The sequence below is a fragment of the Halalkalibacter nanhaiisediminis genome (assembly GCF_007830185.1).
GTDB classification, from domain to species: domain Bacteria; phylum Bacillota; class Bacilli; order Bacillales; family Bacillaceae_D; genus Halalkalibacter; species Halalkalibacter nanhaiisediminis.
The window spans coordinates 115,343-173,013 of sequence record NZ_VLKZ01000001.1 but is presented as its reverse complement, the minus strand read 5'-3'; the positions used below and the strand labels follow the sequence as shown (position 1 = coordinate 173,013).

The following is a 57,671-nucleotide window of genomic DNA, read 5'->3' as shown; positions in this document are numbered from 1 at the left end:
AAATACACTGCATAGCCAGTTACAAGAAGAAACGCAAGCCAATTGATCCATGTTAACGCTTCCACAAATAACGTCCCCTTTCATCCGCCCAAGCTTTTCTGTCAGCATTTTGCTAAAGTAACGGATAGTCAAATTGAATGTTTAGAAAATAACAAATTTTATAACGTCATTATAGCATATATTTTAATGAATGAGCATTCAGTCGGAAATTTTTTTAAAAATTTTTCTCCATTTGGGTAATGCTATGATTAGGACTTGTTTAGAAAGAAGGTTAAATTATGCATGGATTCATCCTTTCTATTCTTATCATTATTACTATTATTGTATGGTTGCGGATTGATTTTGTGCTCGGACGGAATAAGCAACGGCAAGAAGCGACGAAGCATGAGCAAAAGACACGCTACGGGGAAATTGAATTACTTCCAACTGGAGAAGAATTTTTTCAGTATCTACTTCAAGATATGCAGCAAGCCACTGATCATATTCATCTTCTTTTTTATATTTTCCGTAGTGATCATATCGGCAGTAAGCTCATTAGCATCTTAGAAGGAAAATCAAGAGAGGGAGTTGTTGTTCGCATTCTAGTTGACCGTTTTGGCTGCCACATCTCAAAAAAACAACTAAAACAAATGAAACAAGCAGGGATTCAATTTGCCTATTCTCACCCTCCCAACTTCCCTTTTCTGTTTTTCACACTAAATCGAAGAAACCATCGCAAAATCGCGATTGCTGATGGCCGTATTGGCTATATTGGTGGCTATAATATTGGTGATGAGTATTTAGGAAGGGATTCAACATTCGGTTTTTGGCGTGATTTTCACCTTCGAATAAAAGGAGATGGCGTTCAAGATTTACAGGAACAATTTTTGCAGGACTGGCAGACAGCAAAACAGGTGGATGTAAAAGAAGAGTCACACTATCCACCATTAGTAAAAGGACCACATCCCCTACGAATTCTGCCTACAGATGGCGTTTATCTTGAGGACACCTTTATTGATTTAGTGAAACAGGCAAAAGCAACCATTGTAATCGGTACACCCTATTTCATCCCGGGTGAACTGTTGCAGCAGGAGCTGATTTATGCTGCAAAAAGAGGCGTTGATGTTAGCCTTATTCTTCCGAAAAAAGCTGACCATCCTCTTGTAAAGGAGGCGGCCTTTCCTTACCTTTTACCCTTAGTGGAGGCCGGGGTTAATGTCTATCAATATTATCGCGGCTTCTTTCATGCGAAGTCGATCGTCATTGATGAGCAAATGTGTGATGTTGGTACAGCTAATTTTGACAAACGTAGTTTCCACATTAATCATGAAATCAATTGTCTTATCTATGATACAGAAATCGTTCAAACCGTCTTAAAAGAACTTCAACACGATATCGCCATTTCAGAACGTCTAACGATCGAGGCTTTAAGATCAAGATCTCTTATCGACAGAATGAGAGAAAAATTTGCCACTCTTGTGTCAGGATTGTTATAGCAACATTAAAAGAGCCTCGCAATTTTAAGCAAGGCTCTTTCGTTTGATCCAGCTATCAATAATTTGATTGCATTCATCTGGTCGTTTTGTTGGTACTTGATGAGCAACATTGCTCACAAAAGCAATGTCGATGTCCTTTACTTTTTGGCAATACGGAAGCAAGTATGAGCGCATGTAGAGATCACGCGCACCATAAATCAAGAGCAGAGGTGCCGTTATATGCTGAAGTCGATCTGTTGATACGTATTTCATTCCGGCTTCATAAATCCGCTGTAATGTTGGTCCATCTGCTTGTTTAATAAAATTCGCCATGTCACGACGACATGTATGTGAATTGAAATGAGCCGCTGGTAGCATCAAAGAAAATAGATTCAATAGCTGTTTTCTAGCAGCCCATATACCTAGTTCAAACTCTTTTTTCAGTAAAAAGGTCGATACCTCTGGAAAGCCTCCAATTAGAATGACTCCTGCTGTTTGATCAGGGTACTGCAAAGCAAACTCTTGAGGAATTGCTCCTCCATTTGAATACCCGCATAAAATCACAGGTCCTAATTTCAAATCGACAACAAGGGCATGGACCATCTCCATAAGATCGGTGACAGAGGACACGGGATGTACTCTTGTTGTGCGTCCACTGTCCAGTAAATCAACAAAAATGAGCTGATAACTCTTTGCTAATGGACGTTGAAACCGAAACGTCAGATGGCCCATCACAGGAGGATGACAAAAAACAATCGGCATACCTTCTCCATGTACCTCGTAATAAAGATTCACATCTCCATACTGAAAATACGGCAAATCACTCGTCCCCTTCCTCTTAAAGATCAGTGGGGATACACTAGCTTACAAGGACTTCTCAACCCCTATGACTGAAAAAATGGCATAACCCATTGAAACAGCTTGTAGCCTAGAAAAATGCCGACAATACCCATAATACCTGAGAGTGCTGGTGGGGCAGGGATCGGCAGCTTAATAAGCGCAAAAACAAATCCAACAGCCAGTCCCGCAATTAGGGCAAGGATGATTTCTTGCATCAATATCCCTTCTTTCTATTCTTATGATGTCTGAAAACGTTGGCTTTATTCCTTGATTAAGCGAAACAACTTGTATCGGGCAAATTGGAGGGTTTATCGATGAAACGAGAAATGCCAACATTAATCGATTAAACAATAACTTCAATAACAAACCAAACAATTAGCAACAACTGCACAACGAACTTAGCAAAGGTACTGCTTAGGAAGGCAAACAAAGACGCAATCGCAACCATAAAGGCATGCCTCGCATTTTTCGCTGACATTAGCTCTGTGACAAAGACGAGAAGAAACGGCACAAGAATGACACCAAATGGTGGATAGACAAATGAACCGATGATGACACCAATGGCTGCCATCCTCTCTCCCCATTTTGAACCGCCGTATTTTTTCACAAAAAACTGACTCGCTATCAAATCAGCGGCAATCATCAAAATCGTTAAGACACCCGCACCGATCCAGAACCAAATCGAAAGGGGCTCACCGTCGATCCCAAATTGATACAGAAGAAATCCACCCCATAATACGAGTACAGACGGAACAATCGGAAAAATCAACCCAACAAAGCTCAAAATAAATAGAGCTATAATGAGAATCCAAAAAATAATTTCCATGATCTTGTCACCTCATTTTCTTATTTTCACACAAAAGCTCTCCCCCTACACATAGCATGGGGAGAGCTTCGTTGATTACATTTTTTCTGGTGCATTCACTCCAACAAGAGCAAGTGCATTTTTGATTGTGATTTGTGTCGCTTTCATTAACGCAAGACGTGCACTCGTTTCTTGGCTAGCTTCTGGATCAATGACACGTTCTGCATTGTAGAAGCTATGAAGCGTTGAAGCTAGCTCATGAGCATAGTTTGTAATACGATGCGGCATTTGCTTCTCGGCTGCTTCTGCAACAACAAGTGGGAAATCTCCAACCGTTTTTAACAGCTCATATGCCTTTTCAGAAGCAAGGCTCTTGAGGTCTGTTGACTCATCAAAGCTAAAGCCTTGCTCTTCACCTTGACGAAGCATGCTACAAATACGCGCATGGGCATACTGAACATAGTAAACTGGATTTTCATTTGATTTCGACACTGCTAAATCCATATCAAAATCAAGCTGCGTATCTGGGCTGCGCATTGCAAAGAAATAACGAGTCGCATCAATTCCTACTTCTTCCATTAGATCGCGCAACGTAACAGCTTTCCCTGTACGCTTACTCATCTTCACCTTTTCCCCGCCTTGGTACAAGCTAACCATTTGAATAATTTGTACTTCAAGCTGCTCAGGGGCATAACCAAGTGCCTGAATCGCCGCTCTCATACGAGGGATATAGCCGTGATGGTCAGCTCCCCAAATGTTGATCAGCTTTTCAAAGCCACGCTTCATCTTGTCTTGGTGATAAGCGATATCTGGTGTTAAGTACGTATAGCTTCCATCATTTTTGATTAAAACACGATCCTTATCATCACCATATGTTGTCGAACGGAACCACGTTGCTCCGTCTTCCTCATATATTTCGCCTTTTTCCTTCAATACCTTTAATGTCTCTGTTACTTTATCTGTTTCGTATAAAGACGTTTCTGAGAACCAGTTATTGAACTCGACACGGAATTCTTTTAAATCCACCTTGATCTTATCAAGCTCTTTTTCTAATCCATATTGGCGCAAGAACGCATGGCGCTCTTCCTCTGATACGTGAACATACTTATCGCCGTACTCATCAGCAAGCTGCTTTCCAAAGCCAATAATATCTTGACCATGATAGCCGCTCTCAGGCATTTCTTTTTCAAGACCAAGTGCTTGATAGTAACGAGCTTCAAGTGAAAGCGTCAGATTGTTAATTTGATTACCTGCATCATTGATGTAATATTCACGCTCAACCTCAAAGCCAGCTTTCGCTAAGACATTACAAAGAGAATCACCAACAGCTGCACCACGGGCATGACCTAAGTGAAGCGTCCCTGTTGGGTTAGCAGAAACAAACTCAACTTGAATACGTTTGCCTGCTCCAACATTTGTTTCGCCGTATGTATCGCCCGCTTTTAAAACAGTCGGAACGATCTCACGTAAATACGAGTTATCCATAAAGAAGTTAATGAAGCCAGGTCCAGCAATTTCTACTTTTTCAATTGACGCACGTTCATGATTTAACTTAGCGACTAGTTCTTCTGCAATGGTACGCGGCGCTTTTTTTGCTACTCTTGCTAGCTGCATCGCCATATTTGTCGCATAATCACCGTGTGTTTTTTCTTTAGGTGTTTCCAACACAACCTCTGGAATCTGCTCCTCTGTTGCAAGACCTGCTTCTATTACAGCAGCAGCAATTTCATCTTTAAGCTGCTGCTTTATTTGTTCTACACTGTTCATTTTGTTGTATCCTCCTCTAATGTCAACCGTACTTGATGCACTCCTGTATCTTGTCCCTGTAAGGCAAATTGATAGGACAATTGAATACTCCCTTTTTGTTTGCCTGAAGGCCACTGGACAAAGACTTTATCTGTTGTCGCTGTTGTTTCCCACGAAGCTTCTGGTGTGACATAACGTCCAACCGTCTTTTCACCAGAAACAAACGCTTGACGCATTAAAATCACGCCCTGACGAATCAACATCAACTCGCGGCCATTCCACTTCATCGTTGTTTGTACCGTATCGGTTTCAGAAAGCGACTCCTCAAATCGTAGGTAATCGTTATTCCCTTTATGATAAAGTTCGCCTCTTGTTGTGAATTCATAAGACTCTGTATGATCACCATGCGCTATTTTCGTTTGAAAACGCATTTTAATGGCACGTTTTATCGCTTTTTCCATGCTCTCGCACACCTTTCTATTGTTCAAGTTTAGCGAGTTTGGCAAGCAGTTGCAAGAAGGTTATATAACTTTTCAACACACAACTGTATGCCTTTCTTAGTTAATCAATATTTTTATAAAAAAAGACGAGCAACCATCCTTAGGTCACTCATCTGCGTCGGATCGTTATTTCACCCAGCCAAGAAGCATTTCACGAATAAACTTACTTGCCGCGATTTGTGTTTGTTCCGTTGGATCATAAGCAGGTGCGACTTCAACAAGGTCAGCACCTATGACGTTCACATCTGACTTTGCAATTGCTCCAATGGCTTCAAGCAATTCTTTTGACGTAATTCCTCCTGCTTCTGCTGTTCCTGTGCCAGGGGCATGAGCTGGGTCAAGAACGTCAATATCAATGGTGACATAGACATTACGTCCAGCAAGTGAAGGAAGGATTTCCTTCAATGGACGCGCAACTTCAAACTTTGACATATGCATGCCTGATTCTTTTGCATATTGAAACTCTTCGCGCATGCCTGAACGAATCCCAAATGAATAGACATTTTCTGGCCCGATTAATCCACATGCTTTGCGAATTGGCGTTGAATGAGAAAGAGGTTCTCCCTCATATTGCTCACGTAAGTCAGCATGAGCATCCATATGAATAATGGCCATATCTGGATACTTCCTGTACATCGCTTTAAAAATTGGCCATGACAACAGATGCTCACCGCCAAGTCCTAGAGGAAATTTACCATCTGCAAGCAATTTATCAACATACTCTTCTACCATATCAAGGCTACGGGCTGCATTCCCAAAAGGAAGGGGAATATCGCCAGCGTCAAAGTAGTTTACCTCTTCTAAATGCTTGTCCATATAAGGGCTATACTCTTCAAGTCCAAGTGATGCTTCACGAATACGTGCAGGACCAAAGCGTGAGCCTGGGCGGAACGACACCGTCCAGTCCATTGGCATTCCGTAAATAACAGCCTTGCTTTCTTCATAGCTTGGATTGCTCATAATAAATACTTTTCCTGAATAGGCCTCATCAAAACGCAATTGCTATCTCTCCTTATTTCACTAAGTCGCCAACGAATTTAGGTAATGCGAAGGCTGCCTTATGAAGATCTTTTGTATAATATTTTGTTTCTATATCATGAAAACGGCTCTCTTCAACTTCGAGTGGATCGTGCTTCTTAGAACCGATTGTGAACGTCCAAAGACCACTTGGATATGTTGGAATATTCGCTGTATAAAGGCGTGTAATGGGGAAAATCTCCTTCACATCCATGTATACTTTTGTCACTAATTCGCTATGGAACCAAGGGTTGTCCGTTTGAGCAACGAAAATCCCGTCTTCCTTCAACGCCTTAGCAATCCCTTCATAAAACCCTTTTTCAAATAACTTCACTGCTGGACCAACTGGCTCTGTTGAGTCAACCATGATGACATCATATGCGTCTTTTGCCTGTGCAATATGCATAAAACCATCATCAATCTGTACATCGACACGCTCATCATCTAATGCTCCTGCAATCGACGGAAGATACGTTTTCGAGTACTCAATGACTTTACCACCAATTTCTACGAGCGTTGCTTTTTCAACTGATGGATGCTTTAGTACTTCACGAATGACCCCTCCATCTCCGCCACCAACGACTAAAACATGCTTAGGATTAGGGTGTGTGAATAAAGGAACATGTGCCACCATTTCGTGATAAACAAACTCATCCTTCTCTGTTGTCATAACCATGCCATCTAACACGAGCATGTTGCCAAACTCTTCCGTTTCAATGACATCAAGCTGTTGGAAATCTGTCTTTTCGCTATGTAACGTACGCTTAATTTTGGCTGTAATGCCAAAACGTTCTGTTTGTTTTTCGGTAAACCATAATTCCACTTCATTCACCTCTATGTTCAAACTCAATTTGGATATAGAGTTAGGGTCTTCTATTTTTCTTCATATTATTAGCTTACATTCAACATAACAAATGAAAGTATAAAGGAATAGACCAAAAAAGCAAGCAAAAATTATCCAACATCTACTCCCGTTTATGTTTAAAAACATCGCTTTCTACCAAAAATGGAAAGTACGTTACGAATCTAAGAACGGAGTGATGATATGGAAGTCATCATTAATCGGCGAATTCGACGAACAAGACGCATTGTTCGCTTGCTATTTCGGCTCTTTTTAATCGGCCTTGTCCTCGCAGCTGCAGGAGCAGTTGCGCTTCTTTCTTATACAAAAATGCAGGGGCCTCCGCCGCTGAATGTTTCGCAAACAACTATTTTTTACGGCGCGGATAACTCCCCAATCGGTGAACATCATCAAGGTGAACATAGGTTATGGGTTGATTTATCAGCTATTGCACCTGATGTGATTGACGCAACACTCTCAATCGAGGATAGGAGATTTTATCAGCATTTTGGTTTTGATCCAAACCGTATTGGCGGAGCTGTGATCGCAAACTTGAAGTCTGGGTCAAAAGCACAAGGAGCAAGTACAATTACACAGCAATATGCACGTAATCTTTATTTAACCCATGATAAAACATGGAAGCGTAAATGGAATGAACTGTTGTATGCCCTTCGACTTGAGATGAATTATGAAAAGGATGATATTTTAGAAGGTTATTTAAATACGGTTTACTACGGACATGGGGCGTACGGCATTGAAGCTGCATCCCACCATTATTTTGGAAAATCAGCGAGTAAGCTAACGCTTGCAGAAGCGAGTATGTTAGCAGGTATTCCAAAAGGTCCGAGCTATTACTCCCCACTTTTTGATTATGAGCGAGCGAAAGAACGCCAAGGTGTTGTTTTGCAATCAATGGTGACAAATGGGGTGCTTACACAGGTAGAGGCAGATGCTGCTCATTTAGAAGAGTTAGCTTTTATTCGAGATGAGCTTGACCGACCTTCTGTTGTTGGTCCCTATTTTCAAGATGTTGTGGAAGAACAACTCATAGAGGAAGTCGGACTTGATCGCGTACTATTTGAAGCGGGCGGACTGAAAATTTATACAACCTTAGATCCACAGATGCAAAAAGAGGCTGAACGCTGGGTTGAAGCAGAAATGCCAGATTCTGAACTACAAACGGCTCTTGTAGCAATTGATCCGCGCACAGGTGATGTACGGGCCCTTGTTGGTGGAAAGGATTATGCTGAGAGTCCATATAACCGGGCGACACAAGGAACGAGGGCACCAGGCTCATCCTTTAAACCATTTCTCTATTATGCTGCACTTGAAAATGGATTTACGCCCGCTTCGACGTTATTAAGTGAGCCAACAACGTTCACTTATGATGATGGGCGAGCAAACTATTCACCTAGAAATTTTCAAGATAATTATGCGAATGATTTTATCACTCTTTTACAGGCAATGGCCTTTTCCGATAATATCTATGCTGTGAAAACTCATCTTCTGCTTGGGCCAGAGAAATTGATTGATGTAGCAGAAAGAGTTGGTGTGGAGAGCCCGTTGCATCAAAACCCTGCATTAGCTCTTGGAACATCCGAGGTGAATGTATTAGAAATGGTTCGGGGCTATAGTCCATTTGCCAATGGCGGAAAACGGGTCGAGCCTCGCTTTATTCGTAAAGTTGTTGATTCAGAGGGGAATGTCTTATTTGAATCAGAGCCTAGCTTGACACAAGTGCTCGATCCTAAGTTGACATTTATTTTAACGGATATCATGACAGGCATGTTTGACCCTTATTTAAATGCTCATACGTCTGTAACAGGTGGCTCTGTAGCTCATTTAGTCAGTCGCCCTGTTGCCGGAAAATCAGGTTCGACCGCAACAGATAGCTGGATGGTCGGCTACACACCACAACTTGTTACTGGAGTTTGGGTAGGCTATGATAAAGGACAAACGCTTGAGCAACGATCAGAAGGACAAATCGCCAAGCGTATTTGGGCCAATTTCACTGAGCATGCACTAGCAAATCAGTTGAAGCTACCTTTTCATCAACCAGACGGTGTCGTCGCTGTTGAAATGAACCCTGAAAACGGTCTGCTCGCCACCGCAGACTGTCCGACACACAGGCTAACTTATTTTATTGAAGGAACCGAGCCAACAAAGCCTTGCCCAGCAAAGGCGCCAGATGGCGAAGTTGAAGCCATTGATGAGACAACACACGAAAAGGAAAAGCTTCTTAATCGTTTTTTTAAGTGGTTTCGAGATTAAAACGCTACCACAAACTTGTCAAATAATGAAAAAGCGCAAAGGGAAAGTACCCATTGCGCTTTTTCGTGTCCTAGTATAAATGTGTTTTTATACTCCCTTCAGTTTACTCGCTAATGTCGAAAAGCTCAAGGGCGAGGTTAAGTGTTCAAAAATCGTTCAAAGTTGTTGGATATTAGGTCTTTACAAATGAGAAATGACCACTCTCTCCTATTTAGGCTGTAATGCCTCATGCAAAGCTTTATCTGAGTGCAACCACATTTGCTCATTATGATTCTTTAAGAAATCGGCAAGAATGTTCTTTGATAACTCATCCATATGTTCAACGATGATATGCCCTTTAAGAGACTTATCCATCTTATTAACGTGTTCAGGTAAGCTCTTATAACCGCGACGAATTTCTGTATCGACTGTCATTTCACAACCTGTTACACCTGCGTAATAAGGCTTGCCATCCTTGTATTGGATCGCCACCCATACAAGCCAGTAGAGCTTGCCATTTGGAACCTCTTCCTTATTCGGAAGGAATTTAATTCGTTTTTCAACCGCTGAACGAGCATGAAGGGCACCCATATCCACAAATGCCTCTCCTTCTTCTGGATCAACAAATACTGGTGAGATATTGTCTAAATTCATAACACCAGCCCCGTATCCTCCATGACCAGAGGTTGAATCCCCACTTAAAATATTAAAACCTGTCTTTTTCTTTTTCAAGTTATCGTCGTTCAATAAATCCACAGAAATCATCCTTTCTTCGTCTCTTCCTTATTCAAATTCTACACAAAATGACCCTACTTATGCTAGTCTTAAGATAACGTTTTCCACCGAAACATCCTCATCAACGTATTTTATATGTATATGAGGAAACATCTTAAGTGGACACGTACACATTTTTTAAGGAGCGATTCATCATGCCAATTGTCACTGTCAAAATGCTTGAAGGCCGTTCAGACGATCAAAAACGTGCATTGATCGAAAAAATAACGGATGCCGTTACAGAAACAACAGGCGCACCAGCTGAGCGTGTATCTGTTATCATCGAAGAAATGAAACCAACCAATTTGGGTATCGCGGGCAAACGTCCTTCAGATTCATAAGATTGTAAATTGAAAGCCCACTTTCCTATTGGAAAGTGGGCCTTTTTCAAAAGAAAAGAACGTTTATTGTACTTTCCTCATTTCAATTAGCTTCCGTAATGATTCGATAAAGACGTAACCTTGTTCAATATCGTCTTCGCTGTAATTTTGCTTGCGTTTAAGGGTAAATACCTTCTCTTTGACATCAGCCCGCGGGAGCTCTTCGAAATACAAAAGCGTTGAGACAAGCTCTAGAAAACGTGAACTTTGCTCATTCAACTGCTGTGCGAGCTCTTCCATTTGCGGTAGGTCAAACTGATACAAATCAAGGAATTTCTGTCCTGCTTCAGAGAGCATATAACGATATTGATAATAATTCCCTTTATCTTCCTTCGTTTCAGCAACAAAGCCAAGATTACATAATTCCTCTACACGAAGCGATAATTCCTCTGAGTATGGTCCAAACATGTGGAACTTATACCGCTCTGAAAATGGCATATCCAGCTTCTTTGCGATATAGATCATTTTTTGCAGCTTTTTCCGTCCAATAACCTCACCAGCCTGCAAAAAAAGCGCCATCACGTTTGCATGGTCCTTAAGCAATGCCTATTCCCCCTTCCCTCACACATTCAGTAATGCCCGAATCTTTTGTTTCACATCTTTATGTTCACGCTCGTCCTCTAAGTAATCAAGCGGAAAGTAAAGCTTATGGTCTGTTCTCTTTTTACCCGAAATCGCCTCAACGACATCCGACTCACGCGAAAGTTCACGTAGCTTTCCACTTGGTATAATAAGGTGGATCGGTAAGCGCTCTTCCTCTTCACCAGGTCGGTAAAAATCATACGGTAAATCAGAAGACGAATCGACAACTAAATAATAATCAGGATTCAAGTCCGCCTGACGAAATAGCTCTTGAAGCTTCGGCCAATCATTCATTCGTTGATTTGGGTTAAATTCGACATATTTAAACAAACGTCTATTTAGGAATCTTACACAAAGATCACTTAAAATGCGATCCTCTTCTTCCTGCCAAATTTGAAAATAATATAAGGTTATCGCCTCATCTAACCGTAAATAATCATTCAAGCTCCCTTTTCCGTGAAAGAAAGAATAGAAATGATGAGGGGCATGTTTAAATATATAATCCGATTCATAAAGTTCCTTGGCACGCTTGAAGATTTTACTCAAAATCACCTCAGCACTACGTGTGACAGGATGAAAATAGACTTGCCAATACATTTGATAACGGCTCATAATATAATCTTCTACCGCATGCATCCCGCTCTGCTTGATGACAACCTGATCTTCCATCGGTCTCATTACTCGCAAGATGCGCTCCATATCAAAATGGCCGTAGCTAACACCCGTATAATAGGCATCACGCTGCAAATAGTCCATGCGATCAGCGTCAATTTGACTGGAAATAATGCTTGTCACAAGCTTATTAGAGTAAGTCTTCTCAATGACATCGGCAACAGCTTGCGGAAAATCCGTGCTCACACGTAAGAGAACTTGATTAATTTCCGTCTCACCTAAAATAATTTCCCGTGTCCATTCTTCATGGTCCGTATCAAACACCTTTTCAAATGAATGCGAGAAAGGCCCATGACCGACATCGTGTAGTAATGCTGCAGACAACGCTAGCAAGCGCTCCGAATCATCCCAATGTGGTCTCCCTTTAAACTCCTCAAGAATTCTTCTCGTGATTTCATAAACACCTAGCGAATGGTTAAAGCGTGTATGTTCAGCACCATGAAAAGTCACATACGTCGTTCCAAGCTGACGAACACGACGTAATCGTTGAAATTCTTTTGTTCCAATTAAATCCCAAATTAACTCGTCACGTACATGAATATATCTGTGAACGGGGTCTTTAAATACTTTTTCTTCTTCTAATTGACGATCATAAGGTTTAGTCATAAGTCCCTCTCGTTTCCATAGAGTCGTATACCCATTATAACGAAGATAAAACGCTAACAGCTAGTAAAATAAGACGTTGATGTTAGAAAACTTGCATTTTCACCGAGAGTTAATGGCAAATGCGATTAAACTTTTAAAAAGGTGAGTTTTCAAAAGTACAAAAAAAGAAGGCGATTCAAATGAATCGCCTTCCTGACATTAAACTTAATTATTATTTATAGATAATAGATATGGAATGCTTCTTTTCTTTCTGCTATTAAGACCCCGCTTTTTCTAGACGCTTTTGCTCTGAGCGATCAATAATAACAGCTGCTGCCGCATCACCTGTAATATTAACGGCAGTACGTAGCATATCTAAAATACGGTCTACAGCAAGAACAAGTGCAATTCCTTCTACCGGTAAGCCGACAGATTGTAAGACCATCGCAAGCATGATCATCCCAACGCCAGGTACACCCGCTGTACCAATACTAGCAAGCGTTGCCGTTATGACAACCATTACTAGATCACCCATTGTAAGGTCAACACCAAACACTTGAGCAATGAAGATCGTCGCAACACCTTGCATAATCGCTGTACCATCCATATTAATTGTTGCTCCAAGCGGCTGTACGAAGCTCGATACTTGTTTTGATACACCTAGATTTTCCTGTGCTGTCTTCATCGAAACAGGCAATGTTGCATTACTACTCGATGTACTGAAGGCAACAGTCATCGCAGGGAAGAAGCCTTTGAAGAACTGAATTGGGTTCATTTTCGCCAGTAACGCAATCGCCCCGCCGTATGTCACAATTGAATGAACGAACAATGCAAGAACAATCGTTACAACATACATAGCCATCGAGCTTAACGCATCTAAACCTAGTTTTCCTAACGCTGACGCAATAAGAGCAAATGCCCCAATCGGCGCAAACTTCATCGCAACTGTAACAAGGTACATCATAATGTCATTCCCTTGTTCCACCAGCTTTAGAACACCTTTTGTCTTATCTCCTAAATTAGCCAATGCTAAACCAACAAAAACGGCAAATACAATGATTTGCAACATATCTCCTGAAGCCATTGCTGCAACTGGGTTTGATGGAATCATATTAAGAAATGTTTCCATTACAGGTGGCGCTTCTGATGGAGTGTATTCCTGTTCTTCTTCACCCATTAGTCCAGGTTGGCCAGGCTGAATAACATAAGCAAGTGATAAAGCAATAATAAGCGCAATTGCTGTTGTTATAAGAAAAAAGATAACGGTACGTGATCCGATTCGTCCTAGCTTTTTCGGATCTCCAACACCCGCTGTTCCAAGCACAATTGAAAAGAATACAAGTGGGACAACAAGCATCGTAATTAATTTAAGAAATAACTGCCCTAGCGGGGTTAATGCATACGTATCAATTGGAACAAATGCATTTGGCGCAAACACATTAAATCCAAGTCCAACGATAATACCTACAATAAGAGCAATAATAATTTTTTTAGTTAAACTCATCATTTTTCCTCCAATCTTCCCTATAATCTTTTGCCACAATTTCACAAAAGATTATTAACTTTTAATTTCTTCCCTTTATTTTAACGGATAAAACTTAGTTTGCGTAGAAAAACATTTTAATAATAAAATTTTTTTTTGCGTGATTACACAAAATATCCCTCTACTGAAAGAGACTAACCATATTCTAAAGGTAGCTCGCTATAATTTATGAATATTAAAACAATTCTCATTTTTAATCAAATGAAACCCAGCAATAAAGAAGCTGGGCTTTTATTTTTGCACTTTTTTTGTAATCTTTTCAATAAGCTGATCTTCATCTGGAGCGGCCACAGGGCGATTATTTACAAACGCAAAGGACTTCTTTCTTCCTGGACCACAATAGGATTGACAGCGAATATCAACCGTTGCATCAGCGTCAACCTTCTTCAGTCGTGGCACAAGCGTCTTGATATTTGTCGCTTGGCATTCATCACAAATACGAAATTCATTTGCCATAGATCTGTTCCTTTCTTTAGAGATATTTATCATCTATTTGTCTGTATGTTGTCTGTAGATAAGTATAAGTTTAAATTCTAAACCATTCTACAGTATATCATAATCTTTAATAGAAGCAATGTTCTTTACTTGCTTCCACGGAACTACTAACCAATGAAATACCTTTATAGCACTTGAATCATGCTATAATAACGAAAACAATAAAGAATTGATAACTATAGGAGTTACGAAATATGGAAGGATTTATACAAGCTACCGCAAAAACATGGCGCTTTCTCGATCATACTACTTTTGGTCCAAGCTTTGATGCACTCCAGTCTTTCGCTTATGATGATACTTTTTGCACGATGATTGGTCAGCAACATGCTGATCCAATGATACGGACGTGGGTCCATCATGATACGGTTGTACTAGGGATTCAGGATAGCCGCCTCCCTTATATTGATGATGGCCGCTCGTATTTAGAAGAACAAGGCTACCGAGTCATTGTTCGCAATTCTGGTGGATTAGCGGTGATGTTAGATGAAGGCGTGCTCAACATCTCATTAATTATTAAAGAAGAAAAGGGATTATCAATTGATGCTGGATATGAGCTTATGTATGAGCTTATTAGAAAGATGTTTTCTTCGTTTGATGTAGAGATTAAGGCTTATGAAATAGTCGGTTCCTATTGTCCAGGAAGCTTTGATTTAAGTATCGGTGGAAAAAAATTTGCTGGCATTTCCCAACGCCGCATTCGTGGCGGGATCGCCGTTCAGATTTACCTTTGTGTAAATGGAGTAGGAAGCGAGCGAGCAGAGGTAATCCGTCAATTTTACGCTTATGCCGTCAAGGGAGAGCCAACGCGGTTCACTTACCCGATTGTGGTACCTGAAACAATGGCTTCCTTAAGTGAGCTCCTTTGTGAAAAGCTGACGGTTGCAGATGTGATGAAACGATTGCTGTTAACTGTTCAAGCGGAAGGTGTGCAAATGATCCCCCACTCATTAACGAATGAGGAAATGAGCTTATTTTCCGAGCAATATGAGCGTGTCTTAGCGCGAAATGAAAAGGTTCTATATAATAGCTAAAAAAATGCCTTACCCACACACTGTTGGATAAGGCATTTTCTTTTAGTTTGTCACTTTTTGATTGATTGATTGCATCGCTGTAATCAGTGACAGCTTGTAAACATCCGCTGCGTTACATCCACGTGACAAGTCATTTACTGGCTTGTTTAACCCTTGTAAAATTGGTCCAATTGCGTCATATCCGCCTAGTCGTTGAGCAATTTTATAGCCAAGGTTCCCTGATTCAAGACTTGGGAAAATGAAGACATTTGCCTGGCCTTGAAGCGGAGAATCTGGTGCTTTCTTTTGCGCTACAGCTGGTACAAATGCAGCGTCAAATTGGAATTCACCATCGATAACAAGATCTGGACGTGCTGCTTGCGCAAGCTTTGTCGCTTCTGATACTTTTTGTGTTTCCATAGAAGAAGCAGATCCTTTTGTAGAGAAGCTTAGCATTGCAACCTTTGGATCAAGCCCGAATACTTTAGCCGTTTCTGCTGTTGCAATGGCAATTTCAGCAAGTTCTTCGCTATTTGGTGCAATGTTAATCGCACAATCACCAAAAACAAATTTATGTTCATCCTTAACCATCACAAACACACCAGACGTACGCTTGATTCCAGGTTGCGTTTTAATAATTTGTAATGCTGGTCGTACCGTATCACCCGTAGAATGTGCTGCCCCACTAACAAGCCCATCCGCTTTATCCATATATACTAGCATTGTTCCAAAGTAGTTGACATCACGTAGCTTTTCACGAGCTGACTCCTCTGTTTCTTTCCCTTTACGGCGTTCAACAAATGCCGCTACCATTTCGTCAAGACCTTCATACGTAGCTGGATCTAGAATCGTAATATCACCTAATTCAATACCTTGCTCTTTTGCTTTTGCTTGTACATCAGCTACATCACCAACAAGAATCGGCTTGACAACACGATCCTTTGCTAAATTCGCCGCTGCCTCTAAAATCCGTTCATCTGTGCCTTCAGGTAAAACAATCGTCGGCTTGTGCTTTTCAACCTTTGCTTTGATTTCTGTAAAGAGATTGCTCACGACAGACTCCTCCTCTGTTTTTCTCGGTTCTTTTCATTATATGACAAGGATACTCCTCTCTGCATTAAAAGGGAACCGCATTTGTCAAGTTCGTTAAAGTAGAAATTTTTTAAAAAATCATATTGTTTTCGCTTACATACTCTTTATATTCCGCTTTTTCGCTTATTCAAACACTCTTATTAGGATGACCAAGGATTTTTTCCTTATGTGTCGAATGTATTGTCACAACCTAAAAATTTATTATAAAAAAGGAGTGTAAAGCAAATGTTGAACGATTCCATTGTCTTGTATGAAGTGAACAACTCGGTTGCAACAATTACTCTAAACCGACCACAAGTAAAGAATGCGCTAAATACCGAGATGCATCATGCTCTATTTGATGCCTTAGAAAAAGCAAAGAATGATAAAAGTGTAAGCGTTATCGTTTTGCAAGGAACAGACGGTGCTTTCTGTGCAGGTGCAGACTTAAAAAGCCTTGACATAGATGAGATTGGATCATTTGATTATGGAAACTACTTACGAGAAACGTATAATCCGTTAATCCTTCAACTAGCGTCGATTGAAAAACCGACAGTTTCTTACCTTAATGGCATTGCTGTAGGTGCAGGATTAAGTATCGCTCTTGCTTGTGATTACCGTGTGGCAAGCGAAGATGCGAAGCTTGGTCTAGGCTTCTTGAAAATAGGCCTCGCACCAGATGCAGGTGCTTCCTACTTCCTACCACGGCTTGTCGGACTTGGTAAGGCAATGGAATTGGCGCTTGGAGAAGTCATTTCAGCAAAAGAAGCACTTCAGATACATTTGATCACGAAAATTGGACAGCCTGATGATTTCATTGAACAATTAAAGCATGTTCCTAAAAAAGCATTTGGCTTAACTAAAAGAAACCTCTGTCAAGGCTTTGAGCATAGCTTAGCAGAAGTGTTAGAAATGGAAGTAAGCGCACAACGAAAGGCAGGACAAACACCTGAACACAAAGCAGCAATTGAACGTTTTGTGAAAAAGAAATAAGAGGCACCAGCCACAGTCGACTTCTGTGGCTTTTCCTATTTTTAGAATCCTTCTAAATATGGTATAGTGCTATTAAACACAGTCGTGATAAAGCTTGTCATGCACTGGATTATTGGTAATTAAAGGAGCTGTTATTGATGAGTGAAGCTGCAATAACGTTAGATGGTTGGTATTGTCTCCATGACTTCCGCACAATAAATTGGCCTGCATGGAAAACATTATCAACGGAAGAACGAGAACAAATTTTAGCTGAATTCCATTCGATGATCGAAAAATGGGAGCAAACAGAGGCAAATGAGCAAGGAAGCCACGCTATTTATTCAATTGTTGGCCAAAAAGCTGATTTCATGCTGATGCTTCTTCGCCCGACAATGCAAGAATTAAATGAGATTGAAAATGCCTTTAACAAAACTCGTCTTGCCGAGTTCACAATCCCTACATACTCTTATGTGTCTGTTGTCGAGCTTAGTAACTACATGGCTGGCGAAAGTGATGAAGATCCTTATCAAAATCCTCACGTTCGCTCACGTCTGTACCCGACACTACCGAAAGCAAGCCATGTCTGCTTCTATCCAATGGACAAGCGTCGTCAAGGAGATGACAACTGGTACATGCTTCCGATGGAAGACCGTCGTTCATTGATGAAAAGTCATGGTATGATCGGCCGCGGATACGCAGGCAAAGTGAAGCAAATCATTACTGGCTCAGTCGGTTTTGATGATTGGGAATGGGGCGTTACCCTTTTTGCTGACGACGTGCTTCAATTTAAGAAGCTTGTCTATGAAATGCGTTTTGATGAAGTATCAGCTCGTTATGGTGAGTTCGGTTCATTCTATGTTGGAAACATTCTCGATCCTGCCCACCTATCACGTTACTTCCATATTTAATTTTTTCATAAGGTCCTTGGGTTTCATATCCCTAGGGCCTTATTTGTTTTACTCTTAAAAAATAGCGGAACCACGATCTGGTTTGCTCGCTTGCTGAATTATCCTTTCCTAACGTCAAAAGGACTACACATGGTAGCCCCTCTGTTCTCTGTTATCTTTCATAGATGATATTGATTTTTTCTGCCGCTTCTTTTGAGAGCTCACAAGCCTTATCTGTTGTATCCGCTGTGCTAAGCGTAACGGCTAAACGACGTCCAATTTTTGTATCTGGTTTTCCGAAAACACGCAATTGCGTGTTTTCCACTGCTAGAGCTTCTTCCATACCAGCAAGCTGATAAGATGGACTCTCCTCCGTTGCTTTAATCGCGTGGCTCGCACCAGGTGTATGAAGATGGATATTCGTAATTGGAAAACCTAAAACCGCACGAACATGCAAAGCAAATTCTGATAAATTTTGCGTCGCAAGTGTAACAAGCCCTGTATCATGTGGTCTAGGCGATACCTCACTAAAATACACTTTATCTTTTGTGAGGAACAACTCTACTCCAAATAATCCGTATCCACCTAATGCGTCGGTAATTTTTTTCGCAATTTCCTCTGATTCTTTAATCTGCTCTTCTGACATAGGATGGGGCTGCCATGATTGAATATAATCACCGTCTTTTTGAACATGTCCAATTGGCGGACAGTAAGCCGTACCTGAAGCCGAGCGCACCGTTAATAACGTAATTTCAGAATCAAAGTGAATAAATTCTTCGACGATTACTCGTGTGCTTTTTCCACGCCCTCCTTCAATGGCTTCTTGCCAAGAAGCTTCGACATCATCAAATGAACGACATAGACTTTGCCCTTTTCCAGATGAACTCATGAGCGGCTTGATCACACAAGGAACACCAATTTCTTTAACTGCTTCTTTTAGTTCTTCCAGTGAATTCGCAAACGCGTATTTGGCTGTTGGTAATCCAAGATCTTCATTTGCCATACGTCTAATTCCTTCACGATCCATTGTTAACTTTGTCGCAGATGCAGTTGGAACAACGTTGTATCCTTCTTTCTCCAAATCAACGAGCACCTGTGTTTGAATTGCTTCAACTTCAGGTACAATCAAGTCTGGCTTTTCACTCTCGATGATAGCGCGTAACGCCTCACCATCAAGCATATCAACCACATGAGAACGATGCGCCACTTGCATAGCTGGTGCATCTGCATAACGATCAACAGCTATCGTTTCCACCCCTAAACGTTGCGCTTCAATCATCACTTCTTTCCCTAGCTCCCCTGAACCTAGCAATAAGATTTTCTTTGCATGTTTCGTTAATGGCACACCATACATTCTCATCGTCTCCCTTACCTATTATTAGTATTTCTCTAATCATAGCTTTCTTTGAGTGATGAATTCAAGTCATTTTTGATATTTTACCGAATGAAATGGATATAAACAATAACAAACGTTCGATAATAGCATCCATACAAAGACTAACTCGTATATTTGATTCTTGTTTTCAAAAAGTGTCATACGTTTTTTCTTAAAGACATATAGTGATGTATCTGTACCATCTATGTCATATCATCCATTTGTTACATACTTAATGGATGCAGGGTCATTGTTCGTTTCATTACTCTTTTTAGCACCTAAGATAGGTTTACGGATTGTCAACTTTGTTAGGAGGTGAACGGATGGCAGTTATTCAAGCATCATCCCGAGACGTTGAGGTCCTAGCACGGCTTATGAGAGCAGAGGCAGAAGGCGATGGGGAATTAGGAATGCTGAACGCGGGGAATGTCATGGTTAATCGTGTCAGAGTAGGGTGTTTAGATTTTGTTGATATCAGGACCGTCCCTCAAATGGCTTATCAATCGCCAGGTGGGTTTGAAGCCGTTCAAAAAGGCTATTTTTATCAGGGTGCCCGTGAACGAGAAAAGCGATTAGCGAAAAAATTAATTAATGGGGAGCGTTATAATCCTGGTGAATTTGCATTATGGTTTTTCAGACCTGAAGGACCTTGTCCTCCGCAATGGTGGGGACAGTGGAATGCTGGTCGTTACAAATCGCACTGCTTCTATACTCCACTTCCTTCTGAGTGTCCAGACGTCTACAACGTGTATTAAATTGAATTGAAAAAGGGGAGATCAATGTGAATCAGCAACAGCAATGGAATCAGCAACAGGCTCAAGCAGGTACTGCTGGGTATGGATACGGAACACAGCAACCAATGTATACACAACAGCCGTCTCAACCACAGCAACAAGCTCAAACGCTACCATACTTTTCTGCTCAACACTATCAAGTTCCAGGATTCGTACAGCAACAATTAACTCAAGATACGGGCATGCTTCCACTTGAAATGTCTTTTGTTGAAAATATCCTCCGCTTAAATCGCGGAAAGATGGCGACAGTCTATATGACCTTTGAGAACAACGATCAATGGAATGCAAAAATATTTAAAGGACGTGTGGAGGCAGCTGGACGCGATCATTTAATCATCAGTGATCCAGAAACCGGTATGCGCTATTTACTACTTATGGTTAATCTTGATTACGTCACCTTTGATGAGCCAATTGAATACGAATATCCAATCGGCACACAGGCTCCGTTAGCTCAATATTCGCCGCGGTAGGAACATACTTAAACAAAAATAAGCTGACTCACATAAAGTCGCTGAACCCTTACACAATAAGGGCAGACTTAGTGAGCCAGCTATTCTTATTTATAGGCCTCTCAAAACAGCAATACCTAGCAATACCCAACCAACAATAAATGCAAGCCCACCAATTGGCGTAATGGCTCCAAGTTTCGTTATTCCTGTTAATGCCATCACATATAAACTTCCTGAAAAGAGAATAATACCGATTAAAAAGCTCCATCCAGCACCGTTTAACATGGAAGATGAGGTCAGTTTCCATGCAACTAATCCAACAACTAAAAGTCCAATCCCATGAATCATATGGTATTGTACCCCTGTTTGGTAATTCTTCATCATTCTTTCTGTTAGACGTCCTTCAAGCCCATGCGCTCCAAAAGCTCCAATCGCCACCGATAACGCCATTACAATACTTCCAATAAATATGAATAGCTTTGCCATTATCATTCGACTCCTTTTTTGATGATCGCTCTATAAAACAAGTATGTAAAAACATTTAACTACACGTTTTCAAACATATAAACACTATACATCATCCTGTACCTACCATCAATCAAGATAAGCAATACCAAAAGCAATAAAAGCCACTCCCACTTGGACTCTGACACTCTTCTTAGTATAAAATAAAAGAAAAAAGGAGTGTGATCACTCATGTCACAAGTTAAAATTAGACGATATACACTCGAGGATTATGACCAACTCCTTGACGTTCAAAAAGAAGCCTTTCCCCCACCATTTCCAGAAGAGCTTTGGTGGTCTAAAGAGCAAATTGCTTCACATGTTAAGACCTTTCCCGAAGGAGCTCTTCTAGCTGAAATCGATGGAACCGTCGTCGGGTCCGCTACTTCGCTCATTATTCAATACGACGGCAAGCCTCACACATGGGATGAGGTTGCTGATCATGGTTTTATCAAACAAAGTCATCAGTCAAAGGGTGATAGCTTATACGGGATTGATGTTTGTGTTCGTCCAAGCTATCGCGGAAAAGGCATTGCGCAAGCCCTTTACCAAGCAAGAAAGGACATTGTTCGAGAACTTGGCTTAACTCGTTTCCTGGCTGGTTGTCGGATTCCGAACTACCACGAGCATGCTGATAAGCTTGATGCCGAGGCGTACATGAGGGCGGTCGAAAAAGGCGAGATCAAAGACCTTGTCCTCACATTTATGATCAAACAAGGACTCAAGCCCCTTCAAGTACTACCTAACTATTTAGATGACGAGGAATCTCTTGATTACGCTGTGCTCGTCGAATGGAAAAACGACAGACTTTAACTAAAAATCGAGCAAATTTCTCTTTTCATCTTCTTCTTGGGCGGAAGGTTGATTTACGATTAAAGGTTGAGATGAGGGCTGCGGTGATGATGTCGGATAAGCCTGCGGATGCATGATCGGCTCTTGTCGCGTCTGAACTTGTTGTTGTGCTCCTTTTAAGAGCTGACAATAAGCTTCAATGGCCGTCGCACATTCTCTCACAGTTTTTTCATCCCCACTCTCCAGACCTTTTTTAAGCGAAGCGAATTTTTCTTCGATATGATGAACAATTTGATTAGCAGGTATATTCATGAGTCCCCTCCTTAACTTTCTTTGCTTAATATATTAGCACAGAGCGAGGTGGAAGCACACCGTTCCGAAACAAACAGGACTAACCACAAATTAGTGATCAGTCCTCTTCTCTTGCTCTCTGGTAGCAAATATTGCTTTTACTCCGGCAATATTGACACCTTGTTCAATAAATCTCTTAATTTCAAGAAATTGTTCAATATCCTCAATCGAAAACATTCGTTGATTTCCTTCATTTCGAGACGGCTTAATCAACCCTTGTTCTTCATAATAACGAATTTGTCGGGCGGTTAAGTTCGTCATCTCCATCACAACACGGATCGGAAAAAAAGCATGCCTTCGTGGAATGTCAGACTTCACTCCCTTCCCTCCTCCTCCGTTTAAATGATCAAATTCGACCTTTTGCTAAGAAAGTGTAGACATCACGTAACGTATGAAAGCCTGCTTCTTTCGCTAAATAAATATTTTCTCGCCAAAGTTTGGCTGTCATCAGAGCGTCTTCTTTGGCATGATGACGCGATTGCACAGGGATATCAAAGTGCCGACAGCATTCATCCAACGTCACAAGCTTCTTTTCTGGCACAACGACTTTTGTTAAAAAAGAAGTATCGATAATGCGGTGCAAAAATGTTGCACGAAGCGTCTGCCACGTCGCATGAGTCATGAAACTTTTTTCATGACTCGCATGGTGAGCGACTAGCGTTGAATGCCCAATAAATTGATAGAAACTTGTGAGCACATCAGGTAATGGTGGTGAAATAGATAGTTCTTCCATCGTCAATCCAGTTAATTGCAAAACTTCATCGGAAGGTGGCTTCTCGCATTTTACAGTCGAATAAAATGTCTCTTCATCTAGGATCTCGCTTCCCTTCATTTTTACAGCGCCAATAGAAAGAATACAGTCTCCTTTATCAGGGTAAAATCCGCTCGTCTCCAAATCAAAAATCACAAAAGGCAGCTCAGCAATATCGATATCAAGAACATCTTCTTTTTTTAATTCTCGTTGAATTTGTCGCAAATGTGACAGCCTTTCTGCTGCCGATTGCTGTTGAAGAGATGTATAGATATTCGGACTTAATTTCCCCGAAAGCTGTTTCATCAACTGCACCATTGAATTCATGACCATTTTGACTCACCCTTTTTGTACAGCCTCTCTATATCTTGGTACAGTTGATGACCTTCTTTAACCCAATTCTTTAATTGCTTTCTCTCATCTTGAGATAATTCTTTCACACTAAGATGGTGGATATCCTCATAGTGCTTCGTTTCTTTGTGCCAAATGATTCTTTGTTCCAGTAATTGAACAAAAGACTCCTTTGTTTTCTTGATGTGATTGAGGGAAGAAGGTAGCTTTTCATACCGCTCTATGGTTGAAGAGGCTAAAATTTGCTGTTCTATCGCAAGCAATCTTAGTCCATTTACATATGGAAAAAGAGCGACTTGCTTTACATCAAACTTTCCGCTATGTCGTCCTTTTGTTTCTACTAATAGCTGATTAAAAATACCAATTCCTTTTTTTAGTCTACCTGTATTTTCTGTCAAACGTTCCAGCAAGCGTGGATCTCTTTGAACTTCTTCAAATAGAACTTTCTTCAAGCGATCGACAAGTGTTTGCTCCCCGTATAGAGAACGAGCATCAACAAACGTTAATGTATGTCGCAACGTTTCCCACTTATCCTCGCGTAACCAGTTACGAATCTGCTTTTCCCAGCTTGCAAATGAACGACACCAGCGCGGGCTTGATGCCATGACCTTCCCTTCACATCGTTCATATCCTACATGCTCAAGGGCATAAACAATTTGACTACCTAAATGGAGGAAATATTCCCCATCCTCCTCGTTTCGACTATCGAACACAATTCCATGATCCTGGTCACTCCAAAAAGACTGTTCAAGCCTGCCACCACTACCCATTAGAAAGAAAGCAAAGTGAGCAGGCGGACTGCCCCACTCACTTTCTGTCTTTTTAAGAGCGAGACATACCGCTTGATAAATAATATGATCATGACTATCTTGAAGGGAGGACGAAGTATGCTCTTTTTGATGAACGATCTGGAGACGTTCATCATATAAGCGTTGATAACGTTCATCCCAACTTTCATCGTGATAAATAGAATCCTTCGCCCAAGTCATCTTATGAGCCTATCTTTTCTTGAGGCATGCTTTCAGGGTAACCGTAGCTACCATGCTCACTAAGGTCAAGACCAACAATTTCCTCTTCTTCAGATACACGTAAGCTACCAACAATCGCTTTTGTGATTAGAAGTAAAATATAAGAAGCGATAAAAGCAAATGCACCACTTGCCACAACACTTAAAATTTGTACGCCAAGCTGTCCAAATCCACCACCGTAGAAAAGACCAGCTGCTCCACCGTTCATTGCCGCAAGTTCAGGTGTTGCAAAGAAACCAGTTGAAACTGTTCCCCAAACCCCAGCGATACCGTGAACAGATAAAGCGAAAATTGGATCATCAATTCGTGCTTTCTCAAAGAATTTCATACTAAAGAATACGATTAGACCACCGATCACACCAATCACAGCCGCTGCCCAAGGAGCAACGAACGCACAAGATGCTGTGATCGCAACAAGACCTGCAAGCGCTCCATTTAACATTGTTGGTACATCTGATTTTCCTGATACTGCCCAAGCAATAAGCAATGCTCCCACTGCACCAGCCGCTGCTGCCAACTGCGTATTTAATGCTACATATCCAAAGAATGCATCTCCTACACCAAAAGTACTACCTGCATTAAAACCAAACCAACCTACCCAAAGAATGAGAACACCTAAAGCTGTGTACACTTGGTTATGACCAGCTAAGTCGTTTGCAGAACCATCTTTATTGTATTTTCCAAGACGTGGCTTAAGTAAAATGGTAGCTGCTAACGCTGCCATAGCCCCTGTTAAGTGAACAACTGTTGAACCAGCGAAATCTTGTTTTCCAAGCTCACTAATCCAACCACCGCCCCAAATCCAGTGTGCAACAATTGGATAAACAAATGCCGAGAATAAGACCGCAAAGATAAGGTATACGGATAATTTCGCACGCTCAGCAAATCCACCGAAAGCAATTGTTAATGCAATTGCAGCAAACATAACTTGGAAGAAGAAGTCAACTGCAGGAACTAATCCTTCTTCATTTGTTGAATAATCCCCAAAAAAGAAATCAGATAAACCGATAAATGCATTTCCTTCACCGTAAGCAAATCCCCATCCTACTGCCCAGAAAACAAGTGATGCAATCCCAACTGTGAAAATCGTTTTTCCTGCAATATGACCCGCGTTTTTCATACGAGTCGAACCTGCCTCTAAAAGAATAAATCCACCTTGCATAAATAAAACTAAGACTGCGCAAATCATGACCCAAAGATTATCCATCAGAATCATTTCGCTCATCTCTAATCCTCTCCTCTCCATAATTGAACACGTTAGCGTTAAGGAAGCTAACATCTTTTGTTAGTTCTCATTATACGTTTTTAATTTTCTGAATCTATAATCTTGTCAGGTTTGCTGACATAGTATTTCATTCGTTTGTTATTATGAAAGGCTGTTCGCAAACATTGTTGCTTTATCTAAAAAAAGGGAATAGTTTATTTTTTGTTGTATGATTAAAGTAATAGAACGATGAATATGGAGGTGAATATGATGCATTATAAAGAATTTGGAGATGGAAACCCTGCACTGATGGTCTTTATCCATGGCGGCGGAGTAAGTAGTTGGATGTGGAATAAGCAAGTTGAATACTTTAGTTCAAAGTTCCACTGCTTAGTTCCCGACATGCCTGAACACGGAAGAAGTAAAAACGGAGTGCAATTTACGATAAATGATGCTGCTGATAAAATCAATGAACTAATTGAAGAGAAAGGAAAAGGTAAACGCGTTATAGCAATAGGTTTCTCGTTAGGTGCTCAAGTTTTGATTGCAATGCTCAGTAAGAAGCCCAACTTGATTGATTTCGCTATGATTAACAGCGCTTTAGTTAAACCAGTTCCTTTCGCTAATGCACTAATCAAATCAATGATGTTTACTTTTCCACTTGTAAGATATAAAGCATTTTCCAAAATTCAAGCAAAATCAATGTACATAAATAGAGATTACCAAGACACTTATTTTGAAGAGAGTTATCAAATAAACAAGGATGCTTTCGTAAGGATTATGAATGAAAACATGTCATTTAAAATACCTCATAGTTTCGAGAACTCTAGTAGCAAAATATTAGTTACCGTAGGAGAGAAAGAGAGAAAAATCATGAAAAACTCAATGAAAGAAATTATTGAAAGTAATCCTAACTGTAAAGGTCTTATCATTCCTAGAATTGGTCATGGTTTTTCTTTAGCAAATCCTAAACTTTTTAATACCACGTTGGAAGAGTGGATTGAACATGATGTTATTACAAGCGAAGTAAAATAAATTTCGAAGACTTAAACTGTTTACAGCCATGTCTCAATGGATATGGCTGTTTTTTTACAGTTCTCGTAAATGGCGAAGAGTTTTTCTAAATAATCTCGGTCTACACATTTGTAGCCCCGCAGCAAGTGTTGGTTCAACTCACAAATGACCCGTATCTTACAATTGCCAATTAATCGGCTGATCACCCATTTCTTCAAGGAGCTGATTGATTTTTGAAAATGGACGCGTACCAAAAAAGCCTCTATGAGCAGAAAAAGGGCTTGGATGTGCCGCTGTAATAATAGGATGTCTTTCATTTGTAATCAATTCTTGCTTCGCTTGTGCATGCTTGCCCCATAGCACAAAAATAACAGGATGCGCGCGCTCATTTAAAGCACGAATGACAGAATCGGTAAACATTTCCCATCCCTTTCCTTTATGCGTTGCTGCCTCTCCCTTACGAACAGTGAGAACCGTATTAAGTAGCAAAACCCCTTGCTCTGCCCAGGGAACAAGATAGCCGTGATGTGGAATCTCACAGCCTATATCTGTATGAAGCTCCTTGTACATATTTTGCAAGGATGGCGGGACTTTGACGCCAGGCTTAACAGAGAAGCTAAGGCCATGTGCTTGATTAGGTCCATGATAAGGATCCTGACCAAGTATAACGACCTTTGTGTTTGTAAACGGTGTATAGTTCAGGGCATTAAATAGATCATGCATCGATGGATAAATGGTGTGACTTTCGTATTCTTTTTTTAAAAACGAACGAAGCTCCTGATAATAAGGCTTTGAAAACTCCTCACCGATCACTTCATTCCAATCATTTTTTAAAATATTCATTCATTCTTCCTCCCTGTGCTTGCTTTTCTCTAGTGTAGCACATGATATACGAAAAACCCGTCTATGCTTAAAGCAAAGACGGGTAAAAGTTATTCGTTATTTTTTTGTTGTATCTTCTTTCAAGCCGAGAATCAATGTAGCAATAAATGCTCCAGCTGTCGCAATAATGAAGCCGATTAAATAGTTCATAATATTTGCGGTTCCAAATGGTGCTGCAATAGCGAACATCGGAATCCCTGTTAAACCATATGCATTTGTGACGACATTTGTAAATACGACATATGCCCCACCAAGAGCCCCCCCAATTGCTGCACCAACAAACGGGCGCATGAAGCGTAAATTCACACCGAAAATAACTGGCTCTGTAATACCAAGGAAAGCTGAGAATGAGGCTGGAATCGCAATTTCTTTTACCTTAGGGTTCTTCGTTAAGAAAAAGACAGCAAGCCCTGCACCACCTTGAGCGACGTTTGCCATTGCCCAAATTGGGAGTAAGAAGTTGACCCCTAAATCTGCAATAAGCGCTGCTTCAATCGCATGGAAGCTATGGTGCACACCCGTAATAACAATCGTTGAGTAAAGCCCACCGAAGATTAATCCAGCAAAAGGACCAGCTGTGTTATAAATAAAATCAAGACTCCAAGTCAACCCATTACCTAACCATGTGCCAAGAGGACCTATAAATAGCATCGCAATGAATCCTGTTAGCATAATCGTTAAAAATGGCGTTACAAGTAAATCGATGGCATTTGGAACAACTTTACGAATGCCACGCTCAATTTTACTCATTAAGTAGACAACAAGAAGAATCGGAATAACCGTTCCTTGATAGCCAAGTAAATCAACATTCATTCCAAGAAACTGAATCGTTTCTGGCTCTGCATTAGCGAGCGTCCAAGGGTTCAATAAGGCTGGGTGCGTCATAATTCCACCGAGAACAGCTCCTAAATAAGGATTAGCACCGAATTCTTTAGCGGCACTAAAACCAATTAAAATCGGTAAAATGATAAACGCTGCACTTGAGAACATATCCAAGAATAAAATCCATGGACTATCAGGCGCTACCCATTCAAATGCTCTCATCATTCCGAGAAGACCCATTAATAAACCACTTGCTACAATCGCAGGAATAATAGGTACGAAAATATTGGACAGTGTTCTCGCGATTCGAGCAAGCGGATTCATTTTTTTCTTCATCGCTTCATTATGATCGACTCGCTTTTCACCCTCGTCCGAATCCTTCGCTCCTACTCCAGTGATTTCAGCAAAATCAGCATACACTTTGTTCACAAGACCTGTTCCGAAAATAACTTGAAACTGACCTGAGGCAGAAAAGACACCTTTAACCCCTTCAATTTCCTCAATCGCTTGTTTATCTGGCTTATCATCATCTTGTAAAACAATACGCAGACGAGTTGCACAATGCGTTGCACTAACAACGTTCTCTTTCCCACCAAGAAGCTCAACAAGTTCACTTGCAGCTTTTTTTGTATCCATTAGTGTTCCTCCTTTTTCTTTTTAAAGCTATTTATTAGCATTTGCAGAAGTTGAAAAAGGTTATCTAGTCTCTGAAACGAACAGAAACATTACCGTTCTGTTTCGAGACCAAGAAAAAAAGACCTAAAATGGCCCAGTATCCGCGTATATACACACTTCTCCCGTTGCTCCATTTTAGGTCTTGCCTGCATAACCAGTCACAATCCCACATATGATGTTTTCGCTTACATTGTAACAATTTCGACATTCTTCGTCAATTCATTTATTTTTTATTTTTAATTAGCACTTCTTCTACAGACAATTGCGGCCTCTCTTCAAGGTTCGCATAAATAATCTCTGCCACATCATGTGGACGCATCATTTTTGCCCGTTGTTCTTGGCCGAAACTATTATCCCAAAACGGCGTATCCATCCCACCCATATAAATACCTGAAATGCGAATGGACGTTTCCTTCAACTCTTCCTGCAAACTCTCGGTAAAGCCTCGTACGGCATATTTACTCGCACAATAAACGGATTCATTTGCTTTACCTTGACGACCAGCAGTTGAAATAATGTTGACTATCGTTCCTTTGTTTTCTTTTTTCATTTGAGGTAATACGGCTTGTGTAATGTAAATCGTTCCCTTCACATTTGTATCAAGCATTTGCGAAGTCGCTTCAGGACTAATAGCTTCAGCCTCACCAAAAAAACCAACGCCTGCGTTATTAATCAGCATATCAATTGTTCCGTGCTCTTTCTCAATTGTGCAAATAACGTGATGAACCTCATCAAAATTTCGCACATCTACTTCGTAAACAGAATAACTGCCTTTGACCCCTTCAATCGCTCTTAAAAGCTTATCCTCTGATCTTCCTAGTAAGCAAACATGCGCACCGTTACTCATATAGATATGTGCTAACGCGGCACCTAGCCCACTTCCCGCACCTGTTATGATCATTATTGGTTTCATCTCGTTCCATTTCTCCTAACAGTTGCTCTGATTTTTAAATATCTTCTCACTGAAGAAACATCTACTGTTAAAGCGTCCATGCTTTTACATTCATTATTATCTTTTCTTCAGCTGTAAATACTATTCCTTTTTCATTTTCATCAGGATAAATACGTGCTGTGAACACTTCCTCACCACCATTAATAAATACTTCAATGGAAGAGGTATCTAGAAACACCTGTATTTCATTTACATGATCGAGCTGACAGAAGCGCTCCTCAATTGTGTTTCCGTCAACGAAGCTCACTCTCTCAAGCTTGAAAAGCTTATCAGTAGGGTTATAGGAAATTGTCGCAATGTTACAGATTTGAATTTCAAATGAACTTGTCCGAGAGTCATTGACTTCTACCAAAAGCTCAAGCGCCTCTTCCTCAACACCCACTAATGCTCTAGGCTCACTCTTTAACTCAACATCCGCATCATACACAGCTTCTTTTCGTAGCATTTTTAATTCTTCTACTGGTTTTTGATAAAGCTTACCCTCTTTTAATGTTAGCTCACGTGGCAATGTCATCGCATGAATCCATTTGTGCTCAATTGTCGGATGAGCATCCTCGCGCTCTTCTGGCATTCCTAACCAACCAATTAAAATGCGACGTCCAGTTTCATCAAGAGTTGTTTGTGGTGCATAGAATTCAAAACCACGATCGAGCTCAATAAACGAACCATGCTCTAATCTAGCCTTTTCATAATCAAGCTTCCCAACCACATAGCCTGCTTGATAGAGATTTTGATAGTGGATGCCTTCTGGTTCAAGTCCTTGTGGCGAAAAGATTAACACATCCTGCCCATCAAGCTCAATTAAGTCAGGGCATTCCCACATATAGCCGAAATCAGCAAATGGTGTGAGGTGCGCTCCAGCAATTGGACCGAGATGCTCCCAGTTAAATAGATCCGTTGAGCGAAATAAAACAGCCTTTCCCGTTAAGTCTTCACTTTGTGCCCCAATAATCATATAAAAATGGTCTTCATGCTTCCATACTTTCGGGTCACGAAAATGAGCCGTGTAGCCTTCAGGTAATTCAACAACAACGCCCTTCTTCTCAAATGTCTCTCCATCTTTTGATTCTGCGATCACTTGATACGTCTCACGCTGATTGTTTTCGTCCTTCACATTTCCTGTATAAAATAAATACAGCTTATCATCGTGTTCAATCGCACTTCCTGAGTAACAACCATTTTTATCAAACCAGTCACTTGGAGCAAGGGCAATGTCATGATGCTGCCAATCAACTAAATTTTTTGAAGAATAATGACCCCAGAACTTTGCACCATGTCCCGTGTTAAATGGATTCCATTGGTAAAACAAATGATAGGTTCCTTTAAATTGAATAAAACCATTTGGATCATTCAATAAACCAACAGGTGGCATTAGGTGGTATTTCAAACGGTAGCAATCAGATTCAACAATGTCCTTATACTTCTTGACTTCCTCATAGGCTTTTTCACGTAGCATTTGATCTTGATTGGTCATTTCCATTAGCTCCTTTTCACGCTTATCATCTCGTTATCGTATCGTAGACGACAAATGCGCGCAACTCCCTTCATTGTAAAAAATAAAAAAAGCTAGTAGGGATACGAATACCCCTACCAGCCTTGTCCATTATTAAAATGCTTTAGCAGCTTTGTTAACTTCAGCTAAACCATCAGCAATGATTTTCTCTGCTTGATCTGGAAGCTGATTATGACCTTCGATAACAACTGTTGTTACATTTTGAACACCCCAGAAGCCCATGATTGCCTTCACGTAATTCAATGACATTTCAACTTGTGCCGCTGGTCCTTCTGAGTAGATACCACCACGTGCGTTAAGTAATGCTACCTTCTTGTCAGTCATTAGACCAACTGGACCTTCAGCAGTGTACTTAAATGTCTTACCTGCACGGTTAAGGTAGTCTAAATACGTGTGGAATGCTGCTGGAATTGTGAAGTTCCATAATGGGAATGCAAATACAACTTTATCCGCTGCAATAAATTGCTCAAGATACTTATTAGCCGTCTCACGTGCTGCATCTTCTTCAGGAGTTGTTGGAATTTCATGAAGTGGCTTGAAAATACCAGCTAACATTGTTGCATCAAGATACGGTAAGTTTTCTGCATAAACATCAACTTCCTCAAATGTATCATTAGGGTTTGCTTCCTTATATGCATTAACAAATTCCTCATACATTTTCACACTGACTGCTTCTTCTACTGATCTTGGGTTACCTTTAACAAATAAAACTTTTGCCATTTTGTTTCTCTCCCTCACTATCGAAACTTTATATATATTTATGTTTACTAAATAAATTATAGTAGCAACCTTTTAGGAAGTCAACTGTTTAAAACGAAAAAAAGCCTAGCCCTGAATCAACAGGGCCAGACCCTATTAAACTTTAAATTTAGTAACCTCTTCACGCAGTTCGTTAGCTAATTGATTGAGCATTTCAGCCGAACTTGCAATTTCCTCCATGGAAGCAAGCTGCTCCTCAGTACTTGCAGCGACACTTTGAGCATGTTCAGCACTTTGAACAGACGATTCTTCCATTTCGGCCAGAGCTTCATTAAGCTGAATGGCATTCATAGCAATTTGCTGTGTCGCATTTGAGACATTATACATTTCATTTGTAACTTGATTAACAGCATTTAAGATACTCGTAAATGACTCTCCAACTTCATTAACAACCTTTGTACCGATTTCAACTTCTTCTGTACCACGAGTCATTTCTTCTACAGCCTTTTTCGTATCTGCTTGAATCAATTGTATCATTGTTGAAATTTTCTCTGCTGACACCCTTGATTCTTCCGCAAGCTTTCGAACCTCATCTGCCACAACAGCAAACCCCTTGCCATGCTCTCCAGCCCTAGCAGCCTCAATTGCCGCATTCAACGCAAGTAAATTTGTTTGTTCAGAAATCGATGTAATTAAACCTAAAATATTCCCAATTTCCTTTGAACGTTCTCCAAGCTGTTGAATCAACTTTGCCGATTCACTGACAGTTTCATGAATCGTTCTAATTTGGTTGACAGCTCGTCCAATCGCTTGTTCACCATCACTTGCTTGTTTGGCTGCATTTTCAGCTAATTCACTTGCTCCAGCTGTTGCAAATGTAATTTTTTCTACTCCATCACTTACTTGAAGTGCAGACTGAGTACTTTCTTTTGATCGTGTGACAGTATGTTCAGACGTCTCTGTAACACTTTGAATAGTGGAAGCGATTTCATCTGTTGCCGCAGATGTTTCTTGTGAGCTAGCTGATAATTGCTCAGCTGTTGCTGCCACTTGTTCAGACATGCTCGATGTTTTGCTAATCACGCGTCGTAAACTATTTCGCATTTCATTAAAAGCGATCGTTAAAAGACCGATTTCGTCCTTTTTATTAACAATCATTTCATCGCCTGACAAATCACCCGTAGCAATAAGATTCACCCGCTCAAGTAATATTTTTAACGGTTTGACAATCATTCCCGAAATCACAATCCCTATAATGATACTAAGCAGAATGACCGCCATCGCGATCCCTGTTGTCATCTGTTGAAGATTGACTCCAGCCCGGTCAATTTGGCCTAATTTTGTCGTCACTTTACTACGTTCCTCTTCGGCCGTTTCTTGAAATGATGTTATTAAAAAGCGCGCTGGCGATGTTGCTTTAGAAAACAATGTAAGTAATGCTTGTTCTGTATCGCCACTGCGATAGAGCGGGAAAACTTCATTTTCAAGGATAGCAGTCCACTCTCGTGTTTTTTCTATTAAATAAAGTAAATTCTCATCATTCGTATTTTCAATAATCCATGCCTCGATCTCTTTACTTTCCTCTGTTAATTCAGCAAATTGAGCTACATTTACCTCCATTCCCGTAAGCAAATATCCATTCGATACAGCTAAACGGTTCGCTACATTAAACGCCATTCTTTCTGTCGCTATTAACATTGGTAAATCTTCTGATTGCAAGTTATGTATCGCTTGATTTGATTGTTGGACATTCCAAATACTATAAATGGCGTACCCTATCATTAATAAAACAACTAACAAAAATCCCCCTACTATTTTTGCGCGTATTCCCTTCAAGCTTGCTCCCCCTCAATCACTTCTCTTTATCTATTTCTACATAATAATACTACTTTTAAGTAAATTAAGAAATATCATTCTTCTATTAGTAGAATGGCTTCTTTTTCCCTTATTTTCATGAATGCGATATACTCTTTTAGGGACTCGTGCTAGACATCATCAAATTTTATATTTTCCTATCTTAATGTCGGAGTATTATTTGGATTAACGATTGAAACATTATTAATCGCACCAGTTGCTCTGTTGTTTCTATTATTCTCTTCTTCTCAAAACGCTTCAAATGGGATAGAGATGGCTCTCGATTCACTTACGCTATTTCTCCTCATTGGTGCTGGAGCCGTAACGGCGATTCCATTGCTATTATTTGCAACAGGAGCTAAAAGAATTTCCTTATCATTAATCGGCTTTCTTCAATATATTGGACCGACGATTATGCTTTTTCTCGGTGTTTTCTTGTATCATGAGCCCTTTTCTCTTGTGCAATTAATCGCCTTTCTGTTTATATGGGCTGGTCTTTTCATTTTTACCTTTTCTCGCTTAAGTCGTTTCCGAAAAATCTTTGAGCGACTAACTACGTTTTATAAACCAAAAGAAAAAAGCCTCTAGCCGCGCTTTAGCGTCGTCTAGAGGCATTGCTTCTATTCAAAATAAAATTAGAACTTTGATTGATACGCCGCAACTTCCCATCCTGTTACAGCTGTACGGAAGTCATCCCATTCAGAACGTTTCAATGCTACATACTCTCCGAATGCATGCTCACCTAATGTTTTGCGACCAATTTCACCTGTCTCAAAACGATCAAGTGCAGATTCTAAGCTTGTTGGCAGATTTTCGATTCCACGTGTGTCTAATTCTTCTTTTGACATGTGGAAGATATCAGCATTAACTGCTGGCGTTACTTCTAAATTGCTTTCAATCCCGTCTAAACCAGCAGCTGCAATCACTGCAAAGGCAAAGTATGGATTAGCAGATGGATCTGGGCAACGAATTTCAACACGAGTTCCCGCACCACGTGAAGCAGGGATACGAATTAGTGCAGAACGGTTTGACGCAGACCACGCAATATAGCAAGGCGCTTCATACCCTGGTACAAGACGCTTATATGAGTTAACAAGCGGATTCGTAACAGCTACGAAATCTTTTACATTCGCCATTAAACCAGCGATAAATTGATACGCTTGTGCAGATAATCCTAACTCATCAGATTCATCATAGAATGAATTCTCTTGCTTTTCGTCATCGAATAATGAGATGTTTACGTGCATCCCACTTCCATTTTCGCCTGCAAGAGGTTTTGGCATAAATGTAGCATGATAACCGAATTGCTGAGCAACCGTTTTTACTACCCATTTGTAAGTTGTTGCCGCATCTGCAGAGCCTAATGCATCAGCGTACTTGAAGTTGATTTCATGTTGACCAATGGCTACCTCATGGTGAGATGCTTCGATTGTAAATCCCATCATTTTCAAAGCTTTATATATTTCAAGACGTACTTTTTCTCCGAAGTCCTTAGGTGATGGTTCAAAGTAACCACCTACATCTTGTGTACGAAGAGTTGGTTGATTGTTTTCATCCGTTTCAAAAAGAAAGAATTCAAGTTCAGGACCAACACTAATTGAATAACCTTTATCCTTAGCGCGTGCTACGGTTTTTTTTAGCACATTACGCGGGTCACCATCAAAGTCTGAACCATCAGGCTTTTTTACGCTACATAAGAAACGAGCTTCTGAATAACCTTCTTGTTCTGTCCAAGGAAGCACCGCAAATGTAGTTAAATCTGGATCTAAATAAAGATCAGATTGGTTGATTGGCGTGAAACCAGTGATCGATGAACCATCAAACATGACCTTTCCATCTACTACTTGACCAATTTGCTCAGCTGTAACCGTTACATGCTTCAATGTTCCCTCAATATCAACAAATTGCATATGAAGCAATTCAACACTTTTCGTCTTAATTGTTTCTTTAATCGTTTCTACTAATGTCTCTCTTGTTGGTGTAGATACTGCCATCCCCAAACACATCCTTTTTGTGTAATCTTATGTGACATCGATTTGTTATGTTTTACTTTAAAATGTTGTGCGAATTTTCGCAATCACTATGTGAGATTATCTGACATAGAATATCAGCCTACTTCATAAAAAAGACAAAAAAGAGGCTGGCTCAAAGTATTATTGCTTGAACCAGCCTAAATAGTAAAACTAAGGGGGTAGTAAGATGAAAAAATCATCACTTGAATTAATGGGTCACCACTAAAATAACAAGATTACTCACTCCATACAACCGTTTACCATGATTCTTTATATTAATACAATATCCTTTACAAATGATTTACACAAAACGAGCCTTATTTTTTTGTTTCTACTAAAAACAAACCAACTTTCACACAAAAAAAGAGACACCCAAAAGGATGTCTCTTAATCATTATGCATGATTCTTTGATTTACGTTGTTGTCCACCACGGCCTTGACCTGATGCTGGACGACGACCACCACTGCGATCATCTTTTCCACGGTACTGCGAGCGACGACGATCATCACTACGACGTTGACGGTAAGGTTTTCCTCCGCCTCCGCCACCATCTGGACGACGCTTTTTCGCACGTAACGGCGCTTCGTCTGTTAAACGAACTGGAGTTGTATCCGGCTCCTTCGTTAGAAGCTTTAAAGCCGCAGCAAGTGCTGTTGTTGCATCTGTTTCTTGAAGAAGGTCTTTCGCTGCGAGACGGTAAGCATCAGCATCACCTTCAGCAATTAAAGAGCGTAACTGATCCATTGCAAGCTGTTGTTGGCCGACAATTGCTTCTTCAAAAGTAGGGATATCACGCTTAATCATCTTTTTCTTTGATACTTGTTCAATAGCCTTTACATGATCTCTTTCACGAGGCGTTGCAAATGTTACCGCAACTCCTGATTTTCCTGCACGACCCGTACGGCCGATACGGTGAACATAGCTTTCTGGATCTTGTGGTAAATCGAAGTTATAAACGTGAGTCACTCCACTAATATCAAGACCACGAGCAGCTACATCCGTTGCTACAAGGACGTCAATAAGACCACCTTTAAATTTACGAAGAACACTATCTCGCTTTGCTTGGTTTAAATCACCATGAATACCTTCTGCACGGTGACCACGCTTCGCAAGCGCTTCTGCTAATTCGTCTACACGACGCTTTGTACGACCAAAAACAATCGCAAGCTCAGGTGTATGAATGTCAATAAGACGGCATAGTGTATCAAATTTTTGACGCTCGTTCAATTCAACATACTGTTGCTCAATATTTTCCATTGTTACTTCTTTTGCTTTTACAGCAATAAGTTGAGGATCTTTCATAAACGTCTGTGCCAACTTCTCAATTCGCTTAGGCATTGTTGCAGAGAACAATAACGTCTGACGTTCACTCGGAATCTCTTTTAAAATCGTTTCAATATCTTCGATGAAGCCCATGTTAAGCATTTCATCTGCTTCATCAAGGACAACCATCTCTACTTGCTGAAGACGAATTGTTTTACGTCTCATGTGGTCCATTAATCTTCCTGGTGTCGCTACGATTACGTGAGGCTTCCGTTTCAAATCACGGATTTGCTTACGCATGTCCTGACCACCATACACGACAACCGTACGAACGCCTTTATGCTTACCAAATGTAACGAGTGATTCTGCGACTTGATTCGCAAGCTCTCGTGTAGGGGCAAGGATAAGTGCTTGAACATGATCTTCTTCAACATTGATGCGGTTAATAAGCGGGACGCCAAATGCACCCGTTTTTCCTGTTCCTGTTTGCGCCTGCCCAATGATATCTTTACCTTCAAGAGCTGTCGGAATGGTCGCTGTTTGAATCGGTGTTGCTTCTTCAAATCCCATTTCTGTTACTGCTCGAACCACTTTATGGTCCAAACCAAATTCATGAAAAGTTGCCAAATATATAATCTCCTTTATCGGTGGTACTCCACCCTTATTCAAAATGAAAAACATCTTTAATAATAGCATATCCACTAAGTCTTTGCAATATGATTACTGATTTGCTCACAAAACATAAGTGTAAAACATCTCAAAAAGGGCCTAATCATATCTGATTAAGTCCCTACATTTTTTAGTTCAAGCGATAGACTCTTGCCTCATATGGTTGAAGCGTTGTAAGAACTTCCGTTACTTCTTTGTTAGATAAAAGTAATTCAGCTTCCTCATCTTTCTGAAGAGGTTCAAATTGAAATGAGGCATCTTCTGCAGTCATGTTGACAAGAATCAAGTAGTGCTCCTGCTCATGGCTGCGAGTATAGGCATAGATTTGTGCATGTTCACAAAGAACGAGATCATAATGCCCATAAATCAGAGCATCATTGGCCTTTCTTAACTGAATCATCGCTTTGTAATAGTTAAGAATGGAATCCCTTTCTTGTTCCTGTTTTTCAACGTTAATGGCCTGGTAATTTGGATTGATCCCTAACCATGTCTTTTCAGCAGTTGAAAAGCCAGCCTGAGCTGAATCATTCCATTGCATGGGTGTACGCGAATTGTCACGCCCCTGTTCCCAATTAATCTTCATGACTTCTTCATGGGTACGTCCTTTTTCTGTCTCAATTCGATAAAAATTTTTCATACTAACGTCATCATAATCCTCAATTGAAGGAAACTGAACATTTGTCATCCCGATTTCTTGACCTTGATAAATAAACGGTGTTCCTTGCATAAAGAAAAACAACGTTCCAAGAGCCTTAGCGCTCTCCTTCCAATATTCTTGATCATTGCCCCAAGTTGAGACACTCCTTGCCTGATCATGATTCTCGAGAAATAAAGCGTTCCAGCCCTTTCCCTCCAACCCTTTTTGCCATTTTGTTAGCGTGTTTTTTAATAAAATAAGATCCAGCTTACCGCCTGTTTCTTTACCCCAAAGACCAAGATGCTCAAATTGAAAAATCATGTTAAAAGCACCGTTTGGCTCACCAACCCATAAATCAGCTTGGTCGATATTTACACCATTGGCCTCACCAACTGTCATCACATCATAGTTAGCAAATGTTTCACTCTTCATTTCCTGCAAAAATTCATGAATCCCTTCCTTGTTCATATGTCCTTCAAACGACGGGACGTAAGCCAAATGATCTGGATTAGGGAGATCAGGTAAACCTTCTACTTTTTTAATATGAGAAATCGCATCAACACGAAAGCCATCAATTCCTTTATTCATCCACCAGTTCATCATCTCATAAAGAGCCTTACGCACCTCATTATTTTCCCAATTTAAGTCAGGTTGTTTTTTGGAGAATATGTGTAAGTAATATTGCTTGGTACTTGCATCGAACTCCCAGGCTGATCCATTAAAAATTGATTCCCAATTATTCGGTTCACAGCCATCTTCCTTTGGGTCACGCCAAATATACCAATCTCTTTTCGGATGATCCCTTGATGAACGTGATTCGATAAACCAGGAATGCTCATCAGAGGTATGATTAATCACAAGATCAATGATTAGTTTCATCCCGCGGTTATGAACCTCCAAGAGCAATTGGTCAAAATCAGCCATCGTACCGAATTCCTGCATAATATCTTGGTAATCGCTAATATCATAGCCATTATCATCGTTGGGGGATTTGTACATCGGGCAAATCCAAATAACATCAATGCCTAAGCTTTTTATATAATCAAGCTTTTCTATCACACCTTGAAGATCACCAATTCCATCTCTATTAGAATCCTTGAAGCTTCGTGGATACACCTGGTAAGCGACTGCTTCTTTCCACCACTCTCTTTTCAATACAAACCCTCCTATCTCCGTCTAGCTATTATATATAAGTTCCCAAAAATTAGTAATTTTAACCATAAATCCACCTTGAAAACGATTGAAAAGAACGAGTGTTTGTATTTATTTGGTGAGTGATTTCATTATATGTTGCTACAAATTATTTATTTCATTAGAAAAATTCACAACCGTTTTATTCTCCACAATAAGATAGTGATACCACTTAGTTTACATTATTCCACCACTTATTCATTTGACAGGACTCATACACTTTTACTTTCTCCTCATCTTCTGTTAATGCAGCTTGCACCATCGCAGCAGCCACCGCCTCTCCTTCGATTGCCTGATAGTTGCTCCACCTTCCTCTTAAGAGTGGACCGAGCAGCTTCACTCCATATTCCCCAAGCTTCTCCCCAATTCGAAGCTCCTTTCGTTCTCCTAATAAGAGCGAAGGACGAAAAATGTGGATATGTGGATAACCAAGTTCAATTAGGTCACGCTCTAACTCACCTTTTACACGACTATAGAAAAATGTCGAATTCACATTTGCTCCAATTGCAGATACAACGAGAAATTGTTTTGCTCCCTTTGCTAATGCGCCTCTTGCAATCATCAAAGGATAGTAATAATCTACCTTTTTAAAGGCATCCTTTGATTTCGCTTTTTTCATCGTTGTTCCTAAACAACAAAACACATCATCCACATGTGGATAATTAGATTTTTCCAACGAATCGAAATCAACAATATGACTATTAACATGTGGATAACTGATTTCTAATGGCTTTCTCACAAACAGATGGATCTCTTGATATGCTCCACTTTCATTAAGCTGTTTTATGAGTGCCTGTCCAATTAATCCCGTTGCACCAATAACGAGCGCTTTTCTGAATGAGGTCATTTTTTCAGCTCCTTTTTTCCATCATACTCTTCCCTCTTCCTTTTCAATAGTCATAACAATTTTTATATGAGTACATCATTTCTCCTTTGTTGGTTACATTATGAAGGAGAATTCCATGTATTGGAGGGATATATGTATGTCAGACGACTTCACGCAAGCTCATTCTTCCCTACCTGAACGGCCAGAGCCTTATTGGCGAATGACCTCACAGCTAGGTACTTTTCCTTCATTAGAAGCTGATTTAGCCGTTGATGTCGCAATTGTTGGTGGCGGAATCTCAGGAATTTCTGCTGCCTATCTTTTAGCAAAGGAAGGACAAAAAGTTGCCCTTATTGAAGCTGATCGTCTTGTCAACGGGACAACTGGGCATACGACAGCCAAAATTACGGCTCAACATGACTTGATCTACAACGAGCTTATTTCCCATATCGGAGTAGAACGGGCTAAACTCTATTACGAAGCTAGCAGCGATGCGCTCCATTTTATGCGTGAGCTCATAAAAGAAGAGAAAATGGCGTGCGACTTTACCGATGAGGATGCTTACCTGTTTACAACAACCAATTGGGGTGTTAAAAAGCTTGAGGATGAATATAAAGCGTATCAAAAGTTAGGTATCCCAGGTGAATGGCGGGATTCGATTGCACTCAATCTGCCTGTTAAAGCTGCTCTTGTGATGAACGAGCAAGCTCAATTTCATCCGATCAAATATCTTGCACATCTGATTAAAGGAATAACAGACAACGGAGGTAAGATTTTCGAGCAGACAGTGGCGATTGACATTGAAGGTGATAGTCGTCCAACCGTCGTGACAAAATCTGGCGCAAAAATAACAGCTCAGCAAGTCTTTATTGCGTCACATTTTCCTTTTTTTGATGGCGGGGGTTTATATTTTTCGAAAATGTATGCCGATCGCTCCTATGTGCTCGCAGCAAAAGTAAAGAATGAATTTCCTGATGGTATGTATTTAAGTGTTGATTCACCGAAGCGTTCCTTACGCTATACGATGATGGATGGAGAGAAGCTTGTTCTTATTGGCGGAGAAGAACATAAAACAGGGCAAGGAATAGACATGATGTATCATTATGAGGCTCTTGAGCAGTTTGGTCGTGAACTCTTTCCCTCCCTTGATATTCGCTTCCGCTGGTCAGCACAAGATTTAATCACATTAGACAAAATTCCATACATCGGTAGAATCTCTGGGATGCACTCGAATGTCTATGTAGCGACAGGCTACCGCAAATGGGGAATGACAAACAGCACAGCTGCAGCATTGCTCATCACAGATCTTATCATGCAACGACCAAATCGCTACGAATCACTATTTAGCCCATCACGTTTTGTGGCTGATCCAAGCATTAAGCATTTCATTTCGCAAAATGTGGATGTCGCAAAACAACTACTTCAAGGCAAATTTGATCAACATGATCGTAAGCCAGAAGACGTAAAAGAAGATGAAGGAGCCATTGTATCTGTTAATGGAAAGCGTGCAGGCGCCTATCGTGATAAAGAAGGAACTCTCCATCTCATCGACACAACCTGTACACATTTGGGCTGTGAAGTACACTGGAATCATGGAGACCGTTCGTGGGACTGCCCTTGCCACGGTTCCCGCTTCTCTTATAAGGGCGAGGTAATCGAAGGACCTGCAAAGAAACCACTTATGCTATTAAAACAAGCAAGCACAAAAGGTGACTCAACTTAGAGCCACCTTTTTTTTATGATTCTTTTGAGCGCTCGACATGTAATTCAATAATATTCCCATCAGGATCACAACAAAAAATTTGTGCAAAACCACTTACACTGTCTGGCTTTTCAAGAATCTCAATTTGGTTTTCTTTTAACCATTCAACGGTTTTCTGATAATCATCGACTCGAATTGCAAAGTGAGGCCCTCTTGCATCAATCACTTGTTTTGGCTCTTTTGGCAAGCTTTCATCGACGATTATATGAAGCTGTCCCTCGCCAATACGAAACCATGCCCCTTCAAAATCAAAATCAGGTCGTTCTAATTCCTCTAAGCAAAGAATATCGCGATAAAAGGCAATTGATTTCGCTAGATTTGAAACAGTCAAACTAACGTGGTGAAGATATAACGCTTTCATCATAAAGTCTTAGCTCCTTTTTCATAATTTTTGTTGAATTTAGTCGAAAGATTGTCGATAATAGACGATGGTATTAATCTAGGAGGGAACTCATTCATGAAATCAATTCAAGCAAGACTCGTCACCCTCATTTGTACCATTCTCTTTCTAACACTTGCTACTGTATCTACTTTAACGTATGTGCAAGTACAACAACAAGTCGAAGAGAATGTCCAAATTGAAGGTGCAACAGTGGTTGGAGAAAAAAGTGAGCTGATCGAGCTTTATCTGCAAAATTACTCCGCCTCTATTGATCGTTATAGTCGTGACATCCGCGTTGCGAATTTATTACAGGCTGCTGCGGAAGACAAACAGCAAGCATGGCAAGAAATCAATGAAGATTTTCAAATATTCAATGGACTAAACGAATACATCGCTGTGACATATATCGGTTCTTACGAAGGAGACTTCTACACAGCACCGTTTATTGATGTTGGCTCTGATTATGATCCACGTACTCGTCCTTGGTACGAACAAGCCTCTTCTTCCCCAGATCAAATCATCTGGACCGAACCGTATGAAGATGCAAATACTGGTGAATATGTCGTCACTGTGGCAAAGGCAGTAACTGGTTCAGGAAATAATGTACTTGGCGTTGTATCATTAGACTTAAATTTAGAAAATTTAACAAATATCGTTCGTACAACAACTATCAATTACAATGGCTATTTCTTTTTATTTGACGATACAGGAGTTGCGCTTGTTCATCCAGAACTGACTGGAAATCACAGTGAACACCCTGTCATTTCGCAAATGCTAAATCAAGCAGAAACAGGCTTTATTGAATACGATAGCGAAGGTAATGACCGCATTCTTTATTACGATACGATCGATAGCACGAATTGGCGTATCGGAGCCGTTTTTGAGCGAGAGAATATGATGGCTGATGCAAATAACATCCGAAATATGATTATGCTAATAGCACTCGTCTCTATTATTCTAGCTGGAATCATTGCATACATCTTCTCTCGCCGTATCACTAGACCAATTGTGGCACTACAAAATCAAGTAAGTCGAGTCGCAGACGGGGATTTAACAGTCGCAATTCAATCTAAATCAAAGGACGAAATCGGCGCCCTAACAGCAGACTTTAATCGAATGGTTGCTTCTGTTAAGGACTTAGTCCATTCCATTCAATCATCGGTTAATCAAGTCAATCATTCTGCTGAGAATTTAAGTGCGATATCAGAAGAAACAATTGCCTCTAGTGAAGAAGTGGCCAATGCGATTACTGAAATTGCTTCAGGTTCAACAAAGCAGGTTGAGGATATTGATGAGACAAAGCAAGTAACGTTTGCTTTATCTGATCAAATTGAAAAAGTAAACCACCATTCCTCTGACTTGGTCAATTTATCGAATAAAGCCAAATCAGAAAATGAAAAAGGCTCAGAGCAAGTGATGCTCTTAAGTGAAAAAACACATGCCTTCAATAACGTCATTCAAAGAGTAGAAAATGTCGTTCAAACGCTCTCGGGACGGGTGAAGGAAGTCGAGCAAGTGATCAATACGATCAATGATATTTCAGAGCAAACGAATCTCCTTGCACTTAACGCTAGTATCGAAGCTGCACGTGCTGGTGAAAGTGGAAAAGGTTTTGCTGTGGTTGCAGATGAAGTCCGTAAATTAGCCGAACAAACGTCTCAAGCAACAAGTAAGGTCCGCCAAACAATTGAAGGAATTGAGTCTGAAACAAATAAAGTTGTTGACGAAGTGTCAGCAACAAAATCGATTACGATAGAGCAAAACAATGCTGTGAAAGAATCCGAACAAAGCTTTCAAGAAATTGCCACTGTCGTTGATCAAATCAATCAATCGATTGAGTCAATCAAACATGAAATGAAACTCATGACAGACCGTAAAAATACAGTTGTATCATCGATTGAAAGAGTCGCAGGTGTGTCCGAGCAGTCAGCTGCTGCTGCTGAAGAAGTGACAGCTTCAACCGAAGAACAGCTTCGTGCACTCGCAACTGTTGCTGATTCTGCTGAACTACTGAACAATGCTAGCCAAGAGCTAACAGAACGAATGAAACAGTTTAAAATAGGTGATGAGTAGGGTGGCACATTCGCCACCCTACTTATCTTCTAGTTATCTAATTTTAACTTCGCTAATGCATCAGCTAGAGCTGAATTATTAAATTCTTCATCTTTGTTTTGCTTCTTCATATAGTTGGCTACTTCTCTTTTTGACACTTTTTTATTTTGGTTATTTTTCTTTCGTTCTTGGAAGGTAGATAGCTTCTCTCGGTGTCCGCACACACAAGCAAACATTTGGCCTTCTCCTTCTCCCCTAAGCTCGAGCTTCTTTTTACATTTTGGACATCTCGCATTTGTTACCTTTGAGACATTTTTCTTATATCCACATGCAGGGTCCTGACAAACGCGTCGTTTTCCATGCTTCGAGTTAACCTCAAGTAATAGCTTTCCACATTCAGGACAAGGTGTTCCCGTCACATTATCATGCTTAAACGTCTTGTCACTTTGCTTAATAGCTGTCACAATCTTCGTTGCATATTGCTTCATTTCTGCTACAAAAGCTGCCTTTTCAAGCTGACCCGTCACAATTTTTTCAAGTCTCAGCTCCCATTCAGCTGTCAGAACAGGTGACTGTAAATCGTCTGGAACTAGCTCAAGAAGCTGCTTTCCTTTACCAGTCATATGAAGCTCCTTACCCTTCTTTTCAATTAAATGAGTCTGTAAAAGCTTTTCGATAATATCCGCACGTGTCGCAACCGTTCCGATTCCACCCGTTTTCCCTAGCGTTTCTGCCAGCTTTTTATCATCTTGATCGAGAAAGGCCATTGGCTTTTCCATTGCTGAGAGGAGTGTTCCTTCCGTTAGTCTAGATGGAGGTTGTGTTTCTCCAGAGATTAAGCGAACCTTTTCAACAGGTAATGGTTCCCCTACTTTCACGTTCGGGATCGTTGCTTCGTTACTCTCATTATCATCGTTACTTGTCGGATCATCAATGTAGACAGCCTTCCAGCCCTCTTCAGTCATTCTTTTCCCTTTGGCAATGGCCTGTTCTGTGTCAATTGTGGCTATCACCGTTGTTTGTTCATATTCATACGGAGGATACAGGGCAGCTAAAAAGCGGCGAACAATTAAACGATATAATTTCGTCTCTTTTTCACTTAAAGCTGTTGGGCTTGGCGATTGCTCCGTCGGAATAATCGCATGGTGATCTGATACAAGCTGATCATTCACACAAGGTAAGCTTTTATTAAAGCTACGTCCTCTTAAAGGGGCAACGACCTTACGAAATGGCTGGATATCACAAGCTTTAAGTCGATCTGATAGCGTATCGATTAAATCAGTCGATAAATAGCGTGAATCTGTGCGCGGATATGTAATCACTTTATGCTGCTCATAAAGACGCTGCAAGATTGAGAGTGTTTCCTTAGCTGAGTAGCCAAATCGTTTATTTGCTTCACGTTGAAGCTCCGTTAAATCATATAAATGAGGAGCTGGCGTTTTTTTCGTTACCGTCTCTATCTTTTTCACAATCACTTGATTCTTTTTAAGCTGTTCACGAAGCTTCTCTGCTTTTTGCTGATCAAAGATTCGTTGTTCTTTTGTTTTCTGATCATGCCACTGCAAGGATAATCCATTTTTTGTTTCAATGATGATCTTTTCAAATCGAGACGGTCTAAAAGCGCGAATATCCTGCTCTCGTTTTGCGATCATCGCAAGTGTCGGTGTTTGCACGCGCCCACAGGATAATTGCGTATTAAATTTTGTCGTTAATGCCCTTGTTCCGTTTATCCCAACATACCAATCAGCTTCTGAACGGGCGACAGCTGAATGATATAAGCCTTCATATTTTTTTGCATCCTGCAATTGATTGAAGCCTTGCTTAATAGCACGATCGGTTACCGATGAAATCCATAAACGTTTTAACGGTTTCTGAACATGAGCTTTCTCAAGAATCCATCGTGCGACTAATTCTCCTTCCCGTCCTGCATCAGTCGCAATAATGATTTCATGCACATCTTTACGCAAAAGCTGCGCTTTTACAGCATGAAACTGCTTACTCGTTTGCTTCATCACAACAAGCTGTAAGCGATTTGGTAGCATCGGTAAATCTTCAAGCTTCCAAGTCTTATACGTATCGCTATAGCTTTCTGGTTCAGCTAATGTCACCAGATGTCCTAGTGCCCACGTGACGATATATTGATCCCCTTCAAAAAATCCGTTCCCTTTACGTTGACAGTTCAATACTCTTGCAATATCTCGAGCGACAGAGGGCTTCTCTGCTAATACAACTGCTTTTTTCATTTAATCTAAACATCCTTTCTCGTACCATATCGAATGCTTCTATGATAGCACACACAAGCCAGTCCAAGCATACGTTTCACGTGAAACAATTAAGCGATACATGCGATTCTTTTTACGATGTCACAAGTTTTAACCCAACGGTCGAACATAATAGCAGACTCAGAAAAAGCAGCCGTTTCCAATGTCTTGACTCTCCGTATAAGATCATGCCAACAATGACACCACCAGCCGCTCCTATCCCTGTCCATATGGCATACGCAGTGCCCATTGGCAAGGTTTCCATCGCAAGCGAAAGAAAAAAGAAGCTGGCTGCAAAAGCTCCAATCAAGAAAATAAGACTAGAGACGGTGCGACTTTTACTAAATTGATTCATCATCGTAACACCGACCATTTCAAATAAACCAGCCACGACCACATAGATCCACTCCATGTTATTCACTCTCCCTTCCTACCTGTGGCGATTCCGTCGTTATTTTTAAGCCAATGACACCTGTAAGTAACAAAGCAATGAATAAAAGCACTGAAAGACGCAACGGCTCTGCAAATAATAATGTATCGAGGATGACCGTTCCAACTGTCCCCATTCCAACAAAGACAGCATAAACGGTACCAACTGGTAGCCTTTGCCCAGCTCTAATGAGTAAGCCAAAGCTAATGACGATCGCAATGATTGTCGCGACCCATTCCAAGGTACTATTTGCATACTTAAGCCCAACCACCCAACCGATTTCAAATATGGCTGCTACAAACACCCAGATCCATTCTTGATTTTGTTTCATTTTAAGTGCCTCCTTTTTTCTTATGAAAACATAAAAAAGCCCGAGAGTTCTGTCATCATAACAGTACCTCCCGGGCTTTTATCCCTCCGTGTCACAGCATCAATTGATCCTGTGCGCCTTCTCTTGGACCAGACTGTTCATGATGAACACGGAACCCTAGAAAGCGTTTTTCTTATATTTCAGATCATTATGTCAACAGATACAATAAAAGTCAATTATGTTTTTTGATAAAAACAACCTTTAAATAATTGCCCTCTCGAAACGCTTTCGTTGTTCGAAAATCTTCTGGCAATGTATACTCTTCAAGAATCTCATATTTCCCTTTCTCTCTCTTAAAAGCTTCTCCAATAAAAGAGTGAAACTTATCCATTCCAAATGTACTACAATTCGTCGATGCGACAATCACTCCATCTTTATTCGTAATTGAGATCGCTTCTTGCAGTAAATCTGTGTAATTCTTTTCAGCACTAAACGTACGTTTTTTAGAACGAGCAAAGCTAGGAGGATCAAGGATAACAAGGTCAAAGGACTTCTCTTTTTTCTTCGCATACTTAAAATAATTGAACACATCCATTACAACGATATCTTGTGATTCATAGTCGACCCCGTTAACGCTAAATTGCTCAATTGTTTTTGCTAGACTTCGATTTGCAAGGTCTACGCTCGTTGTTTTCTCTGCCCTACCAAGAGCGGCCGCAACCGAAAATGCACCTGTATATGAAAAAGTGTTGAGTACTGTTTTTCCTTTTGCATACTCATCATGAATTCTCCTGCGAACCTCACGTTGATCAAGAAAGACACCCACCATTGGGCCGTCATTTAAATAAATCGCAAATGTTATCTCATTTTCCTTTACCAACAGTGGAAATTCACCGCGCTCACCCATCACGAAATCATCGTCCTCCACGTAGGTTCCCTTCGTTGAAAAACGTTTTTTCTCATAGACCCCTTTAAACGAGACGATGGATTCTAGTGCCTTATACACTTCATTTCGAAAAGTATAAATGCCCTCGCTATACCACGTACACACATAAAAACCATCATAATAATCAATCGTTAAACCGCCAATCCCATCCCCTTCTCCGTTAAAGAGACGAAAGGCTGTCGTTGATTCACTTTGAAGCAAGGCTAATCTTTTTTGAAAAGCAGCTTGAAAAAGTCTGCTAAAGAAAGCTGTATCAATAGCCTCATGTTCCGTTCGAGTCAGCATCCAGCCAACTCCTTTATTCTGTTTCCCGTAATAACCTTTGCCGATAAATGAGCCCGCCTCATCCACAAGTCGAAGAATGATCCCTTCTTTAGATGTAGAGAGCAAATCTCGATTTACTAGTGCTGCTTGCTCAATTAACGGATAACCTTTTTTCATTTTCGTAGCCGTTCGTTGCTTTATTTTAATTGTTACATCTGTCATCATTTCATCCAACCTTCATTATATTTCCTTATTATCATTACGATAAGGAGCCGACAATTCTATTTAGCTTGATTATACCATGCCTTTATAGATACCTCTAAAACACTAAGAAGCAATCTGCATGAAAATAAGTGGTTCAGCACAAGGTTTGAGAATATGCTACACTAAATAAAAAGGAGGGATTGGGTGAAGAATGCATTAGAATGGACACTAACGGATCAAACGAAAAAAATCATCATTCAGCCAAAAAAAATGAGCATTTTTCAACAATGTACATTAATAGAATGCATTGACGAGGTGACCAATACGCATTACTTGCTGTTTTTTTATAAAAATAATTTCCTTACTGCAAGACCAAAAACAGCGTATGAACCAACGTCTTTTTTAGCACAAATTGAGACAAAAGGTATTCATATCAACGCCCCTAGTCCACTTTTCTCCTTATCTGTTCATCCAGGCTTATCGTTACAGATCATTCCTTTTAATCAACTCCTAGGTCAAATCAAACGACATTATAGCCTTGCCGAAACAGCTCTTATTTTTTCTTACTTCGACTCTTATATTCCACATGTTAAGCTTGATAAGATACTGAAAGATTTCTTTTTCTCCTACCGCCGAAATGGACAACTCACAGCGGCCTATCGTCTAGCTATGAGCTTACTTGCTAGAGGATACGAGCAGGATTGGCTGCTACAATCGATGAAGCAACCCGATTATGCAAAAGCTACTAAACAATATCAATATGCCCCTGCAGCTCTGCTGTCTAGTGACCCCATTTATGTTGAACAGATATGTTTTAACGATCAAAGACCAGAAAACCATGAGCTATTACTAACCATTTATACGAATGAAGCTAACAACATTCATGCACTCATGTTAAACATTGATAAGTGGACAAAGAACCCTACAAGAGAAACATACGTTGATTTTACTCATACTTTATCTTCTCATTTAGAAGAGGATGATGTTTTATCATGCCTACTTTCTTTGCAAGAGACCGTACCTGTTACTTCTGGACTTCATCAAGATTTATATGAACGTCTTACTAAAAAGCTTAAGTATCAACAGGCCATTCAAATACTGCTCACCTATTCATTTCCACTCTCATCTGAACAGCAAAATCAACTCCCCACCGTTTTCGAGAGTGTGACACTCGCTCATTTTGATGTACCAATCAAAGATATGATCAAGCGGATGTTTGCTTTGCTAAAAGATCAACCAATTTTGCTCGAACGCCTCGTACGTTCAGCTTTACCTGCTCTTTTTCAGAGCTACGACCTTGCTAGCATTCATGCATGGTTACATGAAGCCAACTCAAAAGAGGTACACATTCCAATTTTAAATAAATTAAATGAAATGGTCGCCCTACTTGATGAACCAGACAAGCAAATGGAGCTTGGTCACCACTACTTTGAGCTTGCACAATATGAAAAAGCGATTGATTGCTTTAACTGGGAATTGGAGCTTCAGCCCAATCAACAGGAACCATTGCAATGGCTTGCTAAATCGTATCAACAATTAGGTAAAACGGAAGAAGCAAAAACCTATCAGCAAATTCTATCCCACATGCAAGGCTCACCATAATAAGAAAAGCGTAAGCGCCTTGACCAGTGAGCTGTAAGTGCTGGAGGCCTGTCAATGTGTTGCCAGGTTTTATGCAGGCTGAAGCAATCTCGAGCGGCTAGGCTGCTTGCGCTAGACATCATTGAAATTTCTTATCTTTCCAAAAAGCAAGCTAGCACCTCTTTTTCTTAGAGACCTAGCTTGCTTTTTTAATCAAACTTTATTTAACTCCACTAAATCTAACCATTGATTTTTTGTTTTTTCAGACATTTTTAGCAAAATATCATTTGGAGCCGGCTTACTAAAATAATACCCTTGAAGCTCATCACAACCAGCTCCCATCATTAAAAGAGCCTGTTCCTTTGTTTCTACCCCTTCAGCAGTCACATCTACCCCAATTTTTTTAGCTAAAGATAAAATGGAGCTTACAATATGAAATTCACGAGAATCATAGACGATATTTTGAATGAACGCTTTGTCAATTTTAATCTTATCAACAGGCAACACACGTAAATAATTAAACGAAGCATGGCTCATACCAAAATCATCAATCGCCAGTCTAAAACCTATCTCGCGTAACCTTCCTAATTTCACAATTAGCTCTTCTTCATCTCGTAGAAGCGTATGCTCTGTTAATTCAAGTTCAATTTGATTCGGATTAATATCATAACGTGCGCAAGCTGAGCACAAGACATATTCAAGCTCTGAGGATTCAAGTGTCTTAGTCGAGAGATTGATAGAGACTCGTTTTAACCTCTGATGCACGATTCCCATTTCACGACAAACATTTTCGATTACCCATCTATCAATTTCTTGAATATAGCCACTCTTTTCAGCTGTCGCGATAAACACTTCTGGAGAGACGGGCCCTAGCTTGGCACTAAACCATCGCAGGAGCGCTTCATAGCGAATTTCTCCTGTCCTCGTATGAATGATCGGTTGAAAGTAAATGGTTAACTCATTTTTGCCAATCGCTCTCCTTAATTCACGTTCTAGATTTGGCTTATGAATGATTTCTCTTGAATGAGCATCTAAATTAAAAATTCGAACCTCATTTCCATCTATTTGTTTTGCTTGAAACATCGCATGGTACGCCTGATTAATCAAATTATCGACCCGCTCACCTTCCTGTGCTGCATAAGCCATGCCAATTGCTGTATGCAAGGAAAATTCAATTCCATTAATTTGATAGGGCATTGATAATTGCTTTTGTACCTTTTTCGCGACAGTTGATCCATTTTCCTCACCATCGAGAAAAAAGACAAATTCATCACCTGTAATCCGAGCTAGCAGACTTTTCGTATGAGCCAGCCCGTCTTTAATTCTTCGAGTCATTTCTAAAATTAATTGGTCGACAAAAGCATGACCTATTAGATCAATATAATATTTAAAATGCCTAATATTCAGATAACAAAAGGCGAGTGGTCGCTCACTTTCAATTTGAATTCTAACTTGTAATTGTTCACGTAATAAATGAAAACTAGGTAATCCCGTTAGTGAATCATATGCAGTCGAATCTTTATATTTCATGACCTCTGTATAGCCAATAAAATAACGAGGCTGCTGATTAGCACAAATAAGCGGTATCACTATTGTTTTGCCGACCTCATAAAAGGATTCCGAATTCATCTTGTCCTTAAAGACAACAGGATGTCTTGTTCGCAAAGCTTCCTCATATTTACTATGTAAATGCTCTGAAAAATAGCGTGGATACACATCAAATAACGTTTTTCCAATGCAATCTTCTCCAAGTGAGGCAAGTTCCTTCGCATTGGGACTAACATAAACATAGAAAAATTGACCATTTCTTTCTTCCATCAAAAAGACAAGATCATATATTTGTTCAAATGCTTTTACCATTGTCATAATAGGGACAACTCTATGATGCTCCATAATGCGACGCAAACCTCCTTCACACCTCTTATCCTCTACATCGTCTAAATAAGATTATCCATTTATTTCTTCATATATATATCCTACACTATCTCACCCTCTATCTACCACAATCATTATCGTTTTACAAATATAAAATAAGTGTTACGCTTAAAATCTATAACAATTAGACTATGAAAAAAGAAAGAGGGTACGCTGTTGAACATTCGCTTACTAGGAACGATGATAGGTGTTTTTCTTGTCTACAACCTACTTACCTTTTATATCGGTTGGAATGGATGGGTATGGCTTCATACCACATTTCAGCTAGAAAATGCTATGATATACGCGCTTGTCGTACTCATTTTAGCCTATGGTTATTTTATCGGAAAAATTGGCCCCAGATTTCTATTTTTTAAAATCATAGGATCTTATTGGATGGCTCTCGTACAATACGCCCTGCTTATATTCCCACTAGCTAATTTGGTTGTTTGGCTATTTCAATTTACAACGATCTCGCAAGAAACAATCATTTTTTGGACAGGTATTGTAGTCATGACGACTCTACTCTTCATCTTTTCTTTAGGCACATTCAATGCTTACCAACCAATCATTAGAACGTATAAGATTCAGCTAACAAAGCAGGCTGGTTCTTTTAACAAGCTACGCATTGCTATGGCTTCCGATATGCACTTTGGGTATTTATCAGGGAAGTCTCACCTGCAACGGCTCATCAAAAACGTTCATCAAATCCAACCTGACTTGATCTTGTTGCCTGGTGACATTATTGATGATGAGCCTGAACCGTTCATCCGTAAAAAGATGGGCGATGATATGAAGCAGCTCAAAGCACCTCTTGGCACGTTTGGAATACTCGGAAACCATGAGTATTATGGAGGGAAAATCCCCGAATACTTAAAAGAAATGGAATCAACTGATATTAAAATCTTACTTGATGATGTCATACTTATTAAAGACAGCTTTTATCTGATTGGTAGAAGAGATCGCACGGAGAAAGATCGATTGGAGCTTGAAACATTAATGAAAAATGTTGATAAGACACTTCCAGTTATCATGATGGACCATCAGCCGTACCATCTCGATCAAGCAGAAGAGGCTGGTGTTGATATCATGCTTTCAGGGCACACACACAGAGGTCAGATGGCTCCAAACCATTTGATCACGAAAAGAATATTTGAACTTGATTGGGGTTATATGAAGAAACACCATCTTCATACGATTGTTTCTTCTGGTTTTGGATTTTGGGGTCCACCCCTTCGAATCGGTAGTAGATCAGAAATCGTGCAAATTGACATTGAATTTATTCAAAGCTAGTAAAACTGGTATACTGTACGTACAAACTGTTTTAGTTTATTTTAAATTATGATATAAAAAGGAGATTTTGCTATGTCCAGCTCAGAAAACAATAATGACAACCAACCAAAAAAGATCAGTCTAGAAGAGGCTATCCGCAAGAAGCTTGCAAGCAAGAAAGAAGGACAATCATCAAATAACGCTAAGAAAAAACATTTGAATACGAACCAAAAGCTTCAAAGCCAACAAACGAAAAAAATAAATAACCAACGTAAACGTACGGGTGTATAAGTAAAAGACCTTTGAACAACGATAAAAACGTTCTTTAAATCTTTAAATTGTTTCCAGTAAAGACCTGCTATAATGAGGAACGAGATACACAATGTACTTTTTACTCTTACAGGAGATGATTACGTTCATGAATCTTTTACTTAAAAGTTTTCGAGTGGTTAGTTATTTGGAGGGAATTTCGTTTCTCCTTCTTTTAGGTATTGCAATGCCTTTGAAATATATGTTTGATTTACCAATGTACGTAACAGTAACGGGAATGGCCCACGGTGTGTTATTTGTTCTCTATATTATCGCTGTTATCGTTATGATGATTGCATTCCGTTGGTCATGGAGTAAGGGTCTGCTTGCTATGGTGGCCTCTGTCATTCCTTTTGGACCGTTTATCTTTGATGCAAAGCTTTTAAAAAGCGACGAAACATCTGCCAAGACAATTTAACGCGAGGAAGAAGGTGACGGTTTCGTCATCTTCTTTTTATTTGTCAGATTATTTAACATGGAATCTGCATAAATGTTTAAAATAAGGATAAAAAACATGATATGATGAGAAAAATTAATTTGCAGGTGGGGGTTTTATGAGCAACTGGGTCTCAACAACAGAAAAAAGACATTTCATTAAATGGTTTTTAGATCATCATCAATTAAAGCATAAAGATGCTCGCATGTTACTGGAATATCTATTAAAGCACCATCATATCCTTGAGAATCTTTCATTCACTGAAAACATTCGCTTAAAAGAAAATACCATCGTCATCTCTACGATCAATTCGGATGAACCTGGCTTTCTTTATTATTACAATAAACGAAAAACCGACGATGTTTCAAAAGCCCTAGGAAATTTCATGAGTAACCCCGCTGAGAAAATAAATTTGATCCTTCATTTTTACGGAAAGCAAACAAATCACCGCTATTTACAGTTAGTGGAACCAGCAGTCGATTCGTTTAAACGGTATAAACAGTTTCAGCAAGATTCAAAGGAAGCAGATTTACTGATTGATCAATTATTAATAGAGGAAGAAATGAATATTCTCAAGCTACAAATAGACCATGCTCTTGATCAAAATGATCAAGAAGCATTTAAAAGATTAGTTGCTAGATTAAATGAATTGAAAAGTCATACATAGAGTGTTGCAAAGGGTCGTTTTTGACCTTTTCATACCCTTTATGTCTCTCAACCCTATTTTTAAAAAAAACAATGGTCACCGAGATACAAAACGGTTTCCACTAACCCAGAATCTCCAAGGATAATCCCTCGCCTCACCGCTATTATCAATGCCAATACGAGGGCCATTTTGAATCAATTCGGGCTCCGTCCCTTCTGCAATGAAAAGTGGTCGCTCAAAGAAACGCCGTCCATAATCAGCTTTCTCGATCCCCAGTGCCTTTGTTAATTTTCCTGGACCATTCGTCAAATCCTTTTCTTTTTTATCATGCCCCCGACGCTCATACATCAGTTCTATCCCTGTATGGGGCTCAACCGCACGAATCAAAACAGCTTCTGGCATCCCAACGTCACCAGATACCACATTGACTAAGCAATGTGTATGCATAACGTATGTATACACATATCCTGGTTCCCAAAACATAATTTCAGTCCTTGGCGTGCGGCGATTTCCAAAGCTATGAGCAGCCCGGTCACCTGGACCAATATAGGCTTCCGTTTCAACAATCCAGCCTGAAGCAATGCCTGCATCCGTCTCCTTCACAAGAAGTTTGCCAAGGAGAGCACGTGCCAATTCAAGGGTTGGCAACTTGTAAAAGGACTCGTTAAGTGGTTTCAAAGCCATCTCTGTTCCTCCTATCATCTTTATCTATTTCAACCTTAACATATTGATCCATTATTGCATCTCGAATTTCTTTTTCATCATCCACTACTAAAACGACATAATTGTTCATCTATTCACTCTCCTTTCCAACGTAGTATATCATGCGTGTTCGCCTGAATTAGCTTCAGTATAATAGGCAAATCTTAACATTCATTTAGCATCATTCTTAAGAATTTCTTAACATCAAATGAATGGTTATGAAGAAAAACGTATATCGAAACCACCACAACACCTTTCTCCACTTATCACCCTTTTTTCAATTTTATTGTAAGAAAATATAACAAGGTCCTTGAGCTTCCTTAGTCAACACGATACATTTTTCTTGTGTTTTTTGAATATTCAGGCCAAAAAGCTTACATCGAATGTGAGGTGAACATCATTGAAATTAAATCCAATTGAAAAAGAAAAGCTCTTTCTTTTCATGGCTGGTGAACTCGCAAAACAACGAAAAGAAAAAGGAATAAAGTTAAATTATCCAGAAGCCGTAGCGATCTTAAGCTGTTTTGTTCTTGAAGGTGCTCGTGAAGGTAAGTCTGTTGCCACCCTTATGAAGGACGGGAAACATGTCTTAACAGCTGAGGACGTCATGGTAGGGATTCCTGAAATGCTTGATCATATTCAAGTAGAGGCGACCTTTCCTGATGGAACAAAATTAGTTACGATTCATGATCCAATTCAGTAGGAGGGATACAGTTGATACCAGGAGAAGTGAAAGCTGCAAAAGGCGACATTATCTTAAATGAGGGACGTAAAACTCTCTCCTTACGTGTAGCAAACACAGGCGATCGTCCGATTCAAGTAGGCTCACATTATCATTTTGCAGAAGTGAATAAAGATCTTGATTTTAAACGCAACGATGCTTATGGTATGCGACTCAATATTGCGGCAGGTACCGCGGTACGTTTTGAGCCTGGCGAGGAAAAAATCGTTGAGCTTGTTGAATTTGGTGGGACAAAAGAGATATATGGTTTAAACGGGTTAACAGAAGGTGCATTAAGCGAGCAAAAACCTATGTTTCAACAGCTAGTTGCCAAGCAACGCTTTAAAGGCGGTGAGTCTTTATGAAACTTTCTCGTGCCCAATATGCAGCATTATATGGACCGTCCGTTGGTGACAAAGTAAGACTCGCAGATACGGAGCTTTGGC

General features: G+C 40.1%; 60 protein-coding genes and 1 riboswitch (2 of these 61 running past the window's edge). Of the genes, 21 read left to right on the top strand and 39 right to left on the bottom strand.

Annotation, left to right across the window (positions count from 1 at the left end; translation table 11 throughout):
* Nucleotides 1-65, bottom strand: partial view of a heterodisulfide reductase-related iron-sulfur binding cluster gene (locus IQ10_RS00830; protein ID WP_144448584.1) — the 5' end (the start) only. Its footprint begins 2,038 nt before the window's first position; only the first 65 of its 2,103 coding nucleotides appear in the window; it begins with the start codon at nt 63-65; its stop codon lies beyond the left edge, outside the window.
* 213 nt (nt 66-278) lie between these two features.
* Between IQ10_RS00830 and cls the strand changes: the two genes are divergently transcribed.
* On the top strand, nt 279-1,475 hold the full coding sequence (cls, locus tag IQ10_RS00825) for a cardiolipin synthase (protein WP_144448583.1): 1,197 nt from the start codon (nt 279-281) through the stop codon (nt 1,473-1,475).
* A gap of 24 nt (nt 1,476-1,499) precedes the next feature.
* Here the strand turns inward: cls and IQ10_RS00820 are convergent, their stop codons facing one another.
* The 7 genes from IQ10_RS00820 to speE all read right to left on the bottom strand — a co-directional run bounded on the left by IQ10_RS00820 (nt 1,500) and on the right by speE (nt 7,185).
* Complete coding sequence (locus IQ10_RS00820; RefSeq protein ID WP_144448582.1) at nt 1,500-2,273, bottom strand: alpha/beta fold hydrolase; 774 nt, start codon at nt 2,271-2,273, stop codon at nt 1,500-1,502.
* A gap of 65 nt (nt 2,274-2,338) precedes the next feature.
* Nucleotides 2,339-2,509, bottom strand: coding sequence for a XapX domain-containing protein (locus IQ10_RS00815; RefSeq protein WP_144448581.1), 171 nt, complete (start codon nt 2,507-2,509; stop codon nt 2,339-2,341).
* 128 nt (nt 2,510-2,637) lie between these two features.
* Nucleotides 2,638-3,120 carry a DUF456 domain-containing protein gene (locus tag IQ10_RS00810; protein ID WP_144448580.1) on the bottom strand — a complete coding sequence of 161 codons (483 nt, stop codon included), beginning with the start codon at nt 3,118-3,120 and terminating at the stop codon, nt 2,638-2,640.
* 75 nt (nt 3,121-3,195) lie between these two features.
* Nucleotides 3,196-4,866 (bottom strand): arginine--tRNA ligase, encoded by a 1,671-nt coding sequence (gene argS / locus IQ10_RS00805; protein WP_144448579.1) that lies wholly within the window; start codon nt 4,864-4,866, stop codon nt 3,196-3,198.
* Nucleotides 4,863-5,306: a YwiB family protein gene (locus IQ10_RS00800; protein ID WP_144448578.1), complete on the bottom strand. Its 444-nt coding sequence runs from the start codon at nt 5,304-5,306 to the stop codon at nt 4,863-4,865. The genes argS and IQ10_RS00800 overlap by 4 nt, the downstream gene beginning before the upstream one ends.
* Nucleotides 5,307-5,471: 165 nt before the next feature.
* Nucleotides 5,472-6,344: an agmatinase gene (gene speB / locus IQ10_RS00795; protein WP_144448577.1), complete on the bottom strand. Its 873-nt coding sequence runs from the start codon at nt 6,342-6,344 to the stop codon at nt 5,472-5,474.
* A 13-nt stretch (nt 6,345-6,357) separates the two neighbouring features.
* Entirely contained in the window at nt 6,358-7,185 is an 828-nt protein-coding gene (gene speE / locus IQ10_RS00790) for a spermidine synthase (protein WP_144448576.1), read from the bottom strand.
* 222 nt (nt 7,186-7,407) lie between these two features.
* Between speE and IQ10_RS00785 the strand changes: the two genes are divergently transcribed.
* The gene (locus IQ10_RS00785; protein ID WP_144448575.1) at nt 7,408-9,474 is read left to right on the top strand and encodes a transglycosylase domain-containing protein; all 2,067 of its coding nucleotides are present in this window, start codon (nt 7,408-7,410) and stop codon (nt 9,472-9,474) included.
* A 207-nt stretch (nt 9,475-9,681) separates the two neighbouring features.
* Here the strand turns inward: IQ10_RS00785 and IQ10_RS00780 are convergent, their stop codons facing one another.
* The gene (locus tag IQ10_RS00780) at nt 9,682-10,218 is read right to left on the bottom strand and encodes a YwhD family protein (protein ID WP_144448574.1); all 537 of its coding nucleotides are present in this window, start codon (nt 10,216-10,218) and stop codon (nt 9,682-9,684) included.
* 161 nt (nt 10,219-10,379) lie between these two features.
* On the opposite strand from IQ10_RS00780, the gene thmT reads away from it, so the two are divergent.
* A complete protein-coding gene (gene thmT, locus IQ10_RS00775; RefSeq protein ID WP_496196984.1) occupies nt 10,380-10,568 on the top strand; it encodes a 2-hydroxymuconate tautomerase in 189 nt (62 codons plus the stop codon).
* A 63-nt stretch (nt 10,569-10,631) separates the two neighbouring features.
* Here thmT and IQ10_RS00770 read toward each other — a convergent pair whose 3' ends face one another.
* From IQ10_RS00770 to IQ10_RS00755, 4 genes are all read right to left on the bottom strand, one after another.
* A complete protein-coding gene (locus tag IQ10_RS00770; protein WP_144448572.1) occupies nt 10,632-11,150 on the bottom strand; it encodes a YwgA family protein in 519 nt (172 codons plus the stop codon).
* An 18-nt stretch (nt 11,151-11,168) separates the two neighbouring features.
* Nucleotides 11,169-12,467, bottom strand: coding sequence for an HD domain-containing protein (locus IQ10_RS00765; protein ID WP_144448571.1), 1,299 nt, complete (start codon nt 12,465-12,467; stop codon nt 11,169-11,171).
* Between the two features lie 256 nt (nt 12,468-12,723).
* Nucleotides 12,724-13,950: a dicarboxylate/amino acid:cation symporter gene (locus tag IQ10_RS00760; protein WP_144448570.1), complete on the bottom strand. Its 1,227-nt coding sequence runs from the start codon at nt 13,948-13,950 to the stop codon at nt 12,724-12,726.
* A 270-nt stretch (nt 13,951-14,220) separates the two neighbouring features.
* Nucleotides 14,221-14,445 carry a YuzB family protein gene (locus IQ10_RS00755; RefSeq protein ID WP_144448569.1) on the bottom strand — a complete coding sequence of 75 codons (225 nt, stop codon included), beginning with the start codon at nt 14,443-14,445 and terminating at the stop codon, nt 14,221-14,223.
* A 233-nt stretch (nt 14,446-14,678) separates the two neighbouring features.
* Between IQ10_RS00755 and lipL the strand changes: the two genes are divergently transcribed.
* The gene (gene lipL, locus IQ10_RS00750; RefSeq protein ID WP_144448568.1) at nt 14,679-15,515 is read left to right on the top strand and encodes an octanoyl-[GcvH]:protein N-octanoyltransferase; all 837 of its coding nucleotides are present in this window, start codon (nt 14,679-14,681) and stop codon (nt 15,513-15,515) included.
* Between the two features lie 42 nt (nt 15,516-15,557).
* On the opposite strand, the gene pta is transcribed toward lipL, so the two are convergent.
* Complete coding sequence (gene pta, locus IQ10_RS00745; protein WP_144448567.1) at nt 15,558-16,547, bottom strand: phosphate acetyltransferase; 990 nt, start codon at nt 16,545-16,547, stop codon at nt 15,558-15,560.
* Between the two features lie 264 nt (nt 16,548-16,811).
* Here pta and IQ10_RS00740 point away from each other — a divergent pair, with 264 nt between their 5' ends.
* Together IQ10_RS00740 and hemQ are read left to right on the top strand one after the other, a co-directional pair.
* Nucleotides 16,812-17,558, top strand: a complete 747-nt coding sequence (locus tag IQ10_RS00740) for an enoyl-CoA hydratase/isomerase family protein (protein WP_367613643.1) — start codon at nt 16,812-16,814, stop codon at nt 17,556-17,558.
* A 137-nt stretch (nt 17,559-17,695) separates the two neighbouring features.
* Entirely contained in the window at nt 17,696-18,445 is a 750-nt protein-coding gene (hemQ, locus tag IQ10_RS00735) for a hydrogen peroxide-dependent heme synthase (RefSeq protein WP_144448566.1), read from the top strand.
* Nucleotides 18,446-18,596: 151 nt separating this feature from the next.
* Here hemQ and purT read toward each other — a convergent pair whose 3' ends face one another.
* Nucleotides 18,597-19,778, bottom strand: coding sequence for a formate-dependent phosphoribosylglycinamide formyltransferase (gene purT, locus IQ10_RS00730; RefSeq protein ID WP_144448565.1), 1,182 nt, complete (start codon nt 19,776-19,778; stop codon nt 18,597-18,599).
* Nucleotides 19,779-20,122: 344 nt separating this feature from the next.
* Here purT and IQ10_RS00725 point away from each other — a divergent pair, with 344 nt between their 5' ends.
* Both IQ10_RS00725 and gerQ read left to right on the top strand, forming a co-directional pair.
* Nucleotides 20,123-20,554 carry a cell wall hydrolase gene (locus IQ10_RS00725; protein ID WP_144448564.1) on the top strand — a complete coding sequence of 144 codons (432 nt, stop codon included), beginning with the start codon at nt 20,123-20,125 and terminating at the stop codon, nt 20,552-20,554.
* 26 nt (nt 20,555-20,580) lie between these two features.
* On the top strand, nt 20,581-21,063 hold the full coding sequence (gene gerQ / locus IQ10_RS00720) for a spore coat protein GerQ (protein WP_437177652.1): 483 nt from the start codon (nt 20,581-20,583) through the stop codon (nt 21,061-21,063).
* Between the two features lie 90 nt (nt 21,064-21,153).
* On the opposite strand, the gene IQ10_RS00715 is transcribed toward gerQ, so the two are convergent.
* Entirely contained in the window at nt 21,154-21,528 is a 375-nt protein-coding gene (locus IQ10_RS00715; RefSeq protein ID WP_144448563.1) for a DUF423 domain-containing protein, read from the bottom strand.
* A gap of 210 nt (nt 21,529-21,738) precedes the next feature.
* On the opposite strand from IQ10_RS00715, the gene IQ10_RS00710 reads away from it, so the two are divergent.
* Entirely contained in the window at nt 21,739-22,359 is a 621-nt protein-coding gene (locus tag IQ10_RS00710) for a GNAT family N-acetyltransferase (RefSeq protein ID WP_144448562.1), read from the top strand.
* Here the strand turns inward: IQ10_RS00710 and IQ10_RS00705 are convergent, their stop codons facing one another.
* From IQ10_RS00705 to IQ10_RS00685, 5 genes are all read right to left on the bottom strand, one after another.
* Nucleotides 22,360-22,650, bottom strand: coding sequence for a DUF5327 family protein (locus tag IQ10_RS00705; protein ID WP_144448561.1), 291 nt, complete (start codon nt 22,648-22,650; stop codon nt 22,360-22,362).
* A gap of 90 nt (nt 22,651-22,740) precedes the next feature.
* A complete protein-coding gene (locus tag IQ10_RS00700; protein ID WP_277877918.1) occupies nt 22,741-23,007 on the bottom strand; it encodes a MerR family transcriptional regulator in 267 nt (88 codons plus the stop codon).
* Nucleotides 23,008-23,035: 28 nt separating this feature from the next.
* Nucleotides 23,036-23,773: an exonuclease domain-containing protein gene (locus tag IQ10_RS00695; RefSeq protein WP_144448560.1), complete on the bottom strand. Its 738-nt coding sequence runs from the start codon at nt 23,771-23,773 to the stop codon at nt 23,036-23,038.
* On the bottom strand, nt 23,764-24,780 hold the full coding sequence (locus IQ10_RS00690) for a DUF294 nucleotidyltransferase-like domain-containing protein (RefSeq protein WP_144448559.1): 1,017 nt from the start codon (nt 24,778-24,780) through the stop codon (nt 23,764-23,766). The genes IQ10_RS00695 and IQ10_RS00690 overlap by 10 nt, the downstream gene beginning before the upstream one ends.
* Nucleotide 24,781: 1 nt before the next feature.
* Nucleotides 24,782-26,044, bottom strand: coding sequence for an ammonium transporter (locus tag IQ10_RS00685; protein ID WP_144448558.1), 1,263 nt, complete (start codon nt 26,042-26,044; stop codon nt 24,782-24,784).
* 249 nt (nt 26,045-26,293) lie between these two features.
* Between IQ10_RS00685 and IQ10_RS00680 the strand changes: the two genes are divergently transcribed.
* Nucleotides 26,294-27,058, top strand: a complete 765-nt coding sequence (locus IQ10_RS00680) for an alpha/beta fold hydrolase (RefSeq protein ID WP_144448557.1) — start codon at nt 26,294-26,296, stop codon at nt 27,056-27,058.
* A 156-nt stretch (nt 27,059-27,214) separates the two neighbouring features.
* Here IQ10_RS00680 and IQ10_RS00675 read toward each other — a convergent pair whose 3' ends face one another.
* The 6 genes from IQ10_RS00675 to IQ10_RS00650 form a co-directional block, all read right to left on the bottom strand.
* Entirely contained in the window at nt 27,215-27,880 is a 666-nt protein-coding gene (locus IQ10_RS00675; RefSeq protein WP_144448556.1) for a uracil-DNA glycosylase, read from the bottom strand.
* A 96-nt stretch (nt 27,881-27,976) separates the two neighbouring features.
* On the bottom strand, nt 27,977-29,377 hold the full coding sequence (locus IQ10_RS00670) for a sucrose-specific PTS transporter subunit IIBC (RefSeq protein WP_144448555.1): 1,401 nt from the start codon (nt 29,375-29,377) through the stop codon (nt 27,977-27,979).
* 262 nt (nt 29,378-29,639) lie between these two features.
* A complete protein-coding gene (locus tag IQ10_RS00665) occupies nt 29,640-30,329 on the bottom strand; it encodes an SDR family oxidoreductase (RefSeq protein ID WP_144448554.1) in 690 nt (229 codons plus the stop codon).
* A 67-nt stretch (nt 30,330-30,396) separates the two neighbouring features.
* Nucleotides 30,397-31,842, bottom strand: a complete 1,446-nt coding sequence (locus tag IQ10_RS00660) for a glycoside hydrolase family 32 protein (RefSeq protein ID WP_144448553.1) — start codon at nt 31,840-31,842, stop codon at nt 30,397-30,399.
* A gap of 132 nt (nt 31,843-31,974) precedes the next feature.
* Nucleotides 31,975-32,601 carry an FMN-dependent NADH-azoreductase gene (locus tag IQ10_RS00655; RefSeq protein WP_144448552.1) on the bottom strand — a complete coding sequence of 209 codons (627 nt, stop codon included), beginning with the start codon at nt 32,599-32,601 and terminating at the stop codon, nt 31,975-31,977.
* Nucleotides 32,602-32,736: 135 nt separating this feature from the next.
* A complete protein-coding gene (locus tag IQ10_RS00650) occupies nt 32,737-34,416 on the bottom strand; it encodes a methyl-accepting chemotaxis protein (protein WP_144448551.1) in 1,680 nt (559 codons plus the stop codon).
* A 168-nt stretch (nt 34,417-34,584) separates the two neighbouring features.
* Between IQ10_RS00650 and IQ10_RS00645 the strand changes: the two genes are divergently transcribed.
* Nucleotides 34,585-35,022: an EamA family transporter gene (locus tag IQ10_RS00645; protein WP_144448550.1), complete on the top strand. Its 438-nt coding sequence runs from the start codon at nt 34,585-34,587 to the stop codon at nt 35,020-35,022.
* 47 nt (nt 35,023-35,069) lie between these two features.
* Here the strand turns inward: IQ10_RS00645 and glnA are convergent, their stop codons facing one another.
* The 4 genes from glnA to IQ10_RS00625 form a co-directional block, all read right to left on the bottom strand.
* Complete coding sequence (gene glnA / locus IQ10_RS00640; RefSeq protein WP_144448549.1) at nt 35,070-36,428, bottom strand: type I glutamate--ammonia ligase; 1,359 nt, start codon at nt 36,426-36,428, stop codon at nt 35,070-35,072.
* Nucleotides 36,429-36,840: 412 nt separating this feature from the next.
* Nucleotides 36,841-38,337: a degradosome RNA helicase CshA gene (gene cshA, locus IQ10_RS00635; RefSeq protein WP_144448548.1), complete on the bottom strand. Its 1,497-nt coding sequence runs from the start codon at nt 38,335-38,337 to the stop codon at nt 36,841-36,843.
* A gap of 172 nt (nt 38,338-38,509) precedes the next feature.
* Entirely contained in the window at nt 38,510-40,171 is a 1,662-nt protein-coding gene (locus tag IQ10_RS00630) for a glycoside hydrolase family 13 protein (RefSeq protein ID WP_144448547.1), read from the bottom strand.
* A 208-nt stretch (nt 40,172-40,379) separates the two neighbouring features.
* Complete coding sequence (locus IQ10_RS00625) at nt 40,380-41,054, bottom strand: oxidoreductase (RefSeq protein ID WP_144448546.1); 675 nt, start codon at nt 41,052-41,054, stop codon at nt 40,380-40,382.
* A gap of 136 nt (nt 41,055-41,190) precedes the next feature.
* Here IQ10_RS00625 and IQ10_RS00620 point away from each other — a divergent pair, with 136 nt between their 5' ends.
* Nucleotides 41,191-42,756 (top strand): FAD-dependent oxidoreductase, encoded by a 1,566-nt coding sequence (locus IQ10_RS00620; RefSeq protein ID WP_144448545.1) that lies wholly within the window; start codon nt 41,191-41,193, stop codon nt 42,754-42,756.
* A gap of 13 nt (nt 42,757-42,769) precedes the next feature.
* Here IQ10_RS00620 and IQ10_RS00615 read toward each other — a convergent pair whose 3' ends face one another.
* Nucleotides 42,770-43,159, bottom strand: coding sequence for a VOC family protein (locus IQ10_RS00615; protein WP_144448544.1), 390 nt, complete (start codon nt 43,157-43,159; stop codon nt 42,770-42,772).
* A 93-nt stretch (nt 43,160-43,252) separates the two neighbouring features.
* Between IQ10_RS00615 and IQ10_RS00610 the strand changes: the two genes are divergently transcribed.
* Nucleotides 43,253-45,250: a methyl-accepting chemotaxis protein gene (locus IQ10_RS00610; protein WP_144448543.1), complete on the top strand. Its 1,998-nt coding sequence runs from the start codon at nt 43,253-43,255 to the stop codon at nt 45,248-45,250.
* Nucleotides 45,251-45,279: 29 nt separating this feature from the next.
* On the opposite strand, the gene IQ10_RS00605 is transcribed toward IQ10_RS00610, so the two are convergent.
* The 4 genes from IQ10_RS00605 to IQ10_RS00590 all read right to left on the bottom strand — a co-directional run bounded on the left by IQ10_RS00605 (nt 45,280) and on the right by IQ10_RS00590 (nt 49,665).
* Nucleotides 45,280-47,472, bottom strand: a complete 2,193-nt coding sequence (locus IQ10_RS00605) for a DNA topoisomerase III (protein WP_144448542.1) — start codon at nt 47,470-47,472, stop codon at nt 45,280-45,282.
* Nucleotides 47,473-47,584: 112 nt separating this feature from the next.
* On the bottom strand, nt 47,585-47,902 hold the full coding sequence (locus IQ10_RS00600; RefSeq protein WP_144448541.1) for a DMT family transporter: 318 nt from the start codon (nt 47,900-47,902) through the stop codon (nt 47,585-47,587).
* A 1-nt stretch (nt 47,903) separates the two neighbouring features.
* On the bottom strand, nt 47,904-48,251 hold the full coding sequence (locus tag IQ10_RS00595; RefSeq protein WP_144448540.1) for a DMT family transporter: 348 nt from the start codon (nt 48,249-48,251) through the stop codon (nt 47,904-47,906).
* 65 nt (nt 48,252-48,316) lie between these two features.
* Nucleotides 48,317-48,422, bottom strand: a riboswitch (guanidine-I (ykkC/yxkD leader).
* Nucleotides 48,423-48,462: 40 nt separating this feature from the next.
* Nucleotides 48,463-49,665 carry a class I SAM-dependent rRNA methyltransferase gene (locus IQ10_RS00590; RefSeq protein WP_144448539.1) on the bottom strand — a complete coding sequence of 401 codons (1,203 nt, stop codon included), beginning with the start codon at nt 49,663-49,665 and terminating at the stop codon, nt 48,463-48,465.
* A 183-nt stretch (nt 49,666-49,848) separates the two neighbouring features.
* On the opposite strand from IQ10_RS00590, the gene IQ10_RS00585 reads away from it, so the two are divergent.
* A complete protein-coding gene (locus IQ10_RS00585; protein WP_144448538.1) occupies nt 49,849-51,246 on the top strand; it encodes a hypothetical protein in 1,398 nt (465 codons plus the stop codon).
* Nucleotides 51,247-51,438: 192 nt separating this feature from the next.
* Here IQ10_RS00585 and IQ10_RS00580 read toward each other — a convergent pair whose 3' ends face one another.
* Nucleotides 51,439-53,118 carry an EAL domain-containing protein gene (locus tag IQ10_RS00580; RefSeq protein ID WP_144448537.1) on the bottom strand — a complete coding sequence of 560 codons (1,680 nt, stop codon included), beginning with the start codon at nt 53,116-53,118 and terminating at the stop codon, nt 51,439-51,441.
* Nucleotides 53,119-53,340: 222 nt separating this feature from the next.
* Here IQ10_RS00580 and IQ10_RS00575 point away from each other — a divergent pair, with 222 nt between their 5' ends.
* From IQ10_RS00575 to IQ10_RS00560, 4 genes are all read left to right on the top strand, one after another.
* Nucleotides 53,341-54,432: a metallophosphoesterase gene (locus IQ10_RS00575; protein ID WP_144448924.1), complete on the top strand. Its 1,092-nt coding sequence runs from the start codon at nt 53,341-53,343 to the stop codon at nt 54,430-54,432.
* A 72-nt stretch (nt 54,433-54,504) separates the two neighbouring features.
* Nucleotides 54,505-54,702 carry a hypothetical protein gene (locus tag IQ10_RS00570; RefSeq protein ID WP_144448536.1) on the top strand — a complete coding sequence of 66 codons (198 nt, stop codon included), beginning with the start codon at nt 54,505-54,507 and terminating at the stop codon, nt 54,700-54,702.
* A 127-nt stretch (nt 54,703-54,829) separates the two neighbouring features.
* Nucleotides 54,830-55,138 carry a DUF3817 domain-containing protein gene (locus IQ10_RS00565; RefSeq protein ID WP_144448535.1) on the top strand — a complete coding sequence of 103 codons (309 nt, stop codon included), beginning with the start codon at nt 54,830-54,832 and terminating at the stop codon, nt 55,136-55,138.
* 136 nt (nt 55,139-55,274) lie between these two features.
* Nucleotides 55,275-55,823, top strand: coding sequence for a YpiB family protein (locus tag IQ10_RS00560; RefSeq protein ID WP_144448534.1), 549 nt, complete (start codon nt 55,275-55,277; stop codon nt 55,821-55,823).
* A 75-nt stretch (nt 55,824-55,898) separates the two neighbouring features.
* Here IQ10_RS00560 and IQ10_RS00555 read toward each other — a convergent pair whose 3' ends face one another.
* Complete coding sequence (locus IQ10_RS00555) at nt 55,899-56,486, bottom strand: DNA-3-methyladenine glycosylase (protein ID WP_144448533.1); 588 nt, start codon at nt 56,484-56,486, stop codon at nt 55,899-55,901.
* Complete coding sequence (locus tag IQ10_RS18485) at nt 56,467-56,595, bottom strand: hypothetical protein (RefSeq protein ID WP_277877915.1); 129 nt, start codon at nt 56,593-56,595, stop codon at nt 56,467-56,469. Before IQ10_RS18485 ends, IQ10_RS00555 begins: the two co-directional genes overlap by 20 nt.
* A 309-nt stretch (nt 56,596-56,904) precedes the next feature.
* On the opposite strand from IQ10_RS18485, the gene ureA reads away from it, so the two are divergent.
* The 3 genes in view from ureA to ureC are tightly spaced (at most 11 nt apart) and all read left to right on the top strand, a layout consistent with a single transcriptional unit that may run on beyond the window.
* Nucleotides 56,905-57,207 carry an urease subunit gamma gene (gene ureA / locus IQ10_RS00550; RefSeq protein ID WP_144448532.1) on the top strand — a complete coding sequence of 101 codons (303 nt, stop codon included), beginning with the start codon at nt 56,905-56,907 and terminating at the stop codon, nt 57,205-57,207.
* 11 nt (nt 57,208-57,218) lie between these two features.
* Nucleotides 57,219-57,590, top strand: a complete 372-nt coding sequence (gene ureB / locus IQ10_RS00545) for an urease subunit beta (protein ID WP_144448531.1) — start codon at nt 57,219-57,221, stop codon at nt 57,588-57,590.
* Nucleotides 57,587-57,671 carry the 5' end (the start) of an urease subunit alpha gene (gene ureC, locus IQ10_RS00540; RefSeq protein WP_144448530.1) on the top strand. The gene runs 1,631 nt beyond the window's last position, so only the first 85 of its 1,716 coding nucleotides appear in the window; the start codon lies at nt 57,587-57,589; the stop codon falls past the right edge of the window. Before ureB ends, ureC begins: the two co-directional genes overlap by 4 nt.

Excerpts from the sequence above, each read along its gene's own strand:
- IQ10_RS00615 (WP_144448544.1), bottom strand. The coding sequence starts at position 43,159 with ATGATGAAAGCGTTATATCTTCACCACGTTAGTTTGACTGTTTCAAAT.
- lipL (WP_144448568.1), top strand. The coding sequence starts at position 14,679 with ATGGAAGGATTTATACAAGCTACCGCAAAAACATGGCGCTTTCTCGAT.
- IQ10_RS00800 (WP_144448578.1), bottom strand. The coding sequence starts at position 5,306 with ATGGAAAAAGCGATAAAACGTGCCATTAAAATGCGTTTTCAAACGAAA.
- IQ10_RS00555 (WP_144448533.1), bottom strand. The coding sequence starts at position 56,486 with ATGGCTTTGAAACCACTTAACGAGTCCTTTTACAAGTTGCCAACCCTT.
- IQ10_RS00780 (WP_144448574.1), bottom strand. The coding sequence starts at position 10,218 with ATGATTTCTGTGGATTTATTGAACGACGATAACTTGAAAAAGAAAAAG.
- IQ10_RS00760 (WP_144448570.1), bottom strand. The coding sequence starts at position 13,950 with ATGAGTTTAACTAAAAAAATTATTATTGCTCTTATTGTAGGTATTATC.
- IQ10_RS00740 (WP_367613643.1), top strand. The coding sequence starts at position 16,812 with ATGTTGAACGATTCCATTGTCTTGTATGAAGTGAACAACTCGGTTGCA.
- IQ10_RS00610 (WP_144448543.1), top strand. The coding sequence starts at position 43,253 with ATGAAATCAATTCAAGCAAGACTCGTCACCCTCATTTGTACCATTCTC.
- IQ10_RS00590 (WP_144448539.1), bottom strand. The coding sequence starts at position 49,665 with ATGATGACAGATGTAACAATTAAAATAAAGCAACGAACGGCTACGAAA.
- IQ10_RS00765 (WP_144448571.1), bottom strand. The coding sequence starts at position 12,467 with ATGACTAAACCTTATGATCGTCAATTAGAAGAAGAAAAAGTATTTAAA.
- purT (WP_144448565.1), bottom strand. The coding sequence starts at position 19,778 with ATGTATGGTGTGCCATTAACGAAACATGCAAAGAAAATCTTATTGCTA.
- IQ10_RS00685 (WP_144448558.1), bottom strand. The coding sequence starts at position 26,044 with ATGAGCGAAATGATTCTGATGGATAATCTTTGGGTCATGATTTGCGCA.
- argS (WP_144448579.1), bottom strand. The coding sequence starts at position 4,866 with ATGAACAGTGTAGAACAAATAAAGCAGCAGCTTAAAGATGAAATTGCT.
- hemQ (WP_144448566.1), top strand. The coding sequence starts at position 17,696 with ATGAGTGAAGCTGCAATAACGTTAGATGGTTGGTATTGTCTCCATGAC.
- IQ10_RS00595 (WP_144448540.1), bottom strand. The coding sequence starts at position 48,251 with ATGAAACAAAATCAAGAATGGATCTGGGTGTTTGTAGCAGCCATATTT.
- IQ10_RS00670 (WP_144448555.1), bottom strand. The coding sequence starts at position 29,377 with ATGGATACAAAAAAAGCTGCAAGTGAACTTGTTGAGCTTCTTGGTGGG.
- IQ10_RS00715 (WP_144448563.1), bottom strand. The coding sequence starts at position 21,528 with ATGGCAAAGCTATTCATATTTATTGGAAGTATTGTAATGGCGTTATCG.
- IQ10_RS00575 (WP_144448924.1), top strand. The coding sequence starts at position 53,341 with ATGATAGGTGTTTTTCTTGTCTACAACCTACTTACCTTTTATATCGGT.
- IQ10_RS00660 (WP_144448553.1), bottom strand. The coding sequence starts at position 31,842 with ATGACCAATCAAGATCAAATGCTACGTGAAAAAGCCTATGAGGAAGTC.
- IQ10_RS00600 (WP_144448541.1), bottom strand. The coding sequence starts at position 47,902 with ATGGAGTGGATCTATGTGGTCGTGGCTGGTTTATTTGAAATGGTCGGT.
- cls (WP_144448583.1), top strand. The coding sequence starts at position 279 with ATGCATGGATTCATCCTTTCTATTCTTATCATTATTACTATTATTGTA.
- IQ10_RS00665 (WP_144448554.1), bottom strand. The coding sequence starts at position 30,329 with ATGAAACCAATAATGATCATAACAGGTGCGGGAAGTGGGCTAGGTGCC.
- IQ10_RS00695 (WP_144448560.1), bottom strand. The coding sequence starts at position 23,773 with ATGGTCATGAATTCAATGGTGCAGTTGATGAAACAGCTTTCGGGGAAA.
- IQ10_RS00815 (WP_144448581.1), bottom strand. The coding sequence starts at position 2,509 with ATGCAAGAAATCATCCTTGCCCTAATTGCGGGACTGGCTGTTGGATTT.
- IQ10_RS00605 (WP_144448542.1), bottom strand. The coding sequence starts at position 47,472 with ATGAAAAAAGCAGTTGTATTAGCAGAGAAGCCCTCTGTCGCTCGAGAT.
- IQ10_RS18485 (WP_277877915.1), bottom strand. The coding sequence starts at position 56,595 with ATGAACAATTATGTCGTTTTAGTAGTGGATGATGAAAAAGAAATTCGA.
- IQ10_RS00810 (WP_144448580.1), bottom strand. The coding sequence starts at position 3,120 with ATGGAAATTATTTTTTGGATTCTCATTATAGCTCTATTTATTTTGAGC.
- IQ10_RS00560 (WP_144448534.1), top strand. The coding sequence starts at position 55,275 with ATGAGCAACTGGGTCTCAACAACAGAAAAAAGACATTTCATTAAATGG.
- IQ10_RS00620 (WP_144448545.1), top strand. The coding sequence starts at position 41,191 with ATGTCAGACGACTTCACGCAAGCTCATTCTTCCCTACCTGAACGGCCA.
- IQ10_RS00785 (WP_144448575.1), top strand. The coding sequence starts at position 7,408 with ATGGAAGTCATCATTAATCGGCGAATTCGACGAACAAGACGCATTGTT.
- IQ10_RS00690 (WP_144448559.1), bottom strand. The coding sequence starts at position 24,780 with ATGACTTGGGCGAAGGATTCTATTTATCACGATGAAAGTTGGGATGAA.
- IQ10_RS00725 (WP_144448564.1), top strand. The coding sequence starts at position 20,123 with ATGGCAGTTATTCAAGCATCATCCCGAGACGTTGAGGTCCTAGCACGG.
- IQ10_RS00680 (WP_144448557.1), top strand. The coding sequence starts at position 26,294 with ATGCATTATAAAGAATTTGGAGATGGAAACCCTGCACTGATGGTCTTT.
- IQ10_RS00565 (WP_144448535.1), top strand. The coding sequence starts at position 54,830 with ATGAATCTTTTACTTAAAAGTTTTCGAGTGGTTAGTTATTTGGAGGGA.
- IQ10_RS00710 (WP_144448562.1), top strand. The coding sequence starts at position 21,739 with ATGTCACAAGTTAAAATTAGACGATATACACTCGAGGATTATGACCAA.
- IQ10_RS00655 (WP_144448552.1), bottom strand. The coding sequence starts at position 32,601 with ATGGCAAAAGTTTTATTTGTTAAAGGTAACCCAAGATCAGTAGAAGAA.
- IQ10_RS00675 (WP_144448556.1), bottom strand. The coding sequence starts at position 27,880 with ATGAATATTTTAAAAAATGATTGGAATGAAGTGATCGGTGAGGAGTTT.
- IQ10_RS00755 (WP_144448569.1), bottom strand. The coding sequence starts at position 14,445 with ATGGCAAATGAATTTCGTATTTGTGATGAATGCCAAGCGACAAATATC.
- IQ10_RS00580 (WP_144448537.1), bottom strand. The coding sequence starts at position 53,118 with ATGGAGCATCATAGAGTTGTCCCTATTATGACAATGGTAAAAGCATTT.
- IQ10_RS00705 (WP_144448561.1), bottom strand. The coding sequence starts at position 22,650 with ATGAATATACCTGCTAATCAAATTGTTCATCATATCGAAGAAAAATTC.
- IQ10_RS00570 (WP_144448536.1), top strand. The coding sequence starts at position 54,505 with ATGTCCAGCTCAGAAAACAATAATGACAACCAACCAAAAAAGATCAGT.
- glnA (WP_144448549.1), bottom strand. The coding sequence starts at position 36,428 with ATGGCAGTATCTACACCAACAAGAGAGACATTAGTAGAAACGATTAAA.
- IQ10_RS00625 (WP_144448546.1), bottom strand. The coding sequence starts at position 41,054 with ATGACCTCATTCAGAAAAGCGCTCGTTATTGGTGCAACGGGATTAATT.